We start from the raw sequence: 55,592 nt of genomic DNA on the forward strand, positions 1-55,592 counted from the left end.
GTGGCGGCCAGCCTGGCCTGGCTGCTGGCCGCCAGCGGCCGGCTCTCCTCGGCCGCCATCATCGGCTGGTGGTTTGGCTGGAGCGTCTACGAGGTGCTGATACGCATGAGCGGCCGCCGCTATGTGAAGGACGGCCCCTGGTGGCGCGCCAACTACCGCGTGGCCGGCTGGATGGACATGGCGAGCTATGTGGGTTTCAAGAACCTGCTGATCGGCGCCACCCTGTTCCTGACGCTGAAGTCGCTGGGGATGCTGGGATGAGATGGTGGGCCTGCCTCTTGATGGCGGTGCTGCTGGGGTCAGCCCAGGCCGCCACCCTGCGCGTGCAGCCGGGCGAATCGGTGCAGGCCGCGATCGCGCGCGCCGCGCCCGGCGATGTGATCGAGATCGAACGCGGCCGCTATGCCGAGAACCTGCTGGTGGACAAGCCGCTGACCCTGCGCGGCCTGAATCGTGGTGAGGGGCGCCCCACCATCAGCGGCGGCATGAAGGGCGACACCATCCGCGTCACCGCCCCCGACGTCGTGATCGAGGGCCTGCTGGTGCGCGACTCGGGCGACAGCCTGAAGGATCAGAACGCCGGCATCTACATCCGCCCCGGCGCGCACCGCGCCGTGGTGCGGCACTGCGAGCTCAGCTACAACCTGTTCGGGCTCTGGATCGAGAAGGCCAACGAGGTGCTGATCGAGGCCAACGTCATCACCGGCAAGCGCGAGTACAACAGCTCGCAGCGCGGCAACGGCATCCAGCTCTACAACACCGAGGGCGCGCGCATCCTCGCCAACCACATCGGCTTCGTGCGCGACGCGCTCTATGTGGACGTCTCGCACCATGCGGTGTTCAAGGGCAACCGCCTGCACCACAGCCGCTACGGCACGCATTACATGAACTCCTACTACAACCTGTGGGAGGACAACGACAGCTACCAGAACCGCGGCGGCCTGGCGTTGATGGAGGCGCGCAACCAGATCGTTCGCCACAACCGCACCTGGGGCAACAGCGACCACGGCATCATGCTGCGCACCCTGCAGGACTCGGTGGTGGAAGACAACGTCATCGCCGGCAATGCGCGCGGCTTCTTCATCTACGACGTCGAGTACGTCACCCTGCGCGGCAACCTGGTGGTGGACAACCAGGTGGGCGTGCACCTGGCCGCCGGCTCCACGCGCAATGTGGTGGAGGGCAATGACTTCGTCGCCAACCGCGAGCAGGTGCGCTATGTGGGCGCACGCGACGAGCGCTGGGGCGGCCGCCCCGGCGAGAAGGACAAGGGCAACCACTGGAGCAACTACCTGGGCTGGGACCGCGATGGCGACGGCATCGGCGACCTGCCCTACGAGGCCAACGACATGGTGGACCGCCTGCAATGGCGCCACCCCGAGATGAAGCTGCTGCTGGGCAGCCCCGCGGTGCAGGCCCTGCGCCTGGTGGGCCGGCAGTTCCCGGTGCTGCGCGTGCCCAGCGTGGTGGACGACGCGCCCCGCATGGCCCCGGCCAACAAGACATGGAGCACTTGGCGTGACAAGCGATTCAACAACCATTGATGGCGACGCTGCCATCCGCCTGCGCGGCGTCAGCAAGCGCTACGGCGCGCTGACAGCGGTGGACGGCGTGGACCTCGCCGTGCCGCGCGGCCAGTTGCTGGGCCTGATCGGCCACAACGGCGCCGGCAAGAGCACCTTGTTCAAGATGATGCTGGGGCTGATCCGGCCCAGCGCCGGCCAGATCCTGGTGAACGGCAGCGATGTGGGCGGGCGCGACTTCCGCGCCGCGCGCCGCAGCATCGGCTACCTGCCCGAGAACCTGGTGCTGTACGACAACCTCACGGCGCTCGAGACCCTGCAGTTCTTCGCCAAGCTGAAGGGCGCACCCGCCGCGCAATGCGCGCCCCTGCTGGAGCAGGTGGGCCTGGCTGGCGCGGCCCAGCGCGCGGTGCGCGAGTTTTCCAAGGGCATGCGCCAGCGCCTGGGTTTTGCCCAGGCCTTGCTGGGCGCGCCGCGCGTGCTGTTCCTCGACGAGCCCACCACCGGCCTGGACCCCAGCGCGATCCGCGAGTTCTATGCGGTGCTGAACGGCCTGCGCGCCCAGGGCGTGACCCTGGTGATCACCTCGCACATCCTGGCCGAGCTGCAGGAGCGCGTGGACCGCCTGGCCATCATGGCCAACGGCCGCGTCCAGGCCCAGGGCAGCGTGAGCGAGCTGCGCGAGCAGCTGCAGCTGCCGCTGCAGGTCTCGCTGGCCGCGGCGCCGGCCGAGCATCCGGCCCTGCGCGAGGGCCTGCGCCCGCTGGGCAGCCTGCAATTCCGCGAGGCCGAGGGGCTCTTACGCTTCAGCTGCCCGCGCCCGGCCAAGATGGCGCTGCTGGGCGCGCTCGCGCCGCTGGCCGCGCGCCTGCAGGATGTGCAGATCCATGAACCCACGCTGGAAGACATGTTCTTCGGCCTGCGGGAGGCCCCATGAGCCTGGAACTTCGACAAGTACTGACGCTGGCGGGCAAGGAATTCCGCGACCGCCTGCGCAACCGCTGGGTGCTGGCGGTAGCGCTGGTGTTCACGGTGTTCTCGCTCGTCATCACCTATTTCGGCGGCGCCAGCCAGGGCCAGGTGGGGCCACGCTCGATCGAGTTCACGATTGCCAGCCTGGTCAGCCTGGTGATCTATCTGGTGCCCCTGATCGCCCTGCTGCTGGGCTTCGACGCGGTGGTGGGCGAGCGCGAGCGCGGCTCGCTGGACCTGCTGCTGGCCCTGCCCATCACCCGGCTGGAGCTGCTGCTGGGCAAGTACCTGGGCCTGGCCGCGGCGCTCACGCTCTCCACCCTGGCCGGCTTCGCCCTGGTGGCGGTGCTGCTGTACCAGCAGTTCAGCTGGGCCGGGCTCTACCACTACCTGGGCTTTGTGCTGAGCTCGGCGCTGCTGGGCCTGGCCTTCCTGAGCCTGGCACTGCTGCTCTCGGTGCTGGCGCGCGACCGCACGCGCGCCTCGGGCCTGGCGATCGCGCTGTGGTTCGGCTTCGTGCTGGTGTTCGACCTGCTGCTCTTGGGCCTGCTGGTGGCCAGCGGTGGCGCCTATGGTGGCGAGGCGCTGGCCTATGTGCTGCTGCTCAACCCGGCCGATCTGTACCGCATCCTGAATGTGTTTTCGCTCGACGAGGTGCGCAGCCTCTACGGCCTGGCCAGCATCGTGCCGCCCGCGCTGGCCAACCCCTGGCTGATGGGCGCGGCCATGCTGGGCTGGATCCTCGGCCCGCTGGCGCTGGCTTCCTGGAGATTCAAGGTATGACGACACCGACGATGATGATGAACCGCCGCCTGCTGCTCGCCGGCGGTGCCGCCACCTTGCTACTGGCCGCCTGCGGCAAGCCCGCCGAGGCGCCCCTGGTGGCGGCCGAGATCGAGCCCGCGAGCACCTGCGACCTGGACGGCATGCTGCTGGCCGACTACGCGGGCCCCAAGGCGCAGATCCACTACGCCGGCGAAAGCAAGCCGACCTGGTACTGCGACACGGTGGAAATGTTCTCGGTGCTGCTCAGACCCGAGCAGGTCAAGACGGTGCGCGCGGTGTTCACGCAAGACATGGCCCTGGCCGACTGGGAGCAACCGCGCGGCCATTGGTTCGACGCGCGCAGCGGCTTCTATGTGCATGGCAGCAAGCGCCATGGCTCGATGGGCCCGACGCTTGCCAGCTTCCGCGACGAGGCCGCCGCCAAGGCCTTCGCGGCCCAGCATGGCGGGCGGGTGCTGCGCTTCGCCGAGGTCAAGCCCGAGCTGGTGGACCTGAGCGGCGGCGCCCTGCACGACAGCCGCATGTAAGAGGCTGTGAGGCAATGGCGATCTCGCGTCGATCCCTGCTGACCTGGCTGGGCAGCGCCGCCAGCGCCGGCCTGCTGGGCAGCGCCGCACCGAGGGCCGAGCATGCGGCGCATGCGGGCATGGGCGAGGTCTGCTTCCAGGCCCCGCCCACGCCCTACGACCCGGCCTCGGGCCTGGGCCCGGCGGCGGCGCGCGCCCTGCCCGAGCGGGCGCGCTGCCCGGTCTGCGGCATGTTTCCGGCGCGCGCCCCGGCCTGGGCCGCGCAGCTGATCTTTGCCGACGGCGACGCCTACTTCTTCGATTCGCCCGACAGCCTGCTGCGCTATCTGCAGGCGCCTGCGCGCTATACGCCCGGGCGCCAGGCCGGCGAGGTGCTGGCCGCCTATGTGCGCGACATGGCCAGCGGCGCCTGGCTGGCGGCGCAGGCCGCCATCTATGTGCAGGGCTCGGCGCTGCTGGGGCCGATGCGCACGCCCAATCTGCCTGCCTTTGCCGATGCCGCCGCGGCCCGGCGTTTCATCGCCGAGCGGCGTGGCGAGTTGCAGACATGGGCCCGGCTGTGCCCCCAGCAATCTGGCATTTGGCGCCCCCAGGCCCGCACTTGATCTCCGCGGCCCCGCGGCGGGCCCGGCGCTTGCCTAAGATGCGCCCATGCGCTCCGGCCCCATCATTCCCTCCAAGCAGCCCGCCTTGCCGCCCGCCGGCAGCCAGCGCAAGCTCTGGCTGGGCTATACCGGTGCCTGCCTGCTGACCTGGCTGCTGTTCGTGCTGGCCGGCACCGAGCTGCAGCGCGGCACCTGGGAACTCTGGGAGGCGGTCTACCAGGCCACCACCTCGCTGTGGGCGCCGATGCTGCTGGGCGCGGCGGTCTATCCGGTGGCGGCCTGGCTGCAGCGCAAGTCCTGGCCCTCTGCGGCCCAGCTGGCCTGCCATGCGGGCGCCGCCATCGTCTTCAGCGAGGCCTGGCTGGCCGGCAATGTGCTGCTGGCCTGGGGCCTGTTCGGCCTCGAGCATGCCGAGGCCATGCTGGAGCAGAACCTGGTGTGGCGCCTGATCTGGGGCGTGCTGGTCTACGCCGCCCTGGCCACCGGTTTCGTCTCGGTGCTGAATGCCCGCCAGGCGCGCGCCAGCGCGGTGGCCGCGGCCCAGGCCGAATCGGCGCTGGCACGCGCCGAGCTGGCCGCCATCAGCGGCAAGCTGAATCCGCATTTCCTCTTCAACACGCTCAACTCGCTGATCGCGCTGACGCGCAAGGATGCCAAGGCGGCCGAGCAGGGCCTGCTGCGCTTCTCCGGCATGCTGCGCTATGTACTGGCCAGCAAACGCGAGGCCAGCGACCGCGTGGCGCTGCAGGAGGAGATCGACTTCGTGCGCGACTACCTGGCCCTGGAGGCGCTGCGCCTGGGCCAGCGCCTGCGCGTGGAATGGCAGCTCGACACCCAGACCCTGGGCGACGACATCCCGCCGCTGACCCTGCAGCCGCTGGTGGAGAACTGCATCCTGCACGGCATCGCCCCGCGCGCCGAGGGCGGCTGCATCAGCATCAGCGCGCGCCGCGACGCCCTCACCCAGGGCCTGGCCCTGACCGTGCAGGACGACGGCGCCGGCTGCGACCCCGCCCTGCTGGAGCAGCCCCGCCCCGGCCGCGGCATCGGCCTGAGCGCATTGAAGCGCCGCTTTGCGCTGGACTTTGAGGGCCGTGCCCGGCTGCGCGTGCACACCGCACCCGGCCAGGGCTTTCGCGTCGACCTGTGGATACCCCAGACATGAAACGTACCCGTACCCTGATCGCCGAAGACGAACCGCTGGCCGCCGAGGCCCTGGCCGCCTGGGTGGCCGAGCTGCCGCAGCTGGAGCTGGTGGCGAGCTGCAGCAGCGGCGACAGCGCGCTGGCGCAGATCCGCGCGCTCAAGCCCGAGCTGGTCTTCATGGACATCAACATGCCCGGCATGACCGGCCTGCAGGTGCTGCGCGCGCTCGCCGCCGAGCGTGCCAGCGGCAGCCTGACGGGGCCGGCACCGGCGGTGATCTTCACCACCGCCTACGACGAGCATGCGCTGGCCGCCTTCGAGCTGCATGCGCTGGACTATCTGCTCAAGCCTTATGCGCAGGAGCGTTTCCAGGAAGCCGTGGAGCACGCGCTGCAGGCGCTGGGCAGCCAGCTCCCTCAGGCTCAGCAAGCGCTGCCCGCGCTGGAGGCGCTGACGCAGGAAGACCAGGATCAGACGCCGCTGACGCGCATCCTGGTGCGCGACCAGGGCAAGATCTTCCCGCTGCAAGTGGAGGCGATCGAGTACCTGCGCTCCGACACCAAGTACACCGCGGTGGCCAGCAAGGGGCGCCAGTTCTTGGTGCGCCTGCCCATCACCAGCTTCGAGCAGCGCCTGGACGCCAGCCGCTTCATCAAGCTGCAGCGCGGCTGCATCGTCAACCTGGACTTCGTCGAATCGATGACGCCCGACGAGAGCTCACAGCTGGTGGTGCAGATGCAGGATGGCGCCCGCTTCACCGCCAGCCGTGAGGTTTCCAAGCGCCTGCGGGAGCAATCGATATGAGCATCGCGATGCGCAGCACCCTGGTCGTCGGCGGCCTCTGCTGCTGCCTGGCGGCAGCCGCCCAGGCCAACGAGGGCAAGCTCTACACGCCCGGCCCCTTCGAGAAGATCGCCATCGGCGGCGCCGCCGATGTCAAGCTGGTGCAGGGCAACGAGGACCAGGTCTTCATCGCCGGCGATGCCGATGTGCAGAAGGGCGTGCGGGTCTCGCTGGAGGACAACATCCTCACGGTGCAGAGCAGGGAGGGCTGGAAGTTCTGGACCTCCAGCCGGCTGCAGATCTCCGTCACCGCGCGCAAGCTCTCCGGCATCAGCCTGGCGGGCGCGGCCAATCTGCAGGCGCCCGGGCCGCTGGCCGCCGAGAAATTGGTGGTGAAGCTGGCGGGCACCGGCCAGGCGCGGCTGGACGACGTGACCGCCGACAGCCTGCAGTTCAGCATGGCCGGCGCCGGCGAGGCCCAGGCCAGCGGCCGGGTGCGCGAGCTGAGCCTGCATGTGGCCGGCAAGGGCCGGCTGCAGGCCGAGAACCTGCAATGCCAGCAGGCCAATGTGACCATCAGCGGCCTCGGCAATGCCACGCTGTGGGTGCAGGAGGAGTTGCGCATCAAGATCGCCGGCGCCGGCTTCATCGACTACTGGGGCCGCCCGACCGTCAGGCCCAGCGTGGCCGGCACCTCCAGCATCAAGGGCCTGGGCGACAAGCGCTAGCGCGGATGTTTCGCTAGGTTTTCCGCCCGGCATGCTTTTGCCGGTACATGAGGCGGTCCGCCTCGGCCAGCAGCTCGGCGGCGCCGGCATGGCGCGCGGCGTCGAAGTCGGCGCAGCCCACGCTGTACTGCAGCGCATAGAGCTGCCCCGGCTGGGCATTGTGGGCCGCCACCGCGAAGGCCAGCCGGTCCAGCGCCGCGTCGCGCTCCAGATGCGCCGCATTCGTCAGCAGCACCGCGAACTCGTCGCCGCCCAGGCGCGCCACCACATCGGACTCGCGGAAGGTGCGGCGCAGCAGCGCGGCGAAATCGATCAGGGCGCGGTCGCCCTCGGCATGGCCGAACTCGTCATTGATCTGCTTGAAGCGATCGAGGTCGAAGAACAGCAGCGAGGCCGACCGCTGCAGGCGCCGGCACATGCCCAGCGAATGCCGCGCCAGCGCCTCGAAACCGCGCCGGTTGGTAAGGCCGGTGAGCTCGTCCAGCGTGGCGATCTGCAGGATCGCCAGCTCATGCTCCACCATCAGGGCCAGGTCGCGCAGCAGGGCCTCGTCATCGGCGTCAAAGGGATGGGGCTGGGTATCGATCAGGCACAGGCTGCCCATGCGCTTGCCGTTCGGTGCGCGTAGCGGCTGGCCGGCATAGAAGTGGATGAAGGGCTCACCGGTCACCAGCGGGTTGCCGGCAAAGCGCGCGTCCGCATGGGCGTTGGGTACCAGCAGCAGCTGGTCGCTGAGGATGGCATGGCCGCAAAACGAGAGCGGGCGCGGCAGCTCGGCGAGCTCCAGGCCCTGCACGGACTTGTGCCATTGGCGCTCGGCATCGATCAGGGTGATGGCCACGATGGGCACGCCGAACAGGCGCTTGGCCAGGCGCGTGAAGCGGTCGAAACGCTCCTCGGGCGGGGTGTCGAGAATGCGCAGCGCCTGCAGCGTGGCGAGGCGCTCGGCCTCGTCGTCGGGGATGGGCGGCGGCGTGAAATCGCGACCCGTCGGCCGACTCATTTGGGCGCGCCAGGCATCGGCTTTCTCGGTCACGCGCAATCTCCTCGACAATCGCGGGCTCTATGAGCCAGCACGCCGACCATCATCACGCCCCCTCCGACATCCTGCAAGAGGTGTTTGGCTATGCCGCCTTCCGGGGCGCCCAGGGCGAGATCGTCGAGCATGTCACCCATGGTGGGGACGCGCTGGTGCTGATGCCCACCGGCGGCGGCAAGAGCCTGTGCTACCAGATCCCGGCCATCGCCCGCCACCGCGCGCGCCAGGGCGTGAGCATCGTGGTGAGCCCGCTGATCGCGCTGATGCACGACCAGGTGGGTGCGCTGGAAGAGGCCGGCGTGCATGCCGCCTTCCTCAACTCCACGCTCAGCAGCGAGGAGGCCGCGCATGTGGAGCGCGAGATGATGAGCGGCCGACTGGTGATGCTCTACGCCGCGCCCGAGCGCATCACCAACCCGCGCTTCCTGGCCCAGCTGGATTCGCTGCGCGAGCGCGGCCTGCTGAGCCTGTTCGCGATCGACGAGGCGCATTGCGTCAGCCAATGGGGGCATGACTTCCGCAGCGAGTACCTGGCGCTGTCGCTGCTGCACGAGCGCTTCCCCGAGGTGCCGCGCATCGCGCTCACCGCCACCGCCGACGACATCACGCGCGCCGACATCATCGAGCGCCTCAAGCTCGAAGACGCGCGCATCTTCATCTCCAGCTTCGACCGGCCCAACATCCGCTACGCCATCGTCGAGAAGGACAAGCCGCGCGATCAGCTGCTGCGCTTCATCCACGACGAGCATGAGGATGAGGCCGGCGTCGTCTACTGCCAGAGCCGCAAGAAGGTGGAGGAAACCGCCGCCTGGCTGGAGGGCGAGGGCATCAAGGCCCTGCCCTATCACGCCGGGCTCGATGCTGGCGTGCGCCAGCGCCACCAGGACCGCTTCCTGCGCGAGGACGGCATCGTGATGGTGGCCACCATCGCCTTCGGCATGGGCATCGACAAGCCCGACGTGCGCTTCGTCGCCCACCTGGACCTGCCCAAGAACATCGAGAGCTATTACCAGGAGACCGGCCGCGCCGGACGCGATGGCGCGCCGGCCGATGCCTGGATGGCCTATGGCCTGGCCGATGTGGTGAACCAGCGCCGCATGATCGACGAAAGCCCCGCCAGCGAGGACTTCAAGAAGGTGCAGCGCGGCAAGCTCGATGCCCTGCTGGCCCTGGCCGAGGCCACCGACTGCCGGCGCGTGCGCCTGCTGGGCTATTTCGGCGAGCACAGCAAGCCCTGCGGCAACTGCGACAACTGCCTGCACCCGCCCGCCACCTGGGACGGCACCGAGGCCGCGCGCAAGGCGCTCTCCTGCATCTACCGCTTCCACCAGAACGGCGGCCAGCGCTTTGGCGTGGGCCATCTGCTGGACGTGCTGCGCGGCAAGGAGACCGACAAGGTCAAGCAATACGGCCACCAGCACCTGAGCACCTGGGCCATCGGCGCCGACCTCTCCGAGCAGCAATGGCGCGCGGTGCTGCGCCAGCTGGTGGCGCTGGGCCATGTGGTGGCCGAGGGCGAGTACAACACCCTGGCCTTGAGCGAAACGGCGCGCGCCGTGCTGAAGGGCGAGGTGCAGCTGCTGTTGCGCGTGCCCACGGTGGCGCCCAAGAAGGGCAAGCTCTCGCGCACGGCCCGGCCCACCACCCAAAAGGGCGGCAAAGGCGAGGCGATTGACCTGGACGACGAGGCCCAGCAGCGCTTCGGCCAGCTCAAGGCCTGGCGCGCCGAGGTTGCGAAGGAACACGGCCTGCCGGCCTATGTGATCTTCCAGAACGTCACCCTGGCCGAGATGGCCAAGCAGCATCCGCGCAGCCTGGACGAGCTGGCCCGTGTCAGCGGCGTGGGCGCCAAGAAGCTGGAGGCCTATGGCAGCGAGATCCTGCGCGTGCTGGGCACGGACTGAAATGAAAAAGCCCGGCCGGGGCCGGGCTTGGTGCGAGCGAAGAAAACCTTGCTCTGACTGAGACAGCGTGGCCGCCAGGCCTCAGCAGAGCGTCTGCGCGACACAGGCCGGCTGGGCCGACGCCAGCTGCACGCCATGGTTCAGGCTGCGGCCCTCGATCACCACGCGCGGCAGCTGCGCCACTTGCTCGTTAGGCTGCAGGCGCTTGCCCTCGATGATGACGCGCTCGAGCTTGACGATTTCCTGCTTCGGCGCCTGCGCCGCTTCGGTCTGGTGCGTGAACGCCGCCGAGATGGCCAGGGCGGAAACGATGCCGAAGAAAAATGCCTTGTAGCTGGTGCTGTTCATCATGATGGGCTCCTTGGGTTGGCTGTGTCAGTGATTGCAGTTTCGTCAAAGGCCGGCCGCGGCTCCAGGCCCAGGCGACGGAGCTGCAGAGCCAGCGGCTGAACTGCGCTTGCGGGCGATGAACGCGCAGCGGGCAGGCCAGCTGATGGACACTCGAGCCATGCCGATCCAAGCCCTGCACGCCCTGTTCGACGCCACCTGGCAGCGCGACATGGCCGAGAACCCCCTGCTCGCCAGCTACTACGGCGAGACCGCCTACAACCATCTCTGGCCGGACCTGAGCCCGGCCGCCGAGGCGCGCGCCCATGCCGCCAATGCGGACGCCCTGGCCCGGCTGCGCGCCCTGCCACGCAGCGCCCTGCCGGCCGAGGAGCAGCTCAACCACGCGCTGTTCGAGCACCTGCTGCAGGCGCGGCTGGCCTTGCAGCCCCTGCACCCCGAGGCCTACAGCATCACCGCGCGCGACGGCCCGCAATCGCTCAACGAGCTGAGCGAGCTGATGCCGCTGGGCAGCCCGGCCGAGGTCGAGGTCTGGCTGCAGCGCCTGCAGGGCCTGCCGGACTACCTGGCCCAGTTCGAGGCGCTGCTCGCACGCAGCGCCCGCGACGGCCGCACCCAGCCGCGCCTGCTGATGGAGCGGGTGCTGCCACAGCTCGCGATGCAGCTGGTCGACGAGCCGACGCAAAGCCCCTTCTACGCCGCCTTCGGGCAGCTGCCGGCAACGATGCCGGGCGTGCCGGCGCTGCAGGCGCGGGCACGCGCGCTGATCGCCGATCGGATCGTGCCGGCCTACCGGCGCTTCGAGGCCTTTTTCCGCAGCCGCTACCTGCCCGCCTGCCGCGACAGCGTGGGCATCTGGGACACCCCCGACGGCCTGGCCTATTACCAGAACCGCATCGAGCACCACACCAGCACCACGCTGACGGCCGCCGAGATCCACGCCATCGGCCTGGCCGAGGTGGCCAGGCTGCATGGCGAGATGCAGCAGGTGATGGACCAGCTGGGCTTCCAGGGCAGCAAGGCCGAGTTCTTTGCCAAGCTGCGCAGCGACCCGCAGTTCTATTACGACACGCCCGAGGCCTTGTTTGCCGCCTATGTGATGGCGGCCAAGCGCATCGAGCCCGAGCTGCCGCGCCTGTTCGGCAAGCTGCCGCGCAGCCCCTACGGCGTACGCGCCATCCCCGCCACCAGCGCGCCCAATACCACCGCCGCCTATTACAGCGGCCCCTCGGTGGACGGCACGCGCGCCGGCTATTACTACGTCAACCTCTACCGGCCCGAGATGCGGCCCCGCTACGAGATCGAGGTGCTGACCGCCCACGAGGCCGTGCCCGGCCATCATCTGCAGATCGCGCTGGCCCAGGAGCAGCAGGACCTGCCCAAGTTCCGCCGCTTTGCCGACATCAACGCCTATGTCGAAGGCTGGGCGCTCTATGCCGAGCGGCTGGGCTATGAGCTGGGGCTCTACCAGGACCCGTACGCGCGCTTCGGCCAGTTGACCTACGACATGTGGCGCGCGGTGCGCCTGGTGGTGGACACCGGCCTGCACGCGATGCGCTGGACGCGCGCGCAGGCCATCGACTACTTCCGCGCCAACGCCGCCAAGACCGAGGTCGACATCGTCAACGAGATCGACCGCTATATCGGCTGGCCGGGGCAGGCGCTCTCCTACAAGATCGGCCAGCTGCGCATGCTGGCCCTGCGCGCCAAGGCCGAGGCGGCGCTGGGGCCGCGCTTCGATGTGCGCGGCTATCACGACCTCATCCTCGCCGGCGGCGCCCTGCCGCTGGACATGCTGGAAGCCCGGCTGGACCAGTGGATCGCGGCGCAGCGCGAAGCCGCCTCTTGAGATTCGGCCCGGCGGCACGCATATTCGGGCATCGCCCGCTGTACGAGGCCTGCCATGCTTGCTGCCACCCGCCCCGCTGCCGTCGCCGGCAGCTTCTACCCGGCCCACCCCGAGGCGCTGGTGCGCGAGCTGGGCAGCTATCTGGATGCGGTGCCACCCGCGCAGGAGGCGCGGCCGCCCAAGCTGCTGGTCGTGCCGCATGCGGGCTATCGCTATTCCGGCCCGGTGGCCGCCCATGCCTATGCGCTGCTGCGGCCCTGGCGCGGGCAGATCCGGCGCGTCGTGCTGCTGGGCCCGGCACACCGGGTGGCGCTGCGCGGCCTGGGCCTGCCCGGGGCGCAGCGCTTTGCCACCCCGCTGGGCGAGCTGGCCGTGGACCAGGCCGCGGTCGCGCAGCTGAGCGCCCTGCCCCAGCTGTGCCGCGATGCCGACGCCCATGCCTTCGAGCATTCGCTGGAGGTGCAGCTGCCCTTCCTGCAGCAGCTGCTGGGCGACTTCAGCCTGGTGCCCCTGGTGGTGGGCCAGGCCAGCGCGGCCGAGGTGGCCGAAGCCCTGGAGTTGCTGTGGGGCGGCGACGAGACCCTGATCGTGATCAGCTCCGACCTCTCGCATTACCTGCCCTATGCCCAGGCGCGGGCCATCGACGGCGACACCGTGCGGCAGTTGCTGGCGCTGCAACAGGCGCCCACGCATGAGCAGGCCTGCGGCGCCACGCCCCTGGCCGGCGCCATGCTGGCGGCGCGCGCCCATGGCCTGGCCGGGCGCCTGCTGGACCTGCGCAACTCCGGCGACACGGCGGGCGACAAGAGCCGCGTGGTCGGCTATGCGGCGCTGGCCTTTGCCACGCCCGGCGAACTGGGCCAGGCCCTGCTGGCGCGTGCGCGCAATGCGATCGCCGGCGCACTGGGCCTGCCGCTGCGCGCCGAGCCCTGGCACCCGCGCCTGGAGCAGCCCGGTGCCTGCTTCGTCACCCTGCATGCCCAGGGCAGGCTGCGCGGCTGCATCGGCACGCTGGAGGCCGACGAGCTGCTGAAGGACGTGCTGCCGACCCGGGCGCGCGCCGCGGCCTTCGAGGACCCGCGTTTCGCGCCGCTGACAGCGCAGGAGTGGCCGCAGCTGGAGATCGAGGTATCGCTGCTCGGCCCGGCCGAGCCGCTGCCGGTGCGCAGCCTGGAGGAGGCCTGCGCAGAGCTGCGCCCGGGCATCGACGGGCTGGTGCTCGGCTGGCACGGACGGCGCGCCACCTTCCTGCCGCAGGTGTGGGCGCAGCTGCCGCTGCCGCTGGACTTCCTGCGCGCGCTGCGCCAGAAGGCCGGCCTGGCCGCCGACTTCTGGGCCGAGGACCTGCAGCTGGCGCGCTACCAGGTGCAGAGCTTCAGCGAGGTGCAGCCATGAGCAACTATCCGGCGCGCTGGTGGCATGGCCTGGACGACGGCCGCATCCAATGCGACCTCTGCCCGCGTGAATGCAAGCTGCACGAGGGCCAGCGAGGCCTGTGCTTCGTGCGCGAGCGCCAGGGCGGGCAGATGCTGCTCTCCACCTATGGCCGCAGCTCGGGCTTTTGCGTCGACCCGATCGAGAAGAAGCCGCTGAACCATTTCTACCCGGGCAGCAGCGTGTTCTCCTTCGGCACCGCCGGCTGCAACCTGGCCTGCAAGTTCTGCCAGAACTGGGACATCTCCAAGAGCCATGAGATGGACCGCCTGATGGATGCCGCCGCGCCCGAGCGCATTGCCATGGCCGCCCAGGAGCTGGGCTGCCGCAGCGTGGCCTTCACCTACAACGACCCGGTCATCTTTGCCGAGTATGCGATCGACACCGCCGAGGCCTGCCATGCGCTGGGCCTGCAGGCGGTGGCGGTGACGGCGGGCTATATCAGTGCCGCGCCGAGGCGCGAGTTCTATGCCTGCATGGACGCGGCCAATGTCGATCTGAAGGGCTTCAGCGAAGACTTCTACTTCAAGCAGACCGGCGCGCACCTGGCCCCGGTGCTGGAGACGCTGCGCTACATCCGCCACGAGACCGACTGCTGGCTGGAGATCACCACCCTGCTGATTCCCGGGCTGAACGACAGCGATGCCGAGTTGCGGGCCCTCTCGGCCTGGGTGGCGCGCGAGCTGGGGCCCGAGGTGCCGCTGCATTTCAGCGCCTTTCACCCGGACTACAAGCTCGACAAGCTGCCGGCCACGCCGCTGGCCACGCTGCAACGCGCCCGGCAGATTGCGCAGGGCGAGGGCCTGCGGCATGTCTACACCGGCAATGTGCACGACACCGAGGGCGGCAGTACCCAATGCACGAACTGCGGCGAATGCCTGATCACGCGCGACTGGTACGAGATCGGCAGCTACCGCCTCGACGCCGCCGGCCGCTGCCCGGGCTGCGGCACGGCGCTGGCCGGGCGCTTCGCGGCACAGGCGGGCCACTTCGGGCGGCGCCGCATTCCGGTGCAGCTGAGGGCCTGTTAACACGACGCCGATGGGCCGCGAAGGCTCGCCTCAGCGGGCCAAGCTAGGCGCAGCGCGCCGCCCGCACTCGCGTGCGGGCCAGCGTTGCAACGACGCGTGGCCCGCTGAGACGAGCCTTCCCGCAGGGTTGTGGCCAGAAAGGCCGCAGGCCGCGTTGCAAATCCTCGCCGGGTGAGCCAACCCGGCTGCGGTTTGCGCCTTGCCTGCGGCCTTTCTGGCCGACAATGCGACCCATCGGCGTCGCGTTAACAGGCCCTAACTCGGCTTGAGCGGGCTGGCGCCTGCAGCCTTGGCCTGCGAGAACAGCGCGTCGTGCTGCGTCACCGCATGGCTCGCATAAGGATCCGTCTGGTCCGCCAGCAGCAGGCCGGTCATCACGGCGCTGGCCACAGCGAGCACGGCGGTCATGAGGGTCTTGGCGGCTGCGTTCATGGTGGACTCCTTGGAGTTCCGGGCTTGTTGACGATGCCTGCAGTTTCGTCAGCCGGGCGCGCGCGGGCCAGGGGCAGGCGACGAATCGCCAGCAGCGTGGCGCGAATTGCGGTCTGCCGGGGCGAATGGGATCAGGCGGCCGGCGGCCAGACCGGCAGGCGCTCGGTGACGCTGGCCACCGCGGCCGGCCGGGCATAGAAATAGCCCTGCTGCTGCGCGCAGCCCAGCTCCAGCAGCACCTCGCGCTGCGCTTCGGTCTCGACGCCCTCGGCCACCACGCCAATGCCCAGCGCCTGCGCCAGGCCCAGGATGGCCTGTACCAGGGCGCGGTCGTCGGCGCTGACCGGCAGGTCGTGCACAAAGCTGCGGTCGATCTTGAGCTTGGCCGGGCGCAGCAGCTTCAGGTAGGAGAGCGAGGAATAGCCGGTGCCGAAATCGTCCACCGAGAGCGCCACGCCCAGGGCGCGCAGCCGCGCCATGGTCTGCATCGACAGGTCGCTGTCGCTCATCAGGGTGCTTTCGGTCAGCTCGATGCTCAGTTCGCCGGGCAGCACGCCATGGCGGCGCATCGCGTCGGCCACCTGCTCGGGCAGGCGCTGGTCGCGGAACTGCAGGGCCGAGAGGTTGATGGCCAGATTGCCCGGGTGGCGGCCGGCGGCCTTCCACTCGGCCAGCTGGGCGCAGGCCACCTCCACCGTCCAGCGCCCCAAGGCCTGGATCTGGCCCGACTCCTCGGCCAGGGTGATGAAGCTGCCCGGCATCAGCAGGCCACGCTGCGGATGCTGCCAGCGCATCAGGCCCTCCACCCCGCAGACCCGGCCCGAGCCGGCGTCGATGATGGGCTGGTAATGCAGCTCCAGCTGTTGCTCGGCCAGCGCGGCCACCAGCTCGCGCTCCAGCGCCAGCCTGGCCATCGCATTCGCATCCATGTCCTGCTGGAAGAAGCTGTAGCGCGAACGGCCCTGCTGCTTGGCGCGGTACATGGCCAGGTCGGCGTGGCGCACCAGGGTGTCGAAGTCCTCGCCATCGCGCGGGAACATGGCGATGCCGATGCTGGCCGAGACGCTCGCCGTGCCCAGCCCCTCGGGCAGCTGCAGCGGCGCATTCAGGGTGGAGATGAGGCGCTGGGCGGCATGCGCGACCACGTCGCTGGGCGAGGCCTCGCGCATCAGCAGCAGGAATTCGTCGCCGCTGACACGGCAGGCCAGGTCCGATTCGCGCACCGTGTGGCGCAGACGCTCGCTGGCGGCCAGCAGCATGTTGTCGCCGGCGGCATGGCCCAGCGAGTCATTGATGGCCTTGAAGCGGTCCAGGTCGACGAACAGCAGGGCCAGGCTGGAGCCATCGCGCTTGGCCACCGCCGCCTCATGCTGGAAGACCTCGCGGAACAGGGTGCGGTTCGGCAGGCCGGTGAGATGGTCGTACATGGCCATCTGGTGCAGCTGGGCGTTCTTGCCCTCCAGGTCGGCGATCAGGGTGTCGATGCGGTCGCCCACCTCGTTGAGGTGTTCGCCCAGCTGGCCCAGCTCGTCGCGCCGGTTCCAGGGCAGGCGCACCACCGCTTCGCGCTGGGCGATCGCGCTGGCCTGCTGCTTGAGCCGGTCGATCGGCCGCACCAGGCGCAGATAGAGCACCAGCAGCATCACCGTCACGCCCATCACGACCTGCAGGCCGACGATCAGCGCGATCTGCTCGCGCCCGCCGGCCAGGGTGTGCTCCAGCGCGGCATCGTCGAAGCGCACGCTCAGCGAGCCCAGCACCTGGTTGTCGCGCCGCACCGCCGCCACCAGGGTCACGGTGGGCCAGTCCGGGCTGCATTTCTTGAACAACAGGTTGGGCGCGCCGGGGCGCTCCTCGCTCAGCTCGACGCCGCAAACGCTGGCGTCCGACAGCAGCTGCTCGAGCGCGCGCTGCACCGCCTGGCTGTCGACGGTCCAGAGCGGCTCGGCCAGGCCGTTCGCGGCCAGGGTCAGCACGGCCGAGCGCTGGCCCTCCAGCAGGGGCTCCAGGCTGCGCCGCACCAGCGACTCGCTGAAGGCCAGCAGGAGCAGCGCCGGCACCGCGATCCCCACCACCACGGCGAGCAGCACGACGCTGCGCAAGGACAAGGAAGGCTTGGGCAATTTCATCAGCAGCAGACGCTCACGACATCGCCCCGGGCAGGAGCACTTTGCATTGGCTGTGCCTGATTGTGCACCTTGATCTCACGCCATGAGCACAGGGCAAGGCCTGACCCCTGCGGCTAGCGCCGCAGGCCCGTGCCGCCGTCCCGCAGCTGCTGGGCGCGCACGCGGCGCGCCGTTTCGCTGCCACGCTGCTGCGCATGCTCGGCCTCGATGAGGCGCTCGCGCGCGCTCAGCGCGCGCGGCTGGCCGGCGGCGATGGCGGCCTGGTCGAGGTTCTGCCCCCAGCTCAGGCCGGGTTGGAGCGCCAGCGGCGGCGCCAGCGCATCGGCGAAGCCGGGCGCCAACCAGGGCATCAGCTGTTCCAGCACCAGGGCCACGCGCGGCCGCAGGGCCGCCTCGCCGATGCGGCCGCGTTGGCCCCATTGCACGATCAGCTCGGCGCTGCTGCCACCGCTGGGCAAGGCCGGGGTGATGGCGAAGTCGCGCAGCACGCCATAGCGCAGCTGCATCATCGCCTCCTCGGCCAGCATGGCCGGGTCCTCGGCCGAGACCGTGGCGCCCTCGGGCATGGAATAGTTGTAATCGTCGTTGACGCGGTCCTGGCTGAAGAAGCGCACGATGTCCGCCGGCTGGTAGGCGATCTGCGCCGCCGTCGCCTTCACGCCAAAGAACTGCACGCGGCCCAGCGCCACCATTTCCTGCGAGTAGAAGGGCAGGCGCTGCGCCAGATCCTTGGCAGTGGTGAGCGCGGGGCTGGCCTGCCAGACACGCAGATCGCCGCTCAGCAGCGCATGCAGGCGCGGCGGCACGGCGTCGCCGGCATGGCTGAGCTCGTGGTACAGCAGCGGGCCCAGGGCATAGACCAGGGCGCCGGGCTCGCGCGTGCCGCGCTCGGCCACCGGATAGATGCCGGCGGCGTACTGGTTGTTGCGCACATAGCGCCAGGGTGCGGCGTAGTGCAGCTCGGCGCCATAGTCGCTGCGCGGGTCGGGGGTTTCGCTGAGGGTGTCGCGCTGCTCGGGGCTGCTCCAGAGGTTGGCGGCGTCCAGGTAGATGGCGCCGGTGGCGCTCCAGTAGAACGAGGGCCGCACGCGCCCACCGATCACCACCGCCGTGGTGGCGTTGAGCAGGCGCCGGAAATCGCCTTGCGTGTCCTGGGTGCGCAGGAAATTCTCGAAGGCCTCGCCCATCCAGTCGTTGGAGACCAGCACGCGCTGCATCACCTGTGCCACCGTGGGCAGCTCGCCGCGCGTCTCCTGCCCCAGCAAGGGCAGGCGCCCCAGCGTGCAGGTGTTGCTGTTGCTGAGGCTGGGTGCGTAGACGCAGTCCTGCAGCGCCTGCGCATGCGGGCTGCTGCCCAGGTAGGGGTAGACGCGCGAGACCGGATCGCTGGCCTTGAACAGGGCGTCGCTGCCGGCCTGGTGCGGCGGCGCCTGCACCAGCAGCCGGAAGTCCTGGCTGAGCGTGCGGCCGCTCGCCAGCGTGGCGGTGGCGCGCAGGCGCAGCAGGCTGTCGCGGCTGACCGCCGGCGCCGTCAGCAGCACGCGCCAGCCCTCGCTTTCCTTCAGGGTGGTGGCCGGCCCATCGACCACGCTCCATTGCAGCCGGGCGCCATCGCGCTCGGCCTGGCTCAGCCCGGGCGCCCAGGCGCGCAGCGACAGCGCCCCCTGGCCATAGGTCGAGGGCTCGCCGCGCAGCACCAGGCCGGGCTCGCTGGCGGCCGCCACGCTGAACTCGGCCGAGCCGCTGCGCAGCACGCCGGCCTCGTCGCGGAAGCTCAGGTCGAAGCGGTAGTTGCCGGGCTCGGCGGGCTCCAGCGTGAGGGCCTGCGAGCGCGCCGACAGCGGCTTGAGCGCCGGGCCGGCGCTCTGGGTCCAGCGCAGCTCGGTGAAGATCGCCGTGCCGCAGGACAACAGGCTCAGCTCGGTGTTGCGCCCGGTGAGCGCGGCGCTGGGCAGCTCCAGGCGCGCCACCGAGCCGCTCAGGCATTGCGCGCCCAGCGCCGGCTCGGCAACGGGCGCCGGTGCGCCGGCATCGCCGCCACCACCACCGCCGCCGCAACCGGCCAGCACCAGCAGGCCGGCCGCGAGCGCGCGCACCGCAACGGCCCGCGCGCTCATGCCTCCACCACCCGCGCCGGGAAGGCGCCCAGGTCGTCCTCGCGCAGGCCCAGGTAGATGGGTTCGCCGTCGCGCCGGTGGATATTGATCTTGGCGTTGTAGACGCGGTGCGCCAGGCCATGCTTGTCGGTGAGCTCGAACTCGCTGATGCCGAACTCGTCGCCCGCCTCGCCGCGCCGGCCGGTCAGGTAGCAGGCGATCTCGTCGATCGCCGAGCCGCCCAGCGCCAGGCCGTTGAGCTTCTGCAGCGGCTCGCGCGTGCGCTCGACAAAGGCGACGCTGTCGATCAGCGCCGGCGCCGCGCCGGGCTGCTGCTCGCGCATCATGGTGCGGAACTTGCCCAGCAGGATCTGGCCCGGCAGGGCGCGCTCGATCATGCGCGCCAGCTCGATCGTGACCTGGCCGACCAAATAGCTGAACGAGGTCGGGTTCAGCCCTTCGCTCTGGTAGAACTCGTAATGCGAGCCGACGTGGAAGCAGGCGCGCAGCAGCGGCACCGCGCTGGGCCGCGCGGCGCGTTCGCGTGCCAGCGCGTTGTCGGCCAGGATGAACTGCATGAGCTGGTAGAGCTCCACATTGGCGGCGATGCCGCGGCGCCGATTCCAGATGTAGAAGCCGTCGCCGGTGGTGGTGCGCGCGAAGTTGATATTGATCTCGCGGTCCAGCAGCTTGGCGTAGGCGGCGTTCACCGAGCAGGACAGGCTGCCCAGCTGCACCACCTGCTCCAGCGGCGTGAGCAGCGAGAAGCCCACCGCGTCGAGCAGGATCACCGCGCGGTCTTCCACCAGGCGGATGCCGTAACGCTCGACGATGGCCGCCACCAGGGGCAGGCCCAGGCCGCGCGCCGGCGCGAAGGGCAGCGCGATCGGCTGGGGCTGCAGGCCCAGCTCGGCCGCGATGCGCTCGAACTCGGCCGCCTCCAGATGCTCCTGGTGCGCCAGCAAGCCCTCCAGCAAGGCGGCACGGCGATCCTTCTCGGCCGCATCGCCGGCGCCCTGCGCGAACTCGGTCAGCAAGGTGTGCGGCGCCACCAGCACCGCCAGGCCCTGCTCGCTCGGGGTCCAGGCATAGAGCAGGTTCTGGCCCAGGCACCAGCGCTCGTAAAGGGCCTGGTCCAGCAGCACGATATGGCGCCGCACCTCGGCCTCCGACACACCCGCCGGCAGGGGATAGGCCATGAAGCCGTCCAGCCACGATTTGCGCTGTGGGCGCTCTGGATTCATCGCTGCTCCGTCATTTTCAATGCCCGCATCATCCAATAAACCGCCTCAGGGTGCAGCCCCGAGATGGCGGGCCAGGAAGCGCTCCACCCGGCCCCAGAAGTCCTGCTGGGTCTTGAGCTCGCGCCAGCCATGGCCCTCGTGGTCGTAGACCACCCATTCGAGTTCCTGATCCTTGGGCATGGCGTCACGGAAGGCCAGGCCATGCTTGAGCGGCACGCGGCGGTCCTCGGCACCATAGGCCATCAGCAGCGGGCGCTTGAGTTCGGCCGCACGCTGCAGCGGCGAGGTGGCGCGCAGCTGCTCGGCATCCTTGTCGCGGTCGCCCACCAGCACGGGCATGCCATAGCCCTTCCACTCGCCACCCAGATCGCTCCAGTGGATGCTGTAGAGCAGCTCGATGTCGGTCACGCCGACCCAGTTGATGCCGCAGCGGTAGAGCTCGGGCTGCTTGATGAGGCCCATCAGGGTGGCATAGCCGCCATAGCTGGCGCCGGCGATGCAGACACGCTTGGGGTCGACCAGGCCCTGCTTGACGGCCCAGCCCAGCGCGTCGGCCACATCGTCCTGCATCGCCAGGCCCCATTGCTTCCAGCCGGCCTTGAAATGCGCCTGGCCATAGCCGGTGCTGCCGCGGAACTCGGGCTCGATCACCACATAACCGCGCGAGGCGAGGAACTGCGCCATCGGCTCCCAGGGCCAATGCGTGCCGCGCACATAGGGTCCGCCATGCACCAGCAGCACCGCGGGCCGCGCCGCCTGCGCCCGATCGGCCGGCTGGGTCAGCAGCACGGGCAGCTCCAGGCCGTCGCGGGCCTGGATGCGCACCATGTCGCGCCGCCCCATCTCGGCCGGCTTGATCCAGGGCATCGAAGCGGCCAGGGCCTGCAGTTCTCCGCTCGCCGGCATATAGAGGTAGAAGTTTGCGGGGCGCTGGTCCGAGTAGGCCGAGACCACCAGGCGCGAGGCCGTCAGGCAGCGATTGCAGTGGATGCGGTTGATGGTACCGGGCAGCTTGGCATCGATGGCCGCCTGCCATTGCTTGAGCTGCGGATGCAGCCACACGCTGCCGGGTGCATCGTTCTCGTAATGCACGCCCAGCAGCTGCCTGGCCTGCTTGTCGTAGACCAGGCTGCCCCTGAAGTCGTAGCCCTGTAGCGAGACCAGCGGCTGCGCTTCGCGCTGCAGGGTCTTGCGATCGAGGCGGTAGAGCGCATCGAAGCCGCTGCGATTGTTGGCCACCAGGGTCTGGCCATCGGGGCCGAACCAATAGGGCATATCGAAACTCTGGCGGTAGTTGTCGCCCTCCTGCCAAAGCTGCCAGCGCCCCTCGGCATCGCGCAGATAGGAGGCATAGCGCCCCTGCTGCGCCGTGGTGAGCGCGGCCGGTCGGCCCTCGGTATCCAGCACCCAGCCGGTCACATGGCTGGGCGCGCCGGTGGCGAGGCTCGTGAGCTTGCCGGTGAGGGTATCCAGGCGCGCCAGGCCCAGGCCGACGGACTCGGGCTCGTTCGACCAGCGCTGGCGCACCACGAACACATCGCTGCTGCCGTCGTCGGCCACGCTGTGGAACTGCCAGTTGCGATCCAGGCGTCGATCGGTGATCTGCGATGCTTCCTTGATGAACTGGCTGACCGATTTGATGAGCGGCCGCAAGTCGCTGCCGTCGCGATTCACCGCCCACAGGCCCGGGTCGATCTGCGGGCTCGTGCCGTTCTGCGCCACGCTGATGCTCAGCACCAGGCGCTGGTCGTTGACCCAGTGATGGCTGTGCACATCGGCATTGCTGAAGCCGGCCACCACCTTGGCTTCGGTGAGCGCCACCAGATCGATCACCGCCAGACGTACCACGCCGTCGCCGCCCGCCACCTGCACCGCCAGGTGGCGGCCATCGGGCGAGAGCTTGGGCGCCGCGATCTGCGGCTTGCGAAAGAAGTCTTCCAGCGGCGGCGCCGCAGCGACCGCACCGCCAAGAAAAAATGAAAGGGCCGCGACAAGGCGGCCCAGCTGGATTCCCCACATATCCCCTCCCAGGGCATTCTTCGGCAGGCTCCATTCTGGCCTGCCGCGAGATCACCACCAGGGGGGATTGCGCCGAGCGTCGGCTTAGAAGCTCAGGCGCGCGCCGAGCATGAAGGTGCTGGCCTTCACCTGGCTGGAGACCTTGCCGTAGTTGTCGTAGTCGGCCGTCAGCGCCAGGTTCTTGGCCAGCTTGTACTCGGCACCCACGCCCCACATCAGGCTGGTCTTGCTGCCCTGCAGGCTGTCGCCCGCGGGCAGCAGGTTGGTGCCGGAGACCTTGTTGCGCGCCACGCCCAGGCGGCCCTGCAGCGAGAACTGCTCGTTGAGCGCATGGCGGGCGGTGGCGGCGGCGTAGAAGCTGCTGGCCTTGCCCTCCTGCGTCACCGCGCCGGTGGCCAGCGTGGCCTGCTCGCTGAAGCTGCCCAGGCGGGCGTAGCCGGCCTCGAGGCCGAAGTTCTCGTTCAGGCGATAGCCGCCATAGAGCTTGTAGGCGGTGTCGCGGCTGTCCTTGCCGGTGACGGGCACCGAGGGGCTGGGCAGGCTGAAGCTGCTGCGGCCCACCGACAGGCCGCCGTAGGCGCCCAGCTCGTCGGACTGCGGGGCGGCTTGTGCGGCCTGGGCCGCGAGCAGCAGGGCAGTGGCGGAGATCAGGGCGAGTTGTTTCTTCGATGGCATGGAATAACTTCCTTCAGAGCAGCGGCGAATGGTTCATTGCGAGTCACGGCACCGCGTGTTGACCGGGACATGCTGCAGTGTGGCCAGCGGCCCTGAAGCTGCGCTCAAGGCTTGCTGAAGAGGGGCTGAAGGTGACTTCATGCCATCCTCAGGCTGAAGCGTTCCAATACGGGGCATGAAAGTGCTGCTGGTGGAAGACGATCTGGACCTGGGCAATGGCGTGCGCATGGCGCTGGCCGAACAGGGCATGGAGGTGGTGTGGGTACGGCGCCTGGCCGACGCCATGCAGACGCTGACAAACAGCGTGGCCGATCTGGTGCTGCTCGACCTAGGGCTGCCGGATGGCGACGGCCTCAGCCTGCTGGCCCACCTGAAGCGCGAGAAGCTGCGCCTGCCGGTGCTGATACTCACCGCGCGCGACAGCCTGCAGGAGCGCCTGCTGGGTCTGGACAGCGGCGCCGACGATTACCTCGTCAAGCCCTTCGCCCTGGCCGAACTGATCTCGCGCGTGCGCGCCCTGGTGCGGCGCAGCTACGGCCAGGAGGACGAGACCCTCGAGCTGCGCGGCATCTGCGTGCAGGAGCAGACCATGCGCGTGCTGGTGAAGGGCGACCCGGTGGAGCTCTCGCGCTCGGAATTCGCGCTGCTGGTGGCGCTGATGAAGCGCGCCGACCGCGTGCTGACGCGCCGGCTGCTGGAGGAGCAGGTGCTGCCCGGCGGCAGCGCCGAGAGCAATGTGCTGGACGTGCACATGTCCAATCTGCGCAAGAAGATCGGCGAGGGCTTCATACGCACGGTGCGCGGCGTGGGCTATGTGATCGACCGCCAGGCCCCCGCCAGGGCCGGCGGCAAGTGAGGCAGCCGTCGTGAGGCTCAAGCGCTGGCTCGCGCGCATGCGCGAGCCCTCGGTGCTGCGCCGCCTGGTGGTGGCCCAGGTGGTGCTGGTGCTGGCGCTCTGGCTGGGCCTGATCGCCTTTGCCATCAACGACGCGGTGCGCGACACCTCGGTGTTCGACAGCGGCCACCGTTTCGAGTCCATCATCGCCGTCACCGAAGCGCTGCAGGACCAGCCCGAGCAGCTGCAACGCGTGCTGCAGCAGATCGACTTGTTCCAGCGTCTCGAGAACGGTGCCGACGACCTGCCGCAGCTGCGCATGGCGATGACGGTATGGCGCGGCGCGGAGCTGGTCTATGCCAGCCCGGGCGAGCCCGGCGCCATCCCCAGCCCGCCGGGCGACGGCATGCAGTGGGTGGAGGGCCAGGGGCAGCGCTGGCGTGCGCTTACCAAGCAGTCGCAGCGCTCCAATGTGCGCGTGACGCTGATGCTGCCGGGCAGCGCCACCAATGTGCTGCTGACGCTCAGCTCCAAGGGCCTGCTGGTGCTGCCGCTGCTGATCAGCCTGCCCCTGCTGGTGCTGCCGGCCTGGATCTCGGTGCGCATCGCGCTGCGGCCCTGGCGGCGCGTCAGCCACGAGATTGCGCTGCGCGGCGCGGGCGATCTCTCGCCGCTGCAGTTCACCCCCCAGCATCGCGAGCTGCGCCCCATGCTGAGCGCGGTGAACGCGCTGCTCAAGCGCGTGCAGCAGGGCCTGCAGCGCGAGCGCAGCTTCATCGCCGACGCCGCGCACGAGCTGCGCACGCCGCTGGCGGCGATGCGCGTGCATGCCGAGGCCCTGCAGGGCCGCCACCAGGACGACGCGCAATCGCAGGCCTGGCTGCAGGGCATGTTGCGCAGCGAGGCGCGCGCCACCCGCCTGGTGGGCCAGCTGCTGGCCCTGATGCGCAGCGACGCCGCGGCCCAGCCGCCGCAGCGCCTGGCCTTGGACGAGTTGCTGCAGGACCGCCTCGCCGCGCTGGACCTGCTGGCCAGCAGCAAGGGCCTGGAGCTGGACTGCGAGGCCGAGGCCGGCCTGCGCGTCTTCGGCGAGCACGAGGGCCTGGCCTCGATGCTGGACAACCTGACCGAGAACGCCATCAAGTACAGCCCGCCGGGCGGCCATCTGCTGATACGGCTGCGGCGCGAGGGTCAAGAGGCGCTGCTGGAATTCCACGACCAGGGCCCCGGCATCCCCGAGCCCTGGCGCGAGCGCGTGTTCGACCGCTTCTTCCGCGTGCCCGACCAGGCCCAGCAGGGCAGCGGCCTGGGCCTGGCGATCGTGCGCAGCGTGGTGCTGGGGCTGGGCGGCAGCATCGTCCTGGGCGATTCGGCCCTGCTGCCGGGGCCGGGCGGAACCCCCGGTTTATGTGTCCGGGTGCGGCTGCCATTGGGATAAACGAGGCCCTCGCCCTATGATGGCGAGTTCGCCCATTGTTTGAGCCCCATGTCCCAGCCCGACCGTCCCTTGCCCGCAGAAACACCGATGATCCGCGTGCGGGGTGCGCGCACCCACAATCTGAAGAACATCGACGTCGATCTGCCGCGCAACCAGCTGGTGGTGATCACGGGGCTGTCGGGCTCGGGCAAGTCCAGCCTGGCCTTCGACACGCTCTATGCCGAGGGTCAGCGCCGCTATGTCGAGAGCCTCTCGGCCTATGCGCGCCAGTTCCTGCAGCTGATGGACAAGCCCGATGTGGACGTGATCGAGGGCCTCTCGCCCGCCATCTCGATCGAGCAGAAGGCCACCAGCCACAACCCGCGCTCCACCGTCGGCACGGTCACCGAGATCCACGACTACCTGCGCCTGCTCTATGCGCGCGCCGGTACGCCCTTCTGCCCCGACCACCATCTGCCGCTGGAGGCCTCCAGCCCCAGCCAGATGGTGGACGCCACCCTGGCCATGCCCGAGGACAGCAAGCTGATGCTGCTGGCCCCGGTGGTGCGCGACCGCAAGGGCGAGTTCGTCGAGCTGTTCCAGGACCTGCAGGCGCAGGGTTATGTGCGCTTTCGCGTCGATGGCCAGACGGTGGAAGCGCCCGACATCCCGGCGCTGAAGAAGGCCGAGAAGCACGACATCGATGTGGTGGTGGACCGCATCAAGCTGCGTGCCGAGAATGCCGACAGCCTGCGCCAGCGCCTCGCCGAGAGCTTCGAGGCGGCGATGCGCCTGGCCGAGGGCCGCGCCCTGGTGCTCAATATGGACACGGGCGCCGAGACCATTTTCTCCAGCAAGTTCTCCTGCCCGGTGTGCAGCTATTCGCTGCCCGAGCTGGAGCCGCGCCTGTTCTCCTTCAACTCGCCGGTGGGCGCCTGCCCCAGCTGCGAGGGCCTGGGCCAGGTCACCGTGTTCGATGCCGAGCGCGTGGTGGCCTTCCCCACCCTCTCGCTCGCCAGCGGCGCGGTGAAGGGCTGGGATCGCCGCAACGGCTACACCTTCTCCTTCCTGGAAAGCGTGGCGGCGCATTACGGCTTCGACATCGAGCTGCCTTTTGAAGAGCTGCCCGAGAGCGCGCGCCAGGTGCTGCTGCATGGCTCGGGCACGGACGACATCGCCTTCGTCTACCAGGCCGAAAGCGCGGCCGGCAAGAAGCGCAGCGTGAAGCGTTCGCACCCCTTCGAGGGCATCCTGCCGAATCTGGAGCGGCGCTACAAGGAAACCGACTCGGCCGCGGTGCGCGAGGACCTGGCGCGCTATATGGCCGCCAAGCCCTGCCCGCACTGCGAGGGCTCGCGCCTGCGCCGCGAGGCCCGCAACGTGGTGCTGCAGCCGGCCGACGCCGCGCCCGGCTTCAAGGGCAAGCCCATCTACGAGGTGGAGCACGCCACGCTGCGCGAATGCCTGCACTATTTCGAAGGCCTGAAGCTCAAGGGCGCCAAGGCCGAGATCGGCGACAAGGTGGTGCGCGAGATCAGCTCACGCCTGCGCTTCCTCAACGACGTGGGGCTCAACTACTTGAGCCTGGACCGCAGCGCCGACACGCTCTCGGGCGGCGAGGCCCAGCGCATCCGCCTGGCCTCGCAGATCGGTTCGGGCCTGACCGGCGTGATGTATGTGCTGGACGAGCCCAGCATCGGCCTGCACCAGCGTGACAACGACCGCCTCATCGCCACGCTGCGGCGACTGCGCGACCTCGGCAACTCGGTGCTGGTGGTCGAGCATGACGAGGACGCGATCCGCGCCGCCGACCATGTGCTGGACTTGGGGCCCGGCGCCGGCGTGCATGGCGGCCAGATCATCGCCCAGGGCACGCCGGACGAGGTGGCGGCCAATCCCGACTCGCTCACCGGCCGCTATCTGAGCGGCGCGGCGCGCATCGAGGTGCCCGGCCAGCGCCATATGCCGGGCGAGCAGCGCCTGCGCATCGTCAACGCACGCGGCAACAACCTGAAGGGCGTGACGGCCGAGTTCCCGGTCGGGCTGCTGACCTGCGTGACCGGCGTCTCGGGCTCGGGCAAGAGCACGCTGGTGAATGACACGCTCTACGCCGCCGTGGCCAAGAAGCTCTACCAGAGCCACCAGGACCCGGCCGCGCACGACGAGATCGAGGGCATGGAGGCCTTCGACAAGGTCATCAACGTCGACCAGTCGCCGATCGGCCGCACGCCGCGCTCCAACCCGGCCACCTACACCGGTCTGTTCACGCCCATCCGCGAGCTGTTTGCCGAGATGCCCACCGCGCGCGAGCGCGGCTACGGGCCGGGCCGCTTCAGCTTCAATGTGGCCGGCGGCCGCTGCGAGGCCTGCCAGGGCGATGGCGTGCTGAAGGTGGAGATGCACTTCCTGCCCGATGTCTACGTGCCCTGCGACGTCTGCCATGGCAAGCGCTACAACCGCGAAACCCTGGAGGTGCTCTACAAGGGCAAGAACATCACCCAGGTGCTGGACCTGACGGTGGAGGACGCCTACGCCTTCTTCAGCGCCGTGCCGACGCTGGCGCGCAAGCTGCAGACGCTGCTGGACGTGGGCCTGGGCTATGTGAAGCTGGGCCAGAGCGCCACCACGCTCTCGGGCGGCGAGGCGCAGCGCGTCAAGCTGGCGCTGGAGCTCTCCAAGCGCGATACCGGCCGCACCCTCTACATCCTCGACGAGCCGACCACCGGCCTGCACTTCGCCGACATCGCGCTGCTTCTCAAGGTGCTGCACCAGCTGCGCGACGCCGGCAACACCATCGTCGTGATCGAGCACAACCTCGACGTCATCAAGACGGCCGACTGGCTGATCGACATGGGGCCCGAGGGCGGCTCGGGCGGGGGTCAGCTCTTGCTGGCGGGCACGCCCGAAGCGTTGGCCGGGCATGAGGGCAGCCACACGGGCCGTTACCTCAAGCCCCTGCTGGCGCGGCGCTGATCCTCAGCGCAGCGGGCGGCGCCGGGCCATGAAGCCCAGCGCGGCCAGGCCGGCCAGCAGCATGGCCCAGCTGCCGGGCTCGGGCACCGGCGTGGTGACGTTGCCATTGGGGCCGAGCGGCAGGCCGGGCACCGGCGGCGGGGGCAGCGGCGTGGGACGCGCGTCGACGATCAGCGTGCCGCCGTTGCCGGCGGGCAGGCCGAGGCCCGAGGCGGTGGGCGCCAGCGGCGTACCGGCCACTTGGTTGAAGCTGCCCTGCGCACCGCCACCCATGTCGCCACCGGCGGCCGGCGGATCGAATTCCAGCGGCGTCTCGTCCTCGCGCGCAGACGAGGCCACCGTGGTGGCGGCGGCCGGCGCCGTGGCCACCGGGCGCGCGGCCAGGCGCTTGATGCGGCTGACGTTGCGGCACACGGTCGGCACGATGATGCACTGGCCATCTTCGCAATAGACCAGGCCGCGCTCCTCCTGCTGCTCGCTCCACTTCACGCGGCTGACCGTCGTGCAGACGCTGCCAGCACCGAAGTGCATGTCGCGGATCTCGTTGCTGTACTGGGCCTTGCCGGTGATGCTGTCGCGCTTGATGCTGGCGATCTCGTCGTACTGACGCGCCTGCATGCGGGCCTTGAGCTTGTCGCGCGTGGCCTGAGGGATGTCCTTGTAGCGATCCACGGCCGCCACCACATCGCCCATGAAGGGGTTCACGCCCGGCCGGTCCCACGAGCAGTGGGGCAGGGTGGCGCTGGATGCGGCAAGGGCAAGGGCAGCGACGAGGGACATAGGGCTTTCCGGGTTGCGACGGCGGTCTGAGGGACTACGAGGCGCAAGTGTAAGTAGCGGTGACGCGCACCCTAGGGTCTTCCCCCCCATGCAAGGGGGCCGCCATCCATGCCTTTGTTCACACTTTTCGCCGCCGCATGCGGGCCTGCCGCCGGCCGGCCAATCGCTGGTATCGTGCGCGGGCGCGCCCGCTTGCCCAACCCACCATGACCCTGCCCTCGCCCGCCCAACCCAGCACGCACCAGGTGCTGTACGTCGAAGACGACCGCATCAACATCATCCTGATGGAAGAGGTGTTCCGCCTGCTGCCCGACTGGACCCTGGTGTGCGCCGAAGACGGCGCCGAGGCCTTGGGCGTGCTCAACGAGATCAGCCCCGGCCTGGTGCTGATCGACATGAACCTGCCCGACATGAGCGGCATGGACTTGCTGGCGCGGCTGCGCGCCGATGCGCGCTGGCAGGCGCTGCCCTGCGTGGCGCTGTCGGCCGACAACGATGACCAGCAGGTGCGCGCGGCACGCGCGGCCGGCTTCATCGACTACTGGCTCAAGCCCATCGAGGTGCCGCGCCTGAAGGCCGCGCTGCAGCGCTTCATGTCGGCGGCGCGCTGAGCGCCATAAAAAAGGCCCGCGAACTGCGGGCCTGATCGTCAGAGTCCGGCCCGCGGTTAGCGGGCCGTCATCTCACTTCAAGTGGCTGTTGATCAGCTTGGTCATTTCGAACATATCGGCCTTGGCCTTGCCGAAGATTTCCTTCAGCTTGGCGTCGGCGACGATGATGCGCTTCTGCACTTCGTCTTGCAGCTTGTGCTTCTTGATGTATTCCCAGACCTTCTTGGTCACGTCGGTGCGCGGCAGAGGAGCTGCACCAACGATGGCTGCCAGCGCTGCGCTGGGGGTCAGGGCCTTCATGAAGGCTGCATTGGGCGTGCGCTTCTTGGCGGGTGCAGCGGCCTTCTTGACCGGAGCTGCCTTCTTCGCCGGCGCTGCCTTCTTTGCAGGAGCTGCCTTCTTCGCAGGTGCTGCGGCCTTCTTGGCCGGAGCTGCCGCCTTCTTGGCCGGTGCCGCCTTCTTAGCGGGCGCGGCCTTCTTCGCAGTTGCCATTTCGATTCTCTCCATCAAAGGTTGGTTGATGTGCCGGGCCCCGGGCGAAGGTCTGACCCTTCATTTCTCTCTAGCACCCTGCGCAGGCAATGGTACTGCGCACCTCTGGCATTGAGAAGGCTTTCATAGGGGAAGTTGCAGCGAAGAGTTGATGAATAGCACCCAACAAACCCTCATGTGTCGCAGCCGTGCATCACTTGTGCGCGGACCACAGCAAATGCGGGCCCGCATCGGCCAGTGTCTTGCAGCCGCACAAGGCCATCGCGATCTCGAGTTCATCGCGCAAAAGCCGCAGCGCGTGCGCCACGCCATGCGCGCCGGCGGTCGCCAGCGCATGCATATAGGGCCGCCCCAACAGCACCGCATCGGCGCCCAGCGCGATCGCCTTCAGCACGTCGGTGCCGCGCCGGATGCCGCCGTCGACCAGCAGCGTCGCTTCCTCGCCGAGCGCCGCGCGCAGCGGCGGCAGCAGTTCGGCGCTGGCCGGCAAGGTGTCGAGCGTGCGGCCGCCGTGGTTGGAAACGATCAGCCCGGCAACGCCGCGGCGCAGCGCCTCGCGGCCATCGTCCACATGGCTCACGCCCTTGAGCAGCAGCGGCAGCCGGCTGTGCGCGCGCAGCCAGTCGATCTCGTCCCAGGTGGCGGCACGCGGCATCAGGCCGTCGAACAGCGCGCTCTGGCCGGCCTGCAGCTGCAAGGCCTGCTTGACCCCGCCCAGATTGACGGCGCGGATGTGCGGCGGCAGCTGGAAGCCGGCGCGGCGCTCGCGGTCGCGCGCGCCATGCACCGGTGCATCTACCGTCAGCACCAGCGCCTGGTAGCCGGCCGCCTCGATGCGCTGCAGCAGCTCGCGCATGAACGCGCGGTCGTCGCGCCAGTAGAGCTGGAACCACAGCGGCCCCGCCTGCGGCTCCTGCGCAAAGGCCGCGGCCACCGCACCCATGTCGACGCTGGACTGCGCGCTCAGCACCATGCCGGCACCCTGCGCCGCGGCGGCGTAGGCGCTCGCCAGCTCGCCGTCCGCATGCACCAGCTGCTGGTAGGCGATCGGCGCGAGCAGGATGGGATGCGCCAGCTCGCGGCCCAGCAGCGGCACGCGCGTGTGGCCACCGCCGAGCGCGCGCAGCACGCGCGGCTGCAGCTTGATGGCGTCCCAGGCGCTGCGGTTGGCGCGCAGCGTCAGCTCGTCGGCCGCGCCACCGCTGAGATAGGCCCAGGCCTGCGCATCCACGCACGCCATCGCATGGGCCTCGAAGTCGGCCAGGTTGACGACCTCGGGCGGGATCGGCTGCAGCGCGGACAGGCTCATGTGTCGGCCCACATGCGCAGCAGGTTGTGGTACGTGCCGGTGAGCTGCACCGTGGCGGCGCTCTCGCCATGCTCGCTGCGCATCGCGGTGAGTGCCAGGTCCATCTCGTAGAGCAGGCGGCGCTGCTCGTCGCTGCGCACCATGCTCTCGATCCAGAAGAAGCTGGCCAGCCTGGCGCCGCGCGTGACCGGCTCGACGCGGTGCACGCTGGTGCCCGGGTAGAGCACGGCATCGCCGGCCGCCAGCTTGACGCGCTGCTCGCCATAGGTGTCGGCGATCACCAGCTCGCCGCCCTCGTAGTCCGTGGGTTCGGCGAGGAAGACGGTGCAGGAGATGTCGGTGCGCACGCGTTGCGCCGAGCCCGGCACATAACGGATCGCCTGATCCACATGGTCGCCGTAGTGGTTGCTGTCGCCGCCGTAGCGGTTGAACATCGGCGGCAGCACGCGCTTGGGCAGGGCCGCGGTGAAGAACAGCGTGTTGCGCTCCAGCGCGGCCAGCAACAGGGCCTGCAGCTGCCGGGTGGCGGGCGCCTCACGCGGCAGCTGCTGGTTGTGCTTGACCTGGGCGGCCTGGCTGCCCGCGGTGCGCGCGCCGCTTTCCCATTCGGCCTCCTCCAGCCCGGCGCGCAATTGGCGCAGGGTCTCGACGTCCAGTACCTCGGGAATGCGGATCAACATGGCGGACTCCTAGAACTTGTAGCTGCCGGTGAGCTGGAACATGCGGCCGGCGCCCGGCACATAGTGGCCGGTGTAGAGCGAGTCGGCATAGAGCTTGTCGGCCACATTGCTCACGTTCGCCTTGAACAGCAGCTTGTTGGCGATCAGCGCGTACTCGGCCATCAGGTCGGCGGTGATGAACTTGGGCGCGTAGAAGCCGGGGTTGCGGTTGGGCTGCTGGCCGCTGCGCCCATTCAGGCCGGCGCCGACGCGCAGCTTGGGGCTGAGCTGGTAGGTGGTCCAGAGCGTGCCGGTGTGCTGCGGCGTCAGCGAGGGGCGGTCGCCCTGCATCTCGCCGCTGCCGGCCGAGCTGATGTCGATCTTGGCCACCGGCATCCACATATAGGAAAGGAAGATCTCCCAGTCGGCCGTGAGGCGGCCGCTGAAGTCCATCTCCACGCCGGCGGCATGGCGCTTGCCCGACAGCGTGACCAGATTGACGAGCGGATCGGTGTTGCGCTCGTGCAGCTTGGTGGAGCGGAACAGCGCGAAGCGCGAACTCAGCTTGCCATCGGCCGAATCGATCTTGGCGCCGAGCTCGAGGTTGATGGATTGCTCGGGCGGCAGGTTCTGGTTGTCGGCGCCCAGCGAGTAGGCATCGCCCGAGGTGTTGAAGGAGGTGGCCGCCGAGGCGTGGAAGGACATCAGCTCGTTAGGCTGGAACAGCAGGCCCAGGCGCTTGCTCCATTCCGAGATCTTCATGCGGTAGCTGCTGGTGCTGACCGGCGCGCTGGCATTGTTCGGGATGGCAAAGCTGTCGTAGTCGCCGCGCAGGCTGTCGTAGCGCAGACCGGCCAGCAGCTTCCATTGCGGCGCCACCTGGATCAGGTCCTGCGCATACACGCCGAAGGCGCGCGAGCGGTATTCGCTGGTGCGGCGCAGGCTGCGCCGGCTCTCGTCGATGGCGGCGCCATCGTCCGGGCGACCCACCGTGGTGCTCGGCTTGATGGGCACCACCCCACCCTGCGCGGCGGTGAGCGCACCGTAGACCTGCTTCTTCTCCAGCGACATGTCGGCGCCGGCCTGGAACTCATGCCTGACACCCAGGGCGCTGATCTTGCCGGCCAGGTCGCTTTGCGCCTGCAGGCTCTGCATGTCCTGGATCTTCAGCTGCGTGCCGCGCACGAGCACGGTGTCGGGGCCGAAGGTGGCCAGCGACGCGGCGATGCCGCCCGGCTGCAGCGCCGCCGGTGCAAAGCGCACCGTGCCGGCGCGCTGGTCGCGCGTGTAGTCGGCCTGGCGGATCTTGGTGACGAGCTCGAGCTGGGTGCCGAAGCGGTGGGTGTGCGTCAGCGTCGCATGGGTGGCGCTGCCATCGTTGCGGTCGCTGGCCATGCCGTAATAGGCATCGGGCGACACCGGCATCAGCGTGGTGCTGGCAGCCGGCGCGGTGGGCGTGGGCTTGATCCAGGGCATGCCGTAGTTCATGCCGTTGTTGTTCACCAAGTGGTAAAGCGCGAGGTTGAACTCGTCCACCTCGCCGATGCCCCAGCGCAGGCTGCCGGCCACGCCGGCCTTGTTGATCGATGAGCCGGCGCCGTTGTTGTCGGAGCGGGTCAGCATGGTGCCGATGCGCGCCGCGGCGCTCTCGCCCAGTCGGACATTGAAATCGCCCACCGCACGCACGCCCGCGTGGCTCGACACCGTGACATCGAGCTGATGCTCGTCGATCAGGCGCGGGAGCTTGGTGACCTGGTTCACCGCGCCGCCGGTCGAGCCGCGGCCGAACAGCATCGAGGCCGAGCCGCGCAGCAGCTCGAGCCGATCGAGGAAGAAGGTGTCGCGCTCGTAGAAGGCGGGATCGCGCATGCCGTCGACGAACACGTCGCCGGTGGCCTGCAGCGGGAAGCCGCGCAGGCGGATGTCCTCCTCGCCGCCCTCGGCCGCCTGGAAGGTGATGCCGGCGGTGTTCTTCAGCGCCTCCTTCATGGTGTCGAGGTTGCGGTCATCCATCAGCTTCTCGGTCACCACGGTGATCGATTGGGGGATGTCGCGCAGTTCCTGCTTGCCCTTGCCGATGCGCGTCTCGACGGCCTGATAGCCATCCTTGCCGCTCTTCTCGGCCGCGGCCTTGGCGCGCACCACCGGCAGCACGTTGTCGACCGCCTCGTCGCTGGCAGGCGGCAGTTGCTGGGCCCAGGCCGTGCCGGCCAGGCCGAAGCCGGCGGCCAGGGCGCCCAGCGGCAGCAGCTTGGCGCCGGAGGTGGTTTTTTTCTTGCGGGATGAAGTCATGAGAGAGAGCTCCTGGAGTTGGGGCATGGCTTTGCCCAGGCGGCCTCCAGAGGCGCCGCCGGCATGGCTAGCGGGATTGAATTGAATGGAAGAGAAGGGTCAGGTCTTGCGCGGCGGGCTCAGCGCTCCAGTTCGTAGGACAGGGGCGCGATCACGAACCATTCGATTGCCTGGCCGTTCTCCGTCTGGGGCTTGAAGCGCGCCTGCCGCATCGCGGCCAGCGCCTGTTCGTCGAGGCGCGCAAAGCCCGAGGACTTGTGCAGCAGGATCTGCTTGGGCAGGCCCTGGGCGTCGACCAGCACGCGCAGCAGCACCACACCGCTCTCGCCGGCGCGGCGCGACAGCATCGGCACCTCGACCGGCGGCGCCACCAGGTAGCGCACGGCACTGGCGGCGATCTGCTTGGGCGCGGGCGGCTGGAGCGGCTGCACCGCCACGGCGCTGACGGGCTCGCTGGGCTGCGACGTGGCGGCGGGCGTCGGCGGCGCGGCCTGGGTTGCAGCAGCGCTGGGCGCTGCGGCCGCGTTCACCTGGAACACCGGAATCAGCGTGGCCGGCTCCAGCTGCTGCAAGCGCGCCTGCGGAGGCGGCGGCAGGGGCAGGGGTTTGGGCGGCTCGGTGCGCTGGGGTGCGCTGACGATGCTGACCACCAGCGGCGCCAGCTTGTGCACCGCTTCACGCATGGGCGCGATATGCATGATGGCCCAGATGCCCAGCAGATGCAGGGCCAGCACCACCACACCGGCGAGGCGCGTGCCGCGCTCGGCCTGCGGCTCGTAGCGCAGCGGCGTCAGCATGGGCAGCGCCGGCAAGGCAGCGGCCACGGCCCGTGCAGGCGCACGCTCGACACGCGGCTGATCCGGCTGCAGGGACATCGGTCCGTAGGGCGCGAGAGAGGCTTGAGGCATGGTCGTGGCGGCTTGCGGGCGCAGCCTGTCTGGCTGCCAGGACGGCATGCTACAACAAATGCGAATCGTTCGCATTTGCTTTTCATCAAACTTGCGCGAACTTCCACCTAGGGCAAAGCCCTGAGGTGGCGCCCCTCACCGGGGTCGGGCCCTGCCTGTATGCTTGCCCGCATGAAAACATTGACGCGTTGGCTGCTGCTCTCCGGCGCCCTGCTGCTAGTGGCGCACCTCTACCCCGGCGTGCAGGTGACGAGCTTCAGCTCGGCGATGATTGCGGCGCTGGTGCTGGGCCTGCTCAACACCTTGCTGCGCCCGCTGCTGGTGCTGCTGACCCTGCCCGTGACCGTGCTCAGCCTGGGCCTGTTCCTGTTCGTCATCAACGCCCTGATGTTCTGGGCCGCCGCCTCGCTGCTGGACGGCTTTGCGGTGACGGGTTTCGCCGCCGCGCTGATCGGCTCGCTGATCTACAGCCTGTGCGGCATGCTCATCGACGTGGTGATCGAGCGGCTGTTCGTCAGCGCAGACTAATTTGGCAGCTCAGCGCCGGGCGGCGCCCCGCGCGGATACATATCGGCCAGCAGTTGGCGGCGCTCGTAGAGCAGCGCGCGCAGGCGCGCATCGATCACGGCGGCCTCGAACTGATCGGCCTCGCGGCCACGCGACTGGCGCAGGCCCGAGCGCATGCGGTCGATGGCGCCATTGAGATCGCCCATCGCGGCCTGGGCCTCGGCCTGGGCGCGCACGGCGCGTAGCGGCTGGCCCAGCTTGTCCCACAGCAGGCCCAGGCTGCTCCAGGCGCCGGCATCCTGCGCATGCAGGCTGACATGGGTCTGCAGCGCCTCGCTGCTCTCGCGCAGCTGCGCCTCGCGGGTATCGACCAGCGCCAGCTGCGCGCGCATCAGCAGCATGGGTCGCGAGCGCTCGCCGGCCAGAGGCGCCAGCGCGGCCAGGCCGGCCACGGGCTGGCTGCGCGCGGCTTCCAGCTCGGCGCGCAGATAGACCAGCAAGCGGCGCGCGCGCGCATCGGGCCCCAGCATGTCCAGCAGGACGTTGGCGGTCTTGATCGCGCTCTCGGCGCGCGCCCAGTCGCGCATCTTGATCGAGGCCAGCGCACTGGCATAGCGCGCCGCCAGCTGCTCGAAGCCCTGGCCCTGGCGCGCTCCGGCGTCCAGCGCCTGCAGCTGCGCCCAGGCCTCGGCACGCGCGTCCATCAGCACGCGCGCACGCGCCGCCAGCAGGGCATGCTCGGCCACATTGGGCAGGCTCTGCACCTCGCCCGTGCCCAGGCGCGCACGCGCCTCGCCGATGCGCTCGCTCGTCAGCGGGTGCGAGCGCAGATAGGGGTAGCTGCCCGTGTCCATCAGGTGGTAGGCCTGCTCCATGCGCTCGAACATGCTGGCCATGCCGGCGGGCCGGAAGCCGGCCTTGGTCATGACCTGGAAGCCGACGCGGTCGGCCTCGCGCTCCATGTCGCGCGAGAAATTCAGTTGCAACTGCGCTGCGGCGGCCTGGCCACCCACGATGGCCGCATTCGCGGCGCCGACATTGCCGGACTTGGCCGCGGCCAGCACGCCCAGCAGGATGCCGGCAGTGGCCAGCAGGCTGGTCCGCGAATCCCCCACGATGCGGCGCGCGATATGGCGCTGCGTCACGTGCGAGAGTTCATGCGCCAGCACCGAGGCGAGCTCGTCGCGCGCGCCCGTCATCGCAATCAGACCCAGGTGCACGCCGACGAAGCCGCCCGGCAGCGCGAACGCATTCACGCTGCGATCGCGCACCAGAAAGGTCTCCCAGGCAAAGCGGTCCACCGTGTCCTCGCCGATATTGCCGAGCTGCTTGGCCGATGCCACCAGCGGCGCCCAGGTCGCCTCCAGATACTCCTGCAGCAGGGGATCGTCGAGGAAATCGGGATCGGGCCGGATCTGCCGCATCACCTGATCACCCAGCTTGCGCTCCGCGCCGACGTCCACGTCAGCCGACACCGAATCACCCAGGGCCGGCAGGTTGACCTGCGCGATCGCCGGGGTGTTCAGGCTGGACGACACCACCAGCGCGGCCACCAGCGCGATGAGGCGGCGCGGCGGCGGCGATTGCAAGGCTCGCAAGAATCGGGACACGGTCGAAGTTCTCCTGGGGCAAGTGCGGCAGCGTCGCTGACGACTCTGCCACAACTATGATGAGCGGCCACAGGTTTCTGCTTTATTGCTGCGCGCCATGAGCTCCCCATCACCGCTGACCCATTTCGATGCCCAAGGCCAGGCCCATATGGTTGATGTCGGCGCTAAGGACGTGACGCACCGCGTCGCGCGCGCCACCGGCCTGATACGCATGCTGCCTGCCACCCTGGCCCTGATCACCGCAGGCACCGCCAAGAAGGGCGATGTGCTGGGCGTGGCGCGCATTGCCGCGATCCAGGCCGCCAAGCGCACCGCCGACCTGATCCCGCTGTGCCACCCGCTGCCGATCACGCGTGTGGCGGTGGAGTTCGAGATCGATGCCGCCCGGCATGCCGTGCACTGCAGCGCGCAGGTGGAGACGCTGGGTCGCACCGGGGTTGAAATGGAAGCGCTGACCGCCGTGCAGATCGGCCTGCTGACCATCTACGACATGTGCAAGGCCGCCGACCGCGGCATGGTGATCGATGGCGTGCGGGTGCTGGAGAAGCAGGGTGGGAAGTCGGGGGACTGGAAGGCGCCTTGATCTGCCGGGTCGCCGGCATGCTCAGCGCAACTCGCGCCAATCGTAGCGATGCTGCGGTGGCGCGCACTGAAAGGGCAGTTCGCCCGCCGCCGCTGGCGACCGTTCGCAGACTTCCAGCCACTCTGCGCCCTGGGCGCTGCGGAACTCCCTGAGCCTCTGGACCACGTAGCGCGCCTGGTCGGTCTGGCCCACGGCATGCAGTGACTTGGCCCAGGCCATCATGAGGCGCACATCTATGAGGTTATGTGCGGTGCGCCGGGTGGCTTCGAGCGCCGCCTCTCCAGGTGGCGAACTGGTGGCTGCCGCGTAATCGGCCTGGGCCGCAAAGAACAGGCTGCGCTGCGCGCGTGCGATGCGCTGCTCCAGCGGCGCCGCTTGCGCCGGCGGCGCGTACACCGCCACCACCTGCAAGTAATCCTGCACGGCCCACAGGCTGCCCAATAGCAGCGCGCCGCCCGCCAGGCCGAGCGAGAGCCGCAGCGCGGCCGGAGCCGATGCCACCACGCCACCACCGCGCACTTGCGGCGCCAGGCAGAAACCGAATGCGAACGCCGTGGGCAGCAGGAAGTAGCTGTACCAGAGCGGATATTCCAGCAGGCTGTGCAGGCCAATCATCGCCACCACCATGAAAGCGCAGCGCCGCATCACCGCTTCATCTGCCAGGCTGGCGCGGCAGGACTCGCGCCAGGCCACCCAGCACGACCAAAGCAGCAAGCCCAGCACCGCCAGCCCCAGCGGCCAGCCCAACTCCACCAGCACCTGCATGGGCAGGTTGTGGCAATGGTCAAAAAAAGCCACCGGGCGGTCGGGGAAGGGGCTCATCGACCAAGCCAGGTTGAACTCACCCCAACCCACGCCGGTCAGCGGATGCTGCTGCAGCAAGGCCCACGTGTTGCGGAGTATGGCCAGCCGCGACGGTGAACCCGCCCCCTCGGCCAGCCGCGCCTCGGCGCCGAAGGCGTGACTGCCCAGACTCGCCCAGGCGGACAACAGGGCCCAGTGCAGCGCCAGCATCGCCGGCGTGGCGAGCAGGGCGATGCGGCTGGCAGGCGTCAGGCGGCGATCAAGCGCACCCCATAGCGCCAGCAACAGCACCGCCAACATGCCGGTGCGCGAGGCGCTCAGCACGATCGCCAGCACCAGCAACAGCAGGATGGCAGACAAGGTAGCGGGCACCAGCGCGGTCCGGCGCCGCGGGCCCATGGGCTGAGCAAGCGCCACCGCCGCCACGCAGGCCCAGATCAGCAAGCTGGCCAGATGGTTGGGCTGGCGCATATTGCCCACCGCGCGGCCGGGAATGCCCGAGCGCGCGATCCAGCTGCCATCGGCCCAGTCCGGCATGAAGACCTGCATCAGGCTGATGAGCGCGCTGGCCAGCCCCGCCAACAGCAGCGCCCACATGAAGGCAAGAAAGAAACCCTGGCGCTGCTCGGTCGCCAGCGCCTGCGCGGCCAGCAGCACCGCCATGGCCGCCCCCAGCAGGGCCGCACCGGACAGCGCGAGCGACCAGGGCAGGCCGTTCAGCAGCGGCGAACTCAGGGCCGCCAGCAGCATCAGCAGCAGGCCCCACGCCGCAGCCGGCATGCGCTCCCCCCTCACCAGCGGCACCTGCAGGCTAAGATACAGCACCAAGGCGCCCCAGCCCCCCAGAGCCAGCAGTTGATTGAACAGCGTGGCCGAGGGCGAGAGGTTGTAGGCCAGCAGCAGCGGGAGGGCACAAGCGAGTAGCGCAAGCCCTCGGTCAAGAAAAAAATGCTGCTGCAGAGGCGGGAAGCTAGTTGCGTGAGACATGGGCTGGCGCCGCGCCGCGAAGCGCAATGGAAGAACGCCATTAGACCTTGGCTTAGACCCTCGGCCGGTACTTGGCCGGCAACGTGCTGCTGGCGTCGAGCTGCCAGCTGACCCCGCCGGCACTGCATGTGCCTGCATACACCAGCGTGCTGCCCGCAGGCACGCCACCAAAGGCCTTCAGCGTCACGGTGATCTTGGCCTCGGTGGCGCTGACGCCAGCGGCCGAGATCGATTGCACCGCGGAGGGGGTGGCATAGTCACTCGCAGCGCGCAAACCCAGCGAGGCATTGGTGGCCCCCGCCAGGTATTTGGACAAACAGGCCTGACCCAACTCCAGTTGCATTGGGGTCACGGAATCCACGGCCTCGGAAAGCTTGCTGCGGGTCACGTAGTCCTGGTAGCTGGGTAGGGCCACGGTGACCAAGATCGCCACAACCGCCAACACGACCACGACCTCGATCAGCGTGAAACCTCCTGCCTGTTCTGTCATCATGGCGATCACCTCATTCACCGGTTTTCGAGCAGCGCGCTCCGATTCAAAATCCGCTCAGAAGCGCGTATCCAAGCACCGCGCCAGTACCGAGATCGATCAGTGCAATCGCATCAGAACTGCGCGCCAGAATCGGTATGTAGCCAAGCTGCTCCAGCGGACGTCCAATATCTGCACCGGCTTTCCCCAACGCCTGGGCTTGTGCGGCACCTCGGCTGGCCAAGGCAACGGCAGGCTTGGCGACTCGTTTGGCAGCCAAGCGGGCCGCATCATCCCACGGCAGCCAGAAATTTGGGCGCATACCCAGATCAACGCCAGACAGCGCGAGCATCACCGCATCAACCTTTTCCACCGCATCAGGTGCCCTGGTGTTCACAAGGCGCGGACCCGTCCAGGAGATGCCGCGAACTTGCTCAGGTGCGCGCGCCAGTTCGCTCTCAAGCACTGACACAGCCGGTACCACCCTGAAGCGATCCACCTCGAGTGCCAGCACCGCCGGTCTCGCCACTGCCATGGTGTGTAGACCATAGGCCATCGCCGCCAGTTGCAGCAGCACGATGATCGACAAATCCCGGCGCAGCTCGCGACGCGGCTTCTCGGTATTGAACACGACGAGCGTGAGCACAGGGCCAAGCACGACGTCCACAACAACCAGCAGCGTAAACAACGCCGCCCCGCCGGACAGACGGTTGTATGGCCACGGATACCAGACCCCGAAAACAAGCCAGGCAATGAAGGCCGCCAACACAGTGCTGCAGGCCAGATGGACTCCGGCCGCCTGGACCCGATTAAACGTCTTCAGATGCATACGCACATTCAAAACCAACCGTGAGACCAGAACCTGGGGCGCATGCCTTGCACAAGCTCCAGCGGCTCGTTGCCGCGAGAACTCACCACCAGATGCGGCACGCCAAGCCTGGCTTCTGGCCAAGACACCAGATTCAACCACAGCACGGCAGCGAATAAGGCGCAATGGAGCAGCAGCCGCACCGGACGTTGCAGCACTGCTCCTCGCCAAGCCGCCAACTTGCAAGGCTCGGGATTCTCCGAGCCGTCCGCATGCCAGGCCCATGCCATGCCGAAAACGGCGAAACACCACACCTGTGCGTTGGGCATGACCAGATTCCCGGAGAACAGCGCATCAATGCCAATGGCCACACAGGCCGCGAAGAGCCCAGCACCCATAACCGACGATTCAGGATCCCTACAATCGCGCAGCTTCTTCGCCATTGCATACATCGCGCGAAGTACAAGGACCAGCAGCATGATGACAAATGGCAGGCCCATCTCTGCAGCAAGCTGGACGTAGAAATTGTGTGGGTGGGCCGCCTTGGCGTTGGCTTGGTGTGCGAAATGCATGGGGCCGCTGCCCAACCAGGGCGACGCAGCTGCGTGCTGTGCGGCGAGCGCCCATAGATAGTCACGTGAATGTGCGCTGCTCAGTTCTCGGGCATTGGGTTGATATCCGGCGGTCTCCGCCAGGCCCTGCCCGAGGAAGGACAGCAGACCATACAGCAGCAGTCCGGCGACGGCGGCAAGCACAAGCTTCCAAAGCCAAGGTCGCACCCGTGCGCCCAAGAGCAGCCACAACAGCACGGCGGCCCCGCCCATGGCCAGCATGGTCGCACGGCCTGTGGTAGCTACGAGCAAGAACATCTGAAGGCACAGACAGGCGAAGGCCAGCAAACGAAGCTGGCGCGACCACGACGGCCGCAGCGTAAACGCCGTCAGCAGTGGAATGGCTGCGGTTTGGACGTGATTGAAGAAGCGCGGGTTGTCGAACCCCAGGGGCAATTCCCACACCAGCACGATGCGTCCGGTAGCCATTGTCGCCAGCAATACCAACAGCAACAGGACGCTGTAGGCTGCCATCGCACCCAGCACAAAGTAGCTCAGCAAGTCACGCTCGCGCGCCATTCGAGCGATCACCAGCATCATCGCAAGCAATCCGCCAAACAGTGCCAGTTCTCGGACCGCGGCCAAGGGCACTGCGGAACTCAGTGCGGAGAGGAGCGCCAGCACGACCAAGCCGATCGCAAGCAACCGGTAAGCAGTGGACAGTTGGGGCTCACGCCGCGTCGTCAGCAGCAGGGCAAGCGCCGAGATTGCCAGCAGGGGCAGTTGCACAACGCGTGCAAAGTCATGTGCGGAAGCACTGCCACCCAGCAACGAATAGGCCAGGGGCACGACCAGTAAATAGATACCGCATGCGATCTGTACAAGGACCACCACCCGCCTCCCATGATCCCAAACGCAAAAAAACGGGGCAGCGCCCCGTTTTCGCTTAGCTGAGCAACGTTCGCTCAAGAGCCCTTGCAGCTTGCGGGCAGGTACTTCGGATCAACCGAGCCGCCGGAACAGGTCCAAACTACAGCTTCCGCGCCGGCGGGCAAGGAGGCGTTCACAATAATAGTCTTGCCGTCGAGTGCAGCTTCCTTGGCGCTGCCGGTAACGGTCACTTTGGCACCATCCCAGGTGATGCTCGAGGCCATCGAACCTGCGGTCAGGGTGGGCATGGCGATGTCAGCGGCTGCCGGCAAAGTGCTCTTCACCGTCACCCACTCCTGAATATTGGCCTTGGGCTGACCTGCGAGCGCATACAACTCCGACGCCTTGGCCTTGACCGTGTAGTCACGGTAAGCCGGCAGTGCCACAGCAGCCAAGATACCGATGATGGCGACCACGATCATCAGTTCGATCAGGGTGAAACCTTGTTGAACGCGCTTCATAGACAACTCCGTACAAGAAAAGGATTGAGGGGTAGAGACACCCCCTTGAATGCAGGGGTCGTGCCAGCCTGGATTTGGGCCGCTTTCGTGATGCGCGTCACGGACCACCGGGGACTTGGCGGGCAGCGCTGACAATTTTCGTCAGTCCGACCGACGCATTCGGTCTCATCGCCTTGTGGCTGACAGCTTTCGTCAGCCCAGGCTGAACACCCGCCCGGCCTCCAGCGCCGCGATACGGTGTGCGGTCGTGAGCGCGTGCACGCCGGCCATCACGGCGGCAATCTCGCCCGGCTTGATATGGGTGATGTGCACGTCGGCGCTGCCGGCCAGCTTGGCCAGCTCCTGACCCAGCATGCGCGGGCACAGATGCCGGCTGAGCTCGGCGAGCTCGCATTCCTCGTTGCCAAACGCCGTCTCGATGACGAGATGCGCCAGCTTGAGCCCGGCCAGGCGCTGCCAAAGCGCGGGGTTGGGGCCGGTGTCACCGGTAAAGACCCAATGGCCGGCCGCGCCGCCATCGACGGCAAAGCCCACGGCAGGCACGGTATGCGCTGCACTCAATACCTCGACGGTGCGCCCGTTGAATTCCAGGCGCTCGCCGACGGCGAAGGGACGGAACTGCAGGATGGGGTGTTCACGATCCGGCAGACGCGTGAAATCGGGCCAGATCACGCCGTTGAACACATGCTGTCGCAAGGCATCCAGGGTCTGCGGCAGGGCATGGACCTGGATGGGCGGGCGCCCGGCCTGCGTGCGCTGGCGCATGACAGCATCCGCCATCAACGGTATGCCCAGCACATGATCCAGGTGCGAATGGCTGAGCAGGATGTGATCAATGCGCGCCATCGCCTCCAGATCGAGGTCGCACACACCGGTGCCCGCGTCGATGAGAACGTCCTCATCGAGCAGGAAGGAGGTGGTCTTGAAACCGGCGGCGATGGCGCCGGAACAACCCAGGACGCGAATCTTCATGAGGGGCTCTGGAGACGAGCCCATCAGGGGCCCGGGAACGCTACCCGAGGGTAGCGGTGGTCAGCCCCGCAATTTACGCCCCTGGGCCAAAGCCGCAAGGCAGGAAGTTGGTGTTTTTCCTCACCCCTTGGGGTGCACGGCAGGCCGGCAAAGCCCAGCGTGAAAAGCTGCACGCTCAGCCCTGCAGGAACTGCATCTGCGTACCCGCCAACTCGATCACATCGCCGCTCTTCAAGGCCACCGATTCGCCCGTGAGCGGCAGGCCGTTCACGGTCGGTCGCGAAGCGCCTTCGACATGGGCAAACACATAGCCGCTGGGCCGCTTGGTGATGGAGGCTACCTGCACGCCCGGCTTGCCCACGGTGGTCACGACCTTGGTGAGGCTGACCTCGCGGCCCGCGGCCGCACCATTCAGCACCTTGATGGAGGCTGGCGTGGCCGCACTGGCGGCGGGAGCCAGGCCTCCAAACGAGGAAGGCAGGCCGAAACCCGAGGGCGGCGTCGCCCCGGGCTTGAGAATCATGGTCTTCTCGTAATCGGCGTTGTCTTCGATCAGGAACTTGATCTTGTACTTGCCGACCTCGACGATGTCGTTGTTGGCCAGCAGCTGCTTCTTGATCGCCTTGCCGTTGATGTAGGTGCCGTTGGTGGAGTTCAGATCCTCGATGAAGACATCGGATCCCACCATTTGCAGCACGGCATGCTCACCGCTGACCGCCAGATTGTCGATCACGATGTCGTTGTACGGCCGGCGCCCGAGCGTGGTCTTGTCCTTGGTGATCTGGACCTCCTTGATCACCACGCCGTCGAGCGAAACCACCAGCTTGCCCATGCTTTGACCTCAGTCTGTTGTTGCGCCCAATGAACCGCGGCTTGTGCCGCCAGCGCCACGGGCGAGGCTTTGTTTGCTTTTTTGCTTACTGCTTGCGTCCGAACGGCCACCAGGCCCGGCCACCCTGACGGGTGCGCCCCTCGGCCCTGGCCAATACGATCGCAATATTATCCTTGCCACCCATGTCATTGGCTGCATCAATGAGCGCTTGGGCCGCTTCGGACAGCGAAGGGTAGCTTAAGAGCAACTGCTGGATGGATTCGCTGTCCAACATATCGGACAAACCATCGGAACACAGCAGGTAGACGTCGCCGGGCTGCACCTCGTGCTGATGCAGCTCCAGCATCACCGCGTCTTCCACCCCGACGGCGCGCGTCACCAGGTTCTTGTTGCTGGAGAACACCGCCTCTTCCGGCGTCAGCAGCCCGGCGTCGAGCTGCTCCTGCAGCAGCGAATGATCGCGGGTGATCTGGGTCAGCTGGCCGGCACGCAGGCGGTAGGCGCGCGAGTCGCCCACATGGCCCAGCAGCAGATGGCCCTCGCGGAAGGTCGCCAGCACCAGGGTGGTGCCCATGCCGGCATAGCGCGGATTGGTATTAGCAGCGTTGAAGATGGCGCGGTTGGCGTTGTCCACGCAGATGTCCATGGCGCGTCGCACATCGGCCACCGCAGCGGCCGAACCGGCCTCCTTGAGCCAGCGGCCCAGCTCGGCCTTGATGAAGGAGGTCAGCATCTGGCTGGCCACCTCGCCCGCGTTGTAGCCGCCCATGCCATCGGCCAGCACGGCCAGACCGACGCTTTCGTCCAGGGCCACCGAGTCTTCGTTGTTGTCGCGCGCGCGGCCCACGTCGGTCGCGCAGTAGAGCTCCAAGGTCATGTCGGCTGGGCAGGTCTGGGGATTGATTAGGGATTCTGCCCTGGATCGTTCAGATCCAGACGCAGTGTTTGCGCGAACGCCTTGCCGTCGGCCGGCGGCGCCTCGCTGGCGGCCGCACCGGCGGCTGGGGCAGTCCCATCCAGGGCGCCAGTCAGCCCCCCTTGAGCCAGCACGGCTTCGAGGTCGGCCGCAAACTGCTCGCCGCTGGCGTAACGCAGCTCGGGGCGCTTCTCCAGCGCCAGGGCCAGCACCATCGCGAGGGACTCGGGCAGGTCGGGTCGCAGGTGGCGCACATCCGGAGCCGGCTGGTTGGCGATCTGGTACATCAGCTGCGCCATCGAGTCGCTCTGGTGCGGCAGCTGCCCGGTCAGCAGCTGGTAGAGCATCACCCCGAGGGAATAGAGGTCGCTACGGCCATCCACCTTCAGCCCGGCGAGTTGTTCGGGCGACATGAAGGAGGGCGTGCCCAGCACCAGGCCGGTGCGGGTGCGGCTGCCGTCGGCCAGGCGTGCGATGCCAAAGTCCATCACCTTGATACTGCTGCTGACCCGATCCAGCATCACATTGGCCGGCTTGATGTCGCGATGCACCACGCCCTGGCTGTGCGCGTAGGCCAGCGCACGCGCCAGGCGAATCACCAGCTGCAGCACTTCACGGGCCGGCAGCAACTGGCCGGGGCGGGTGTAGTGGCTGAGGTCGCGCCCCAGCACATATTCCATCGCGATCCAGGTGTCGCCACCGACCTCGCCGGCGTCCAGGATCTGCAGGATGTCCGGGTGCTGCAGATGGCCGGCCGCGCGCGCCTCGCGCATGAAGCGCTCGCGCACATCGATCAGGTCCTCGGGCGCAAACTCGCGCTGCAGGGCCAGGCGCTTGATCGCCACCTGGCGGCCGGTCTTGCTCTGGGTGGCCTTGTGCACCACGGCCATGGCGCCACGGCCGATTTCCTCACCCAACACATAACCCGGCACCAGGCTGGCGGACTGGTGCAGCTCGGGCTGGGTGGATGGCTCTGACTCCGGCTGCTCGGCTCGGCCAAGAATGCGTTTCCAGAAGCCGGGCGCGTTCATGGCATCTCCGCTCGAGCGCGAAACTCAGCCCTGCTCGCCCGCGGCGCGCGCCGCGAACAGCTTGCCCAGCGCCAGCACCAGCAGCGCGCCCAGCACGCCGCTGGCGTAATGCCAGAGCGGCAGCACGTCCGAGATGGCCTTGCGTTCGCTGCCCGGAGGCAGGGGCAGCCAGGGGCTCAGCGCCGGATCGGACAGCATCATGGTGCCGGCGATCCAGCCCAGCAGCATGGCACCGGCGGTGATCACGACGGGGAAGCGGTCCATCAGCTTGATCACCATCTGGCTCCCCCAGACGATGATGGGGATCGACACCAGCAGACCGAAGATCACCAGCGGCATCTTGTGATCACCACCCGCACCCTCGGCGGCGCCGGCGATCGCGATCACGTTGTCCAGGCTCATCACGAAGTCGGCCACGATCACCGTCTTGACGGCGGCCCAGAGCTTGTCGCTGGCCTGGACACTGGCATGTTCGTCCTCATCCTCCGGCACCAGCAGCTTCATGCCGATCCAGAACAGCAGCGCACCACCGATCAGCTTCAGATAGGGCAGCTTGAGCAGGGTCAGCGCAAAGAAGATCAGCACCACGCGCAGCACGATGGCGCCGGCCGTGCCCCAGATGATGCCCTTGGTGCGCTGCGCGTCCGGCAGCTTGCGGCAGGCGAGCGCGATCACAACGGCGTTGTCGCCACCCAGCAGGATGTCGATCATGATGATCTGGCCGACGGCAAGCCAGAATTCGGGACTGAACAGCATGTCCATGGTGTGTGCTGATGCGGTAAGGATCCTGGTTCAGATCGCCCAGTCTAAAGCCTGGGCGTCCATGCGGACGCTGGCGGCCGAAATGCAAAGAGGGGCTGTGGCGCCCCTCTTTTTGTTCGCGCGCCTGGCGGCGCCACGATTGTCTGGTGCCTGGCCTGCGCGCCGATGCGTGATAGTACGCACCCCCGCAGGCCGGGCCGGCCGGCTTAGAGCAGGCCCTTCAGCAGCTTGGCCATCTCGGACGGATTGCGCGTCACGGTGAAGCCGCACTCTTCCATGATGGCGAGCTTGGCATCGGCCGTGTCGGCACCGCCGGCGATCAGCGCGCCGGCATGGCCCATGCGCTTGCCGGGAGGGGCGGTCACGCCAGCGATGAAGCCGACCACCGGCTTCTTCATGTTCAGCTTGCACCAGCGCGCGGCTTCGGCCTCGTCCGGGCCACCGATTTCACCGATCATGATGACGGCGTCGGTATCCGGATCGTCGTTGAAGGCCTGCATCACGTCGATGTGCTTGAGGCCGTTGATCGGGTCGCCACCGATACCGACGGCGCTGGATTGGCCCAGGCCGATTTCGGTCAGCTGTGCCACGGCTTCGTACGTCAGCGTGCCCGAACGCGAGACCACGCCGATGCGGCCCTTGCGGTGGATGTGGCCGGGCATGATGCCGATCTTGATTTCTTCCGGCGTGATCAGGCCGGGGCAGTTGGGGCCCAGCAGCAGGGTCTTCTTGCCGCCGGCCGCTTCCTTGGCCTTCATCTTGTTGCGGATTTCCAGCATGTCACGGACGGGAATGCCTTCCGTGATGCAGATGGCCAGATCCAGGTCGGCTTCCACGGCTTCCCAGATCGCGGCGGCAGCGCCGGCGGGCGGCACATAGATCACCGAGACGGTGGCGCCGGTCTGGGCGGCCGCTTCCTTGACGGTCGCGAAGATGGGGATGTCCGAGAACTTCTCACCGGCCTTCTTGGGGTTCACGCCGGCGACGAAGGCGTTCTTGCCGTTCGCGTAGGCCTGGCAGCCCAGGGTATGGAACTGGCCGGTCTTGCCAGTGATGCCCTGGGTGATGACCTTGGTGTCTTTGTTGATGTAGATCGACATGATTTCTTTCCTTGCGGGGCTTTAGGCAGACTCAGGCAACAGCGGCCACGATCTTGGTCGCGGCTTCGGCCATGGTGTCGGCAGCGATGATGGGCAGGCCGGAGTCGGCCAGCATCTTCTTGCCCAGCTCTTCATTGGTGCCCTTCATGCGCACGACCAGCGGCACGGACAGGTTCACCGCCTTGCAGGCCGTGATCACGCCTTCGGCGATGGTGTCGCACTTCATGATGCCGCCGAAGATATTGACCAGGATGCCCTTCACTTCGGGGTTCTTCAGCATGATCTTGAAGGCTTCGGTGACCTTCTCGGCGGTGGCGCCACCACCCACGTCCAGGAAGTTGGCCGGCTCGCCGCCGAACAGCTTGATGGTGTCCATGGTGGACATCGCCAGACCGGCACCGTTCACCAGGCAGCCGATATTGCCGTCCAGGCTGATGTAGGCCAGGTCGAACTTGGAGGCTTCCACTTCGGCCGGATCCTCTTCGTCCAGATCACGGTAGGCCACGATCTCGGGATGACGGAACAGCGCGTTGGCGTCGAAGTTGAACTTGGCGTCCAGGGCGATCAGATTGCCCTTGGAATCGCAGTTCAGCGGGTTGATCTCGACCAGCGAGGCGTCGGTGTCCATGTAGCACTTGTAGAGCTTCTGGAACAGATCGACGGCCTGGTCCACCGAGTGACCGCTCAGCCCGATGCCGGCGGCGATCTTCTTGGCCTGCTCGACCGTCAGGCCGACCAGCGGGTCGATCAGCTCGGTGAGGATCTTCTCGGGCGTGGAATGCGCCACTTCCTCGATGTCCATGCCACCCTCGCTCGAAGCGATGAAGGCCACCTTCTGCGTGCCGCGGTCGGTGACCAGCGACACATAGAGTTCATTCTTGATGTCGGCGCCCTCTTCGATGTAGAGGCGACGGACCTTCTGGCCTTGCGGGCCGGTCTGGTGCGTCACCAGCTGCATGCCCAGGATCTGCTCGGCCAGCGCCTTCACGTCTTCCAGCGAACGGCCCAGCTTCACGCCGCCGCCCTTGCCGCGGCCGCCGGCGTGGATCTGCGCCTTGACCACCCAAACCGGGCCGCCGAGCTTTTGCGCGGCTTCCACCGCTTCTTGCACGGTGAAGGCCGGGATGCCGCGGGGCACCGGCACGCCGAACTGGCGCAGGATTTCCTTGCCCTGGTACTCGTGAATCTTCATAGGGAGGTCTCGCTTGATGGATAGAGGTAAATCAGGAAGAGGAAGATGCGGGCAGCGCCTGCGCGTCCGGCCGAGCCGACGCGCCGCGATACCAGCGAGGGTAATGAGTTTGCACCACCGCGCCGTCGCTGCGAAGTGCATGGCAACGATCCAGCTGGAAGGGCGGCTGACCATCGGCCGAGCCTTCGCGGGTGTCGATCACCAGCCCGGCAAAGGCCTGGATCACCGCGGTGGGCAGCACCTGGGTCAGCTCGGTGAGATGGGTACAGCCATGCACACCGGCCAGCCGTTGCTTGACCTCGGCGCGAAAGCCCTTGAGCAGATTCAGGCCGACCAGGCGGCCATAGGCCTCGCCATGCTGGTCGCAATGCCCGGGATAAGGCATCCAGCGCGTCTGCGAACTGGAGGACAGGATGTTCAGCTGCGCGTCCACCACCAGATGCAACAGCATGTCGTGCACCGGGTCGCCCGCCTTGCGGACGCCATGGGCCAGGGGAATGTCGCGGGTCTTGCTGTCCTTGAGCTCCGCCTCGACATCGTAGAGGCCATCGGCGCGCGCATAGACCTGCACGTCGATGCTTCGACGGTGCAGCAGCTGACGCTCGGGACAAGGGGTGAGCAGGGACATGAAACGCGTGGACGGCAGTGGCGCAAAAATGTAGCCCGCAGGCCTTCAGAGGCCGGCGGGCACGCCTTGCGCAGGGCGCCAATGTAGCATGCTGCGCTGCATCAAGGCTTTCACGAGGCTGTCAACACCGACCTTGGCCGGGCGTTCCTGGCGCCAGCTTGCGCCACATCAAGCCCGCTTGGAGCCCTGGCACCGGCTATTCATCGTCCGCGCGCAGCACGCGGCGTATCACCTCGGCCGAGAAGCCCCGGCCGGCCAGAAAACGCATCTGCTTGGCGCGGGCCGCGGCATCCAGCGGCGCCGCGCCGCCGAATTTGCGCTGCCAGATCTGGCGCGCGCGCTCGAGTTCGCTGTCCTTCAGCCTGGCTTGCTGCTCGGCCTCGAGCTGCACCCCATGCTGAGCAAGCTCCTGCTGAATGCGCAGATTGCCATAGCGCTGGCTGCGGGCATGGATGCGCGATTCGACAAAGCGTGCCTCGCTCAAATAGCCCTGGGCCTGCAGCCAGACCAGCAGGGCATCGACCTCCGCGCCCACGTCATGCTCGGCCGGATCGGGCGACTCCGTTGCGCCGGGCTGGGTCGCCTCGGCCAGGCGCTGCCGCGCCAGCCGCACGAGCTTGCGCCGCAATTCGGCCAGGCTGTGCTCGCGCTGTGCCAACAGGCCGATGGCGCGCGCCTTCAGCGACAGCGGCTGCCCGCGCACCATGCCCGCCTGCCAGTGCCGATCAGCCCGCCTCGCTCTCGGTCAGCAACGGCACGCCCATGGACTCACGCACCTTGTTCTCGATCTCGATGGCCACGTCGCGGTTCTCGCGCAGGAACTCGCGCGCGTTGTCCTTGCCCTGGCCGATCTTCTCGCCGTTGTAGGCATACCAGGAGCCGGACTTCTCCACCACCTTGGCCACCACGCCCATGTCGATGATCTCGCCCTCGCGACTGATGCCCTCGCCATAGAGGATGTCAAATTCGGCGGTCTTGAAGGGGGGCGCAACCTTGTTCTTCACCACCTTGACCTTGGTCTCGGAACCGATCACCTCTTCACCCTTCTTGATCGAGCCGATGCGGCGGATGTCCAGACGCACCGAGGCGTAGAACTTCAGCGCGTTGCCGCCGGTGGTGGTCTCGGGGCTGCCGAACATCACGCCGATCTTCATGCGGATCTGGTTGATGAAGATGACCATGCAGTTGGTCTTCTTTATGGTGGCGGTGAGCTTGCGCAGGGCCTGGCTCATCAGGCGGGCCTGCAGGCCGGGAAGGGAGTCGCCCATCTCGCCTTCCAGTTCGGCCTTGGGCGTCAGTGCGGCCACCGAGTCCACCACGATCAGGTCCACCGAACCCGAGCGCACCAGGGCATCGACGATTTCCAGCGCCTGCTCGCCGGTATCGGGCTGGCTGATCAACAGCTCCTGCAGGTTCACGCCGAGCTTTTGCGCGTACTGGATGTCCAGCGCATGCTCGGCGTCGATGAAGGCGCAGACACCGCTGAGCTTTTGCATCTCGGCAATGACCTGCAGGGTCAGCGTGGTCTTGCCCGAGGACTCCGGGCCGTAGATCTCGACCACCCGGCCGCGCGGCAGGCCACCCACGCCCAGTGCGATGTCCAGGCCCAGCGAGCCGGTGGACACCACCTGGATGTCTTCAATCACCTCGCCCTCGCCCAGGCGCATGATGGAACCCTTGCCGAATTGCTTTTCGATCTGGGCAAGTGCGGCCTGCAGGGCCTTGGCTTTCTCGGTGTTGATGGCTTTGACAGGGGCGTCCATGAATGCTCTCCGGTTGATGCGCGCATTATGGCGCAATCTGTATATTCGTACAGTAGTTTATGCGAAGCCCGCCGGCAAGCGGGCGGCTCCATAGAATGAGGGACAGGCGCCGGCATCCCTGCCCCGGCCCATGGAGACAAGATGCGCATCCTGATCGCTGAAGACGACCAAGTGCTGGCCGATGGCTTGTTGCGCTCATTGCGCGCCTCGGGCTATGCCGTGGACCAGGTGGGCACCGGCACCGAGGCCGATGCCGCGCTGGCCTCGCATGAGTTCGATCTGGTGATTCTGGACCTGGGCCTGCCGCGCCTGCACGGGCTGGAGGTGTTGCGCAAGCTGCGCGCGCGCGGCACCTCGGTGCCGGTGCTGATACTCACCGCGGCCGACAGCGTGGAGCAGCGCGTCAAGGGCCTCGACCTGGGCGCCGACGACTACATGGCCAAGCCCTTCTCGCTGCAGGAACTGGAAGCGCGCGTACGCGCCCTCACCCGGCGCGGCCTGGGCACCGCGTCCAGCGTCATCAAGCATGGCCCGCTGTCGTTCGACGCCACCGGCCGCGTCGCCTACATCAACGACCAGATGGTGGAGCTCTCGGCGCGCGAGCTCTCGCTGCTGGAGGTGCTGCTGCAGCGCGCCGGCCGGCTGGTCAGCAAGGATCAGCTGGTGGAGCGCCTGTGCGAATGGGGCGAAGAGGTCAGCAACAACGCCATCGAGGTCTACATCCACCGCCTGCGCAAGAAGATCGAGCAGGGCCCGATACGCATCGCCACGGTGCGCGGCCTGGGCTACTGCCTGGAGAAGATCCAGGAAGTCAAGACCTGACCCCCGGCGTCATGCATGGCCGCTGATACCGGGCAACGTTCGCTCTTCGGCGAGATCCTCGACTGGATGCTCGCCCCCCTGCTGGTGATCTGGCCCATCAGCGTGGCGCTGACCTGGCTGGTGGCGCAGGGCATTGCCAGCAAGCCCTACGACCGCGAGCTGGGCGAGATGGCACGCTCGCTGGGCCTGCAGGTGGCGGCCGAGCAGCCGCGCGCCGGCAAGGCCAGCGCGCGCTATGCGCTCTCGCCCGAGGCCGCGGCGCTGCTGCGCGCCGACGAGGCCGACACCATCTACTACCAGGTGCTGGGGCTGCGCGGCGAGTACCTGAACGGCGATCGCAACCTGCCCGTGCCCACCGCCGACGAGACCATCGTGCCCTGGGAGCTGCACTTCCGCGACGACGAGGTGGACAACGAAAACGTGCGCGTGGCCTATCTGTGGGTGGTACCCGAAGGCATGGGGCCCAGCGGCAAGACCATGCTGGTGCAGGTGGCCGAGACCCTGGGCAAGCGCGCGCGCCTCACCAACGAAATCATCAAGGGCGTGATCCTGCCGCAGTTCGTGATCCTGCCGCTGGCCGTGCTGCTGGTGTGGCTGGCGCTGGCGCGCGGCATCGCGCCGCTGAACGACCTGCAGCGCCGCATCCGCTCGCGCGAGAGCTCGGACCTCAGCCCCATCGATGAGCGCCGCATTCCCGACGAGGTGGCGCCGCTGGTGCGCGCCATCAACGACCTGCTGGAGCGCCTGGACCAGTCCATCAGCAGCCAGAAGCATTTCCTCGCCGACGCCGCGCACCAGCTCAAGACACCGCTGGCCGGCCTGCGCACCCAGGCCGAGTTTGCGCAGCGCGAGATCGACGAGGGCCGCAGCTCGCCCGGCGAACTGAAACGTTCGCTGCAGCAGATCTCGCTCTCCAGCCAGCGCGCCGCGCACATGGTGAACCAGCTGCTGGCGATGGCACGGGCCGAAGACCAGGAGCATGCGGCGCGCCGCAGCGAGGTGAATCTGCCCGAGCTGGCCATCGAGACGGTGCGCGACTTCGTGCCGCGCGCGATGGAGAAGCGCCTGGACCTCGGCTACGAGGGCCCCGACGAGGCCAGCAGCGCGCTGCGCATCCTGGGCCATCCGCTGCTGATCCGCGAGCTGATCCGCAATCTGGTGGACAACGCCCTGCTCTATACGCCGGCCGGCGGCACCATCACCGTGCGGGTAGTGGAAGACCCGTTCGGCCAGGTCTGCGTGCTGCAGGTGGAAGACTCCGGACCTGGCATTCCAGAGTCAGAGCGCGAGAAGGTGTTCCAGCCCTTCTACCGCGCGCTCGGCACGAATGTGGACGGCTCGGGCCTGGGCCTGGCGATCGTGCGCGAGATCGCCCAGCAGCACGAGGCCGAGGTCACGCTGGACGAGGCGCGGCCGCGCCGCCCCGGCATGGTGGAGCCCGACGGCATGGGCCCGGGCGCGCGCTTCACGATCCGTTTCCAGGCCCATGTGCTGAAGGGCGAGGAGCCTCCGCTCAGCGGTGCATGAAGCGCCGGCTCTTGGAGATCGACATCAGCATGCCAAGGCTCAGCCCCAGCATCACCATGGCGGTGCCGCCATAGCTGATGAAGGGCAGCGGCACCCCCACCACCGGCAGGATGCCCGACACCATGCCCATGTTGACGAACACATAGGTGAAGAAGCTCAGCGTGATGGCCCCGGCCATGAGGCGCGAGAACAGCGTCGGCGCCTCGGAGGCGATCATCAGGCCGCGCAGGATCAGGGCGCTGAAGCCCAGCAGCAGGGCCGCCGCGCCGATCAGGCCGAACTCCTCGCCAAAGGCGGCGAAGATGAAGTCGGTGGTGCGCTCGGGGATGAACTCCAGATGGGTCTGCGTGCCCTTCATGAAGCCCTTGCCGGTCACGCCGCCCGAGCCGATCGCGATCTCGCCCTGGATGATGTGGAAGCCCTTGCCCAGCGGGTCCTTGGTCGGGTCCAGCAGGGTGCAGACGCGGTTCTTCTGGTACTCGCGCAGCACCGGCCATTTCACCTCGGGCTGACAGATCGCATCCTCGCTCATCACCAGCGCCGTGATGGCGATGGCGCCGATGGCGATGGCTGGCACGATCAGCTTCCAGGACAGGCCGGCGAAGAAGATCACATACAGGCCGGCGGCCAGCACCAGGATGGCCGTGCCCAGGTCCGGCTGCTTGGCCACCAGGCCGACGGGAATCGCCAGCAACACGAAGGCGGCCACGAAGTCGGGCAGGCGCAACAGGCCCTCACGCTTCTGGAACCACCAGGCCAGCATCAGCGGCATCGCGATCTTCAGGATCTCG

At 68.2% G+C, this 55,592-nt stretch carries 52 protein-coding genes (1 of these 52 only partly in view); 21 read left to right on the plus strand and 31 right to left on the minus strand.

Annotated elements, in window-relative coordinates:
- From AC3WQY_RS03300 to AC3WQY_RS03340, 9 genes are all read left to right on the plus strand, one after another.
- Window positions 1-261: hypothetical protein (locus AC3WQY_RS03300; protein ID WP_492705774.1), on the plus strand; the 261-nt coding region annotated here is incomplete at its 5' end.
- Entirely contained in the window at window positions 258-1,544 is a 1,287-nt protein-coding gene (locus AC3WQY_RS03305; RefSeq protein WP_492705776.1) for a nitrous oxide reductase family maturation protein NosD, read from the plus strand. The genes AC3WQY_RS03300 and AC3WQY_RS03305, both read left to right, overlap by 4 nt.
- Window positions 1,519-2,460 (plus strand): ABC transporter ATP-binding protein, encoded by a 942-nt coding sequence (locus tag AC3WQY_RS03310; RefSeq protein WP_492705778.1) that lies wholly within the window; start codon window positions 1,519-1,521, stop codon window positions 2,458-2,460. The genes AC3WQY_RS03305 and AC3WQY_RS03310 overlap by 26 nt, the downstream gene beginning before the upstream one ends.
- Window positions 2,457-3,278, plus strand: coding sequence for an ABC transporter permease (locus tag AC3WQY_RS03315; protein WP_285234208.1), 822 nt, complete (start codon window positions 2,457-2,459; stop codon window positions 3,276-3,278). The genes AC3WQY_RS03310 and AC3WQY_RS03315 overlap by 4 nt, the downstream gene beginning before the upstream one ends.
- Window positions 3,275-3,808 carry a nitrous oxide reductase accessory protein NosL gene (locus AC3WQY_RS03320; RefSeq protein WP_492705780.1) on the plus strand — a complete coding sequence of 178 codons (534 nt, stop codon included), beginning with the start codon at window positions 3,275-3,277 and terminating at the stop codon, window positions 3,806-3,808. Before AC3WQY_RS03315 ends, AC3WQY_RS03320 begins: the two co-directional genes overlap by 4 nt.
- Before the next feature lie 14 nt (window positions 3,809-3,822).
- Complete coding sequence (locus AC3WQY_RS03325; protein ID WP_492705782.1) at window positions 3,823-4,413, plus strand: nitrous oxide reductase accessory protein NosL; 591 nt, start codon at window positions 3,823-3,825, stop codon at window positions 4,411-4,413.
- 46 nt (window positions 4,414-4,459) lie between these two features.
- A complete protein-coding gene (locus AC3WQY_RS03330; protein ID WP_285234210.1) occupies window positions 4,460-5,578 on the plus strand; it encodes a sensor histidine kinase in 1,119 nt (372 codons plus the stop codon).
- Complete coding sequence (locus AC3WQY_RS03335; RefSeq protein ID WP_285234212.1) at window positions 5,575-6,363, plus strand: LytR/AlgR family response regulator transcription factor; 789 nt, start codon at window positions 5,575-5,577, stop codon at window positions 6,361-6,363. The genes AC3WQY_RS03330 and AC3WQY_RS03335 overlap by 4 nt, the downstream gene beginning before the upstream one ends.
- On the plus strand, window positions 6,360-7,070 hold the full coding sequence (locus AC3WQY_RS03340; RefSeq protein WP_492705785.1) for a head GIN domain-containing protein: 711 nt from the start codon (window positions 6,360-6,362) through the stop codon (window positions 7,068-7,070). Before AC3WQY_RS03335 ends, AC3WQY_RS03340 begins: the two co-directional genes overlap by 4 nt.
- 13 nt (window positions 7,071-7,083) lie before the next feature.
- On the opposite strand, the gene AC3WQY_RS03345 is transcribed toward AC3WQY_RS03340, so the two are convergent.
- Window positions 7,084-8,106 (minus strand): GGDEF domain-containing protein, encoded by a 1,023-nt coding sequence (locus AC3WQY_RS03345; RefSeq protein ID WP_492705787.1) that lies wholly within the window; start codon window positions 8,104-8,106, stop codon window positions 7,084-7,086.
- 29 nt (window positions 8,107-8,135) lie between these two features.
- Here AC3WQY_RS03345 and recQ point away from each other — a divergent pair, with 29 nt between their 5' ends.
- Entirely contained in the window at window positions 8,136-10,013 is a 1,878-nt protein-coding gene (gene recQ, locus AC3WQY_RS03350; RefSeq protein WP_492705789.1) for a DNA helicase RecQ, read from the plus strand.
- 81 nt (window positions 10,014-10,094) lie between these two features.
- Here the strand turns inward: recQ and AC3WQY_RS03355 are convergent, their stop codons facing one another.
- Entirely contained in the window at window positions 10,095-10,364 is a 270-nt protein-coding gene (locus AC3WQY_RS03355) for a hypothetical protein (RefSeq protein WP_285234218.1), read from the minus strand.
- 157 nt (window positions 10,365-10,521) lie between these two features.
- Between AC3WQY_RS03355 and AC3WQY_RS03360 the strand changes: the two genes are divergently transcribed.
- Genes AC3WQY_RS03360 through amrS form a run of 3 tightly spaced genes read left to right on the plus strand, consistent with a single transcriptional unit; the run spans window position 10,522 to window position 14,675 of the window.
- The gene (locus AC3WQY_RS03360; protein WP_492705792.1) at window positions 10,522-12,210 is read left to right on the plus strand and encodes a DUF885 domain-containing protein; all 1,689 of its coding nucleotides are present in this window, start codon (window positions 10,522-10,524) and stop codon (window positions 12,208-12,210) included.
- Between the two features lie 54 nt (window positions 12,211-12,264).
- A complete protein-coding gene (gene amrB / locus AC3WQY_RS03365; RefSeq protein ID WP_492705794.1) occupies window positions 12,265-13,605 on the plus strand; it encodes an AmmeMemoRadiSam system protein B in 1,341 nt (446 codons plus the stop codon).
- Window positions 13,602-14,675, plus strand: a complete 1,074-nt coding sequence (gene amrS / locus AC3WQY_RS03370; protein ID WP_492705796.1) for an AmmeMemoRadiSam system radical SAM enzyme — start codon at window positions 13,602-13,604, stop codon at window positions 14,673-14,675. Before amrB ends, amrS begins: the two co-directional genes overlap by 4 nt.
- A gap of 255 nt (window positions 14,676-14,930) precedes the next feature.
- On the opposite strand, the gene AC3WQY_RS03375 is transcribed toward amrS, so the two are convergent.
- The 6 genes from AC3WQY_RS03375 to AC3WQY_RS03400 form a co-directional block, all read right to left on the minus strand.
- Window positions 14,931-15,107 carry a hypothetical protein gene (locus AC3WQY_RS03375; RefSeq protein ID WP_285234224.1) on the minus strand — a complete coding sequence of 59 codons (177 nt, stop codon included), beginning with the start codon at window positions 15,105-15,107 and terminating at the stop codon, window positions 14,931-14,933.
- Between the two features lie 131 nt (window positions 15,108-15,238).
- On the minus strand, window positions 15,239-17,236 hold the full coding sequence (locus tag AC3WQY_RS03380; RefSeq protein ID WP_492705799.1) for a putative bifunctional diguanylate cyclase/phosphodiesterase: 1,998 nt from the start codon (window positions 17,234-17,236) through the stop codon (window positions 15,239-15,241).
- A 113-nt stretch (window positions 17,237-17,349) separates the two neighbouring features.
- A complete protein-coding gene (locus AC3WQY_RS03385; protein ID WP_492705801.1) occupies window positions 17,350-19,353 on the minus strand; it encodes a hypothetical protein in 2,004 nt (667 codons plus the stop codon).
- Complete coding sequence (locus AC3WQY_RS03390; protein ID WP_492705803.1) at window positions 19,350-20,576, minus strand: hypothetical protein; 1,227 nt, start codon at window positions 20,574-20,576, stop codon at window positions 19,350-19,352. Before AC3WQY_RS03390 ends, AC3WQY_RS03385 begins: the two co-directional genes overlap by 4 nt.
- A 45-nt stretch (window positions 20,577-20,621) precedes the next feature.
- A complete protein-coding gene (locus AC3WQY_RS03395) occupies window positions 20,622-22,595 on the minus strand; it encodes an alpha/beta hydrolase family protein (protein ID WP_492705805.1) in 1,974 nt (657 codons plus the stop codon).
- 84 nt (window positions 22,596-22,679) lie between these two features.
- Entirely contained in the window at window positions 22,680-23,270 is a 591-nt protein-coding gene (locus tag AC3WQY_RS03400; RefSeq protein ID WP_285234229.1) for a porin family protein, read from the minus strand.
- 175 nt (window positions 23,271-23,445) lie between these two features.
- Here AC3WQY_RS03400 and AC3WQY_RS03405 point away from each other — a divergent pair, with 175 nt between their 5' ends.
- Genes AC3WQY_RS03405 through uvrA form a run of 3 tightly spaced genes read left to right on the plus strand, consistent with a single transcriptional unit; the run spans window position 23,446 to window position 28,495 of the window.
- Window positions 23,446-24,126 carry a response regulator gene (locus AC3WQY_RS03405; RefSeq protein WP_492705807.1) on the plus strand — a complete coding sequence of 227 codons (681 nt, stop codon included), beginning with the start codon at window positions 23,446-23,448 and terminating at the stop codon, window positions 24,124-24,126.
- 10 nt (window positions 24,127-24,136) lie between these two features.
- Window positions 24,137-25,543 carry a sensor histidine kinase gene (locus AC3WQY_RS03410; protein ID WP_492705809.1) on the plus strand — a complete coding sequence of 469 codons (1,407 nt, stop codon included), beginning with the start codon at window positions 24,137-24,139 and terminating at the stop codon, window positions 25,541-25,543.
- Window positions 25,544-25,591: 48 nt separating this feature from the next.
- On the plus strand, window positions 25,592-28,495 hold the full coding sequence (gene uvrA, locus AC3WQY_RS03415; protein WP_492705811.1) for an excinuclease ABC subunit UvrA: 2,904 nt from the start codon (window positions 25,592-25,594) through the stop codon (window positions 28,493-28,495).
- Window positions 28,496-28,498: 3 nt separating this feature from the next.
- Here uvrA and AC3WQY_RS03420 read toward each other — a convergent pair whose 3' ends face one another.
- Window positions 28,499-29,275: an MHFG family PEP-CTERM protein gene (locus AC3WQY_RS03420; RefSeq protein ID WP_492705814.1), complete on the minus strand. Its 777-nt coding sequence runs from the start codon at window positions 29,273-29,275 to the stop codon at window positions 28,499-28,501.
- A gap of 206 nt (window positions 29,276-29,481) precedes the next feature.
- Between AC3WQY_RS03420 and AC3WQY_RS03425 the strand changes: the two genes are divergently transcribed.
- Complete coding sequence (locus AC3WQY_RS03425) at window positions 29,482-29,886, plus strand: response regulator (protein ID WP_285234234.1); 405 nt, start codon at window positions 29,482-29,484, stop codon at window positions 29,884-29,886.
- A 72-nt stretch (window positions 29,887-29,958) separates the two neighbouring features.
- Here the strand turns inward: AC3WQY_RS03425 and AC3WQY_RS03430 are convergent, their stop codons facing one another.
- The 5 genes from AC3WQY_RS03430 to AC3WQY_RS03450 all read right to left on the minus strand — a co-directional run bounded on the left by AC3WQY_RS03430 (window position 29,959) and on the right by AC3WQY_RS03450 (window position 35,546).
- The gene (locus AC3WQY_RS03430; protein ID WP_285234235.1) at window positions 29,959-30,378 is read right to left on the minus strand and encodes an SWIB/MDM2 domain-containing protein; all 420 of its coding nucleotides are present in this window, start codon (window positions 30,376-30,378) and stop codon (window positions 29,959-29,961) included.
- A gap of 193 nt (window positions 30,379-30,571) precedes the next feature.
- Complete coding sequence (locus tag AC3WQY_RS03435; protein WP_492705817.1) at window positions 30,572-31,687, minus strand: alpha-hydroxy acid oxidase; 1,116 nt, start codon at window positions 31,685-31,687, stop codon at window positions 30,572-30,574.
- Window positions 31,684-32,367, minus strand: a complete 684-nt coding sequence (locus tag AC3WQY_RS03440; protein ID WP_492705820.1) for a Fe2+-dependent dioxygenase — start codon at window positions 32,365-32,367, stop codon at window positions 31,684-31,686. Before AC3WQY_RS03440 ends, AC3WQY_RS03435 begins: the two co-directional genes overlap by 4 nt.
- A gap of 9 nt (window positions 32,368-32,376) precedes the next feature.
- On the minus strand, window positions 32,377-34,638 hold the full coding sequence (locus AC3WQY_RS03445) for a TonB-dependent receptor (RefSeq protein WP_492705822.1): 2,262 nt from the start codon (window positions 34,636-34,638) through the stop codon (window positions 32,377-32,379).
- A 119-nt stretch (window positions 34,639-34,757) separates the two neighbouring features.
- Window positions 34,758-35,546 (minus strand): energy transducer TonB, encoded by a 789-nt coding sequence (locus AC3WQY_RS03450; RefSeq protein ID WP_492705826.1) that lies wholly within the window; start codon window positions 35,544-35,546, stop codon window positions 34,758-34,760.
- A 171-nt stretch (window positions 35,547-35,717) separates the two neighbouring features.
- On the opposite strand from AC3WQY_RS03450, the gene AC3WQY_RS03455 reads away from it, so the two are divergent.
- Window positions 35,718-36,074 (plus strand): phage holin family protein, encoded by a 357-nt coding sequence (locus tag AC3WQY_RS03455; protein ID WP_285234240.1) that lies wholly within the window; start codon window positions 35,718-35,720, stop codon window positions 36,072-36,074.
- Here AC3WQY_RS03455 and AC3WQY_RS03460 read toward each other — a convergent pair.
- On the minus strand, window positions 36,071-37,663 hold the full coding sequence (locus tag AC3WQY_RS03460) for a M48 family metalloprotease (protein ID WP_492705829.1): 1,593 nt from the start codon (window positions 37,661-37,663) through the stop codon (window positions 36,071-36,073). The two genes, AC3WQY_RS03455 and AC3WQY_RS03460, sit on opposite strands and share 4 nt — an antisense overlap.
- Window positions 37,664-37,760: 97 nt before the next feature.
- Between AC3WQY_RS03460 and moaC the strand changes: the two genes are divergently transcribed.
- A complete protein-coding gene (gene moaC / locus AC3WQY_RS03465) occupies window positions 37,761-38,246 on the plus strand; it encodes a cyclic pyranopterin monophosphate synthase MoaC (protein ID WP_285234242.1) in 486 nt (161 codons plus the stop codon).
- A gap of 21 nt (window positions 38,247-38,267) precedes the next feature.
- Here moaC and AC3WQY_RS03470 read toward each other — a convergent pair whose 3' ends face one another.
- From AC3WQY_RS03470 to recA, 15 genes are all read right to left on the minus strand, one after another.
- Window positions 38,268-39,830 (minus strand): PglL family O-oligosaccharyltransferase, encoded by a 1,563-nt coding sequence (locus tag AC3WQY_RS03470; protein WP_492705832.1) that lies wholly within the window; start codon window positions 39,828-39,830, stop codon window positions 38,268-38,270.
- A gap of 259 nt (window positions 39,831-40,089) precedes the next feature.
- Complete coding sequence (locus AC3WQY_RS03475) at window positions 40,090-40,530, minus strand: pilin (protein ID WP_492705834.1); 441 nt, start codon at window positions 40,528-40,530, stop codon at window positions 40,090-40,092.
- 43 nt (window positions 40,531-40,573) lie between these two features.
- Window positions 40,574-41,335: a TfpX/TfpZ family type IV pilin accessory protein gene (gene tfpZ, locus AC3WQY_RS03480; protein WP_492705836.1), complete on the minus strand. Its 762-nt coding sequence runs from the start codon at window positions 41,333-41,335 to the stop codon at window positions 40,574-40,576.
- An 8-nt stretch (window positions 41,336-41,343) separates the two neighbouring features.
- Window positions 41,344-42,756, minus strand: a complete 1,413-nt coding sequence (locus AC3WQY_RS03485; protein WP_492705838.1) for an O-antigen ligase family protein — start codon at window positions 42,754-42,756, stop codon at window positions 41,344-41,346.
- Window positions 42,757-42,830: 74 nt separating this feature from the next.
- The gene (locus tag AC3WQY_RS03490; protein WP_492705841.1) at window positions 42,831-43,256 is read right to left on the minus strand and encodes a pilin; all 426 of its coding nucleotides are present in this window, start codon (window positions 43,254-43,256) and stop codon (window positions 42,831-42,833) included.
- Window positions 43,257-43,448: 192 nt separating this feature from the next.
- Window positions 43,449-44,228 carry an MBL fold metallo-hydrolase gene (locus tag AC3WQY_RS03495; RefSeq protein ID WP_492705842.1) on the minus strand — a complete coding sequence of 260 codons (780 nt, stop codon included), beginning with the start codon at window positions 44,226-44,228 and terminating at the stop codon, window positions 43,449-43,451.
- A gap of 175 nt (window positions 44,229-44,403) precedes the next feature.
- On the minus strand, window positions 44,404-45,060 hold the full coding sequence (locus AC3WQY_RS03500) for an FHA domain-containing protein (RefSeq protein ID WP_285234248.1): 657 nt from the start codon (window positions 45,058-45,060) through the stop codon (window positions 44,404-44,406).
- A gap of 85 nt (window positions 45,061-45,145) precedes the next feature.
- Entirely contained in the window at window positions 45,146-45,937 is a 792-nt protein-coding gene (locus AC3WQY_RS03505) for a Stp1/IreP family PP2C-type Ser/Thr phosphatase (RefSeq protein ID WP_285234249.1), read from the minus strand.
- A gap of 26 nt (window positions 45,938-45,963) precedes the next feature.
- Window positions 45,964-47,007, minus strand: a complete 1,044-nt coding sequence (locus AC3WQY_RS03510) for a serine/threonine-protein kinase (RefSeq protein ID WP_285234250.1) — start codon at window positions 47,005-47,007, stop codon at window positions 45,964-45,966.
- Window positions 47,008-47,031: 24 nt separating this feature from the next.
- Window positions 47,032-47,769 carry a TerC family protein gene (locus AC3WQY_RS03515; protein WP_285234251.1) on the minus strand — a complete coding sequence of 246 codons (738 nt, stop codon included), beginning with the start codon at window positions 47,767-47,769 and terminating at the stop codon, window positions 47,032-47,034.
- Between the two features lie 206 nt (window positions 47,770-47,975).
- Entirely contained in the window at window positions 47,976-48,869 is an 894-nt protein-coding gene (gene sucD, locus AC3WQY_RS03520; RefSeq protein WP_285234252.1) for a succinate--CoA ligase subunit alpha, read from the minus strand.
- A gap of 31 nt (window positions 48,870-48,900) precedes the next feature.
- Complete coding sequence (gene sucC, locus AC3WQY_RS03525; RefSeq protein ID WP_285234253.1) at window positions 48,901-50,061, minus strand: ADP-forming succinate--CoA ligase subunit beta; 1,161 nt, start codon at window positions 50,059-50,061, stop codon at window positions 48,901-48,903.
- Between the two features lie 31 nt (window positions 50,062-50,092).
- A complete protein-coding gene (locus tag AC3WQY_RS03530) occupies window positions 50,093-50,689 on the minus strand; it encodes a DUF2889 domain-containing protein (RefSeq protein WP_285234254.1) in 597 nt (198 codons plus the stop codon).
- Between the two features lie 196 nt (window positions 50,690-50,885).
- Window positions 50,886-51,395: a regulatory protein RecX gene (locus tag AC3WQY_RS03535; RefSeq protein ID WP_285234255.1), complete on the minus strand. Its 510-nt coding sequence runs from the start codon at window positions 51,393-51,395 to the stop codon at window positions 50,886-50,888.
- Between the two features lie 19 nt (window positions 51,396-51,414).
- Window positions 51,415-52,452: a recombinase RecA gene (recA, locus tag AC3WQY_RS03540; protein ID WP_285234256.1), complete on the minus strand. Its 1,038-nt coding sequence runs from the start codon at window positions 52,450-52,452 to the stop codon at window positions 51,415-51,417.
- A 141-nt stretch (window positions 52,453-52,593) separates the two neighbouring features.
- Here recA and AC3WQY_RS03545 point away from each other — a divergent pair, with 141 nt between their 5' ends.
- Together AC3WQY_RS03545 and AC3WQY_RS03550 are read left to right on the plus strand one after the other, a co-directional pair.
- Window positions 52,594-53,274 carry a response regulator gene (locus AC3WQY_RS03545; RefSeq protein ID WP_285234257.1) on the plus strand — a complete coding sequence of 227 codons (681 nt, stop codon included), beginning with the start codon at window positions 52,594-52,596 and terminating at the stop codon, window positions 53,272-53,274.
- A gap of 15 nt (window positions 53,275-53,289) precedes the next feature.
- Window positions 53,290-54,801 (plus strand): sensor histidine kinase, encoded by a 1,512-nt coding sequence (locus tag AC3WQY_RS03550; RefSeq protein ID WP_285234258.1) that lies wholly within the window; start codon window positions 53,290-53,292, stop codon window positions 54,799-54,801.
- On the opposite strand, the gene rodA is transcribed toward AC3WQY_RS03550, so the two are convergent.
- On the minus strand, window positions 54,788-55,592 hold the 3' portion of the coding sequence (gene rodA / locus AC3WQY_RS03555; RefSeq protein ID WP_285234259.1) for a rod shape-determining protein RodA. Its footprint extends 353 nt past the window's final position; 805 of the gene's 1,158 nt are visible here — the last part of the coding sequence; its start codon lies off the right edge, out of view — the gene reads right to left on this strand; it ends in the stop codon at window positions 54,788-54,790. The genes AC3WQY_RS03550 and rodA overlap by 14 nt on opposite strands.

The organism is Roseateles sp. FW301-B2 (assembly GCF_058788955.1).

Coding starts and splice junctions, on each gene's coding strand:
- AC3WQY_RS03475 (WP_492705834.1), bottom strand. CDS start 40,530: ATGATGACAGAACAGGCAGGAGGTTTCACGCTGATCGAGGTCGTGGTC.
- amrB (WP_492705794.1), top strand. CDS start 12,265: ATGCTTGCTGCCACCCGCCCCGCTGCCGTCGCCGGCAGCTTCTACCCG.
- AC3WQY_RS03305 (WP_492705776.1), top strand. CDS start 258: ATGAGATGGTGGGCCTGCCTCTTGATGGCGGTGCTGCTGGGGTCAGCC.
- AC3WQY_RS03440 (WP_492705820.1), bottom strand. CDS start 32,367: ATGTTGATCCGCATTCCCGAGGTACTGGACGTCGAGACCCTGCGCCAA.
- AC3WQY_RS03400 (WP_285234229.1), bottom strand. CDS start 23,270: ATGCCATCGAAGAAACAACTCGCCCTGATCTCCGCCACTGCCCTGCTG.
- AC3WQY_RS03340 (WP_492705785.1), top strand. CDS start 6,360: ATGAGCATCGCGATGCGCAGCACCCTGGTCGTCGGCGGCCTCTGCTGC.
- AC3WQY_RS03505 (WP_285234249.1), bottom strand. CDS start 45,937: ATGACCTTGGAGCTCTACTGCGCGACCGACGTGGGCCGCGCGCGCGAC.
- tfpZ (WP_492705836.1), bottom strand. CDS start 41,335: ATGCATCTGAAGACGTTTAATCGGGTCCAGGCGGCCGGAGTCCATCTG.
- AC3WQY_RS03455 (WP_285234240.1), top strand. CDS start 35,718: ATGAAAACATTGACGCGTTGGCTGCTGCTCTCCGGCGCCCTGCTGCTA.
- sucD (WP_285234252.1), bottom strand. CDS start 48,869: ATGTCGATCTACATCAACAAAGACACCAAGGTCATCACCCAGGGCATC.
- sucC (WP_285234253.1), bottom strand. CDS start 50,061: ATGAAGATTCACGAGTACCAGGGCAAGGAAATCCTGCGCCAGTTCGGC.
- AC3WQY_RS03390 (WP_492705803.1), bottom strand. CDS start 20,576: ATGAATCCAGAGCGCCCACAGCGCAAATCGTGGCTGGACGGCTTCATG.
- recA (WP_285234256.1), bottom strand. CDS start 52,452: ATGGACGCCCCTGTCAAAGCCATCAACACCGAGAAAGCCAAGGCCCTG.
- AC3WQY_RS03420 (WP_492705814.1), bottom strand. CDS start 29,275: ATGTCCCTCGTCGCTGCCCTTGCCCTTGCCGCATCCAGCGCCACCCTG.
- AC3WQY_RS03320 (WP_492705780.1), top strand. CDS start 3,275: ATGACGACACCGACGATGATGATGAACCGCCGCCTGCTGCTCGCCGGC.
- AC3WQY_RS03445 (WP_492705822.1), bottom strand. CDS start 34,638: ATGACTTCATCCCGCAAGAAAAAAACCACCTCCGGCGCCAAGCTGCTG.
- AC3WQY_RS03550 (WP_285234258.1), top strand. CDS start 53,290: ATGGCCGCTGATACCGGGCAACGTTCGCTCTTCGGCGAGATCCTCGAC.
- moaC (WP_285234242.1), top strand. CDS start 37,761: ATGAGCTCCCCATCACCGCTGACCCATTTCGATGCCCAAGGCCAGGCC.
- AC3WQY_RS03360 (WP_492705792.1), top strand. CDS start 10,522: ATGCCGATCCAAGCCCTGCACGCCCTGTTCGACGCCACCTGGCAGCGC.
- AC3WQY_RS03335 (WP_285234212.1), top strand. CDS start 5,575: ATGAAACGTACCCGTACCCTGATCGCCGAAGACGAACCGCTGGCCGCC.
- AC3WQY_RS03325 (WP_492705782.1), top strand. CDS start 3,823: ATGGCGATCTCGCGTCGATCCCTGCTGACCTGGCTGGGCAGCGCCGCC.
- AC3WQY_RS03380 (WP_492705799.1), bottom strand. CDS start 17,236: ATGAAATTGCCCAAGCCTTCCTTGTCCTTGCGCAGCGTCGTGCTGCTC.
- AC3WQY_RS03315 (WP_285234208.1), top strand. CDS start 2,457: ATGAGCCTGGAACTTCGACAAGTACTGACGCTGGCGGGCAAGGAATTC.
- AC3WQY_RS03330 (WP_285234210.1), top strand. CDS start 4,460: ATGCGCTCCGGCCCCATCATTCCCTCCAAGCAGCCCGCCTTGCCGCCC.
- AC3WQY_RS03490 (WP_492705841.1), bottom strand. CDS start 43,256: ATGAAGCGCGTTCAACAAGGTTTCACCCTGATCGAACTGATGATCGTG.
- AC3WQY_RS03375 (WP_285234224.1), bottom strand. CDS start 15,107: ATGAACGCAGCCGCCAAGACCCTCATGACCGCCGTGCTCGCTGTGGCC.
- AC3WQY_RS03395 (WP_492705805.1), bottom strand. CDS start 22,595: ATGTGGGGAATCCAGCTGGGCCGCCTTGTCGCGGCCCTTTCATTTTTT.
- AC3WQY_RS03530 (WP_285234254.1), bottom strand. CDS start 50,689: ATGTCCCTGCTCACCCCTTGTCCCGAGCGTCAGCTGCTGCACCGTCGA.
- AC3WQY_RS03385 (WP_492705801.1), bottom strand. CDS start 19,353: ATGAGCGCGCGGGCCGTTGCGGTGCGCGCGCTCGCGGCCGGCCTGCTG.
- AC3WQY_RS03405 (WP_492705807.1), top strand. CDS start 23,446: ATGAAAGTGCTGCTGGTGGAAGACGATCTGGACCTGGGCAATGGCGTG.
- AC3WQY_RS03515 (WP_285234251.1), bottom strand. CDS start 47,769: ATGGACATGCTGTTCAGTCCCGAATTCTGGCTTGCCGTCGGCCAGATC.
- AC3WQY_RS03425 (WP_285234234.1), top strand. CDS start 29,482: ATGACCCTGCCCTCGCCCGCCCAACCCAGCACGCACCAGGTGCTGTAC.
- AC3WQY_RS03470 (WP_492705832.1), bottom strand. CDS start 39,830: ATGCCGGCTGCGGCGTGGGGCCTGCTGCTGATGCTGCTGGCGGCCCTG.
- AC3WQY_RS03500 (WP_285234248.1), bottom strand. CDS start 45,060: ATGGGCAAGCTGGTGGTTTCGCTCGACGGCGTGGTGATCAAGGAGGTC.
- AC3WQY_RS03495 (WP_492705842.1), bottom strand. CDS start 44,228: ATGAAGATTCGCGTCCTGGGTTGTTCCGGCGCCATCGCCGCCGGTTTC.
- AC3WQY_RS03535 (WP_285234255.1), bottom strand. CDS start 51,395: ATGGTGCGCGGGCAGCCGCTGTCGCTGAAGGCGCGCGCCATCGGCCTG.
- AC3WQY_RS03450 (WP_492705826.1), bottom strand. CDS start 35,546: ATGCCTCAAGCCTCTCTCGCGCCCTACGGACCGATGTCCCTGCAGCCG.
- amrS (WP_492705796.1), top strand. CDS start 13,602: ATGAGCAACTATCCGGCGCGCTGGTGGCATGGCCTGGACGACGGCCGC.
- AC3WQY_RS03355 (WP_285234218.1), bottom strand. CDS start 10,364: ATGATGAACAGCACCAGCTACAAGGCATTTTTCTTCGGCATCGTTTCC.
- AC3WQY_RS03510 (WP_285234250.1), bottom strand. CDS start 47,007: ATGAACGCGCCCGGCTTCTGGAAACGCATTCTTGGCCGAGCCGAGCAG.
- AC3WQY_RS03430 (WP_285234235.1), bottom strand. CDS start 30,378: ATGGCAACTGCGAAGAAGGCCGCGCCCGCTAAGAAGGCGGCACCGGCC.
- recQ (WP_492705789.1), top strand. CDS start 8,136: ATGAGCCAGCACGCCGACCATCATCACGCCCCCTCCGACATCCTGCAA.
- AC3WQY_RS03435 (WP_492705817.1), bottom strand. CDS start 31,687: ATGAGCCTGTCCGCGCTGCAGCCGATCCCGCCCGAGGTCGTCAACCTG.
- uvrA (WP_492705811.1), top strand. CDS start 25,592: ATGTCCCAGCCCGACCGTCCCTTGCCCGCAGAAACACCGATGATCCGC.
- AC3WQY_RS03545 (WP_285234257.1), top strand. CDS start 52,594: ATGCGCATCCTGATCGCTGAAGACGACCAAGTGCTGGCCGATGGCTTG.